Here is a 57033-nt window from a genome sequence, read left to right as displayed (position 1 = left end):
GCGTGATCGCCTTGCGCGCGATCAGCTCGGCCAAATCAGGGCGGATGTGATCGAGATCGATCGCGGCCTCTTCCGCCGCGTGATGGCCGTCGACCTCGGCAGGCTCGAGAAACAGGATCGGCTCGCCATGCATCAGGGTGACGCCGACACCGCCCGCGATTTTCGTCACCCGGCCGCCATGTGGTGCTGTGACGAGATGCTCCATCTTCATCGATTCCAGCACCGCGATCTGCTGGCCGGGACGGACCAGATCGCCCTCCGCGACCTCGATCGCCACGATCGTGCCCTGCAACGGCGCGGGCACCGGGAGCGATCCCTCGGGCGCTGTTTCAGTGGCGACGGCTTTGGTCGCGGCCGCTTCGTTCACCTCGACCAGCGGCGCGGCGAGATCCCTGGCCGCGCCGACCAGCGCTGCGACATGGGTATCGATGAAGCTGGTGCTGATCTTGTTCCTGGCAAAGCTCTGGTGCGCCAGCACTGCGCCGAGGAACGGAATGTTGGTAGCGACGCCGCCGATCCGGAATTCGCGCAAGGTGCGCGCCGCCTTGTGCACCACGTCTGTCCACTTTTGGCTCGGCGAATGTACGATGACTTTTGCCAGCAGCGAGTCGAACGCGGCACTGGTCCTGTAGCCGGAATAGCCGAACGTGTCGACGCGGACGCCGGGGCCCGACGGCAGGTCGAACACACTGAGCGCGCCGCCGGTCGGCTTCGTCATCCCCTTCTCGTCCATCACCTCCATGTTGACGCGGAGCTGCATGGCATAGCCGCGCGGCAGCGGCACAGCGGACTGCGCCAGCCCGAGTGAGGCCAGCGTGGCACCGGCGGCAACGGCGAGCTGCGCGCGCACGAGGTCGATGCCGAGCACTTCCTGGGTGACGGTATGCTCGACCTGGAGCCGCGGATTGGCCTCGATGAAAGCGAAGGCGCCCTCGCCTTCCCCCTTGCTTTCCTCTGCCTCGTCATCGACCAGGAATTCGAAAGTGCCGAGACTGTCGTAGCGCGCGGCGGACGCGAGCTGCTTTGCCGCCTCGATGATGCGGGAGCGCAGACCGTCGCTCAGCGACGGGCTCGGCGCCACCTCGATGAGCTTCTGGTTGCGGCGCTGGATGGTGCATTCGCGCTCCCAGAGATGGCTGGTCGCGCCATGACGATCGCCGATGATCTGCACTTCGATATGACGCGCTTTCCGGATCAGCCGCTCGACATAGACCGCATCGTTGCCGAACGCCGCCCTGGCCTCGGACTGGCAGCGCGCATAGGCTTCATCGAGCTTCGCTGTGTCCTCGACCACCCGCATGCCGCGTCCGCCGCCGCCGGCGATCGCCTTGATCATCACGGCGGCGTTGGCGCCGAGCGAGGTGAAGAAGGCCTTGGCCTCGTCGAGCGAGGTCGCACCCGAGGTGCCGGCGATAACAGGCACGCCGCATGTCTTGGCCAGTGCCTTTGCCTTGGCCTTGTCGCCGAACAGATCGAGCGCCTCCGGCGACGGGCCGACGAAGATGATCTTTTCCTCGGCGCAGTGCCGCGCAAGCTGCGTGTTCTCGCTGAGGAAGCCATAGCCCGGATGCAGCGCGTCACAGCCTGCGGCCTTGGCGGCCTCAATCATGCCCTCGATGTCCAGATACGCGCGCGCGCCACGGCCGGGCACCTCGCGGGCCTCGTCGGCGGCGCGGACATGGAGCGAGGCCGCATCATCGGCGGGATAAATAGCAACAGTCGTGATGCCGCTCTCGGCAGCGGCGCGGGCAATGCGGATCGCGATCTCACCGCGGTTGGCAATCAGCAATTTCTTGAAGGACATGACAATTCCACCTGAGGTCAACGATCCTTCATCGTGGGATCGAGCACGACACGCAAGGACTCCCCAAGCGCATTGAACGCCAGGGAGACGACGAGAATGGCAAGGCCCGGCGCGTACATCTGCTCCGGGGCGATCTCCATATATTGATAGGCGCGCGCCAGCATGGCGCCCCAACTCGGCTCCGGCGGCTGGATGCCGAGGCCGAGGAACGACAGGCTGGCCTCGGCCAAGAGCGCTGCGGCGAGCAGCAAGGTTACCTGCACGATGACCGGCTGCAGCGTGTTCGGCAGCACGTGGCGCCACAGCACATGCCAGGTCGGTGCGCCGAAGCCCCTCGACGCATCGACATAGAGCTCCTGCCGCACGATCAGCGTGCGGGCGCGGACGATCCGCGCCAGCGCCGGGAACATCGTGATGCCGACCGCGATCATGCCGTTGGTGAGCCCGATGCCGAGCGCGCCGGTCACCGCGATCGCCAGCACGATGGCGGGGAACGACAGGAAGGTGTCGATGATGCGGCTGATGATGTCGTCGATCCAGCCGCCGAAATAACCGGCGATCAGGCCGACCGGCAGCCCGATCGCAACCGCGACGCCGACCGCAAGCAGGCTGGCATAGACGGTGGCCGGCGCGCCGTAGATCAGGCGCGAGAAGATATCGCGGCCGAGATCGTCGGTACCGAGCAGATGCAGCGGCCCCGGCGGCGCCAGCATGTTGTTGACGTCCTGCGCGGTCGGCGGATACGGCGCGATCCAGGGCGCGCCGATCGCGACGATGACAAGCACCAGCAGCACCAGGATCGACAGCGCCGCGCGCAAATCGCCGACGAGCCAGCGCGCGAGGCGGCGCAGCCGAGTCGGCTTTGCGGGCGCCTTGAGCGGAGCGAGCGCCATGTCGGTCATTGCTCGATCCTCGGATCGACCGCGGCACAGAGCAGGTCGGTGACCAGGTTCACGACGATGACGACGACCACCATGGTGAACACGACGCCCTGCACGATCGGGAAATCGCGCTGGATCGCACCGCGCACGATCAGGCTGCCGAGGCCGGGAATGGCAAACACCGCCTCGATCACGACGGTCGCCGCCAGCATGCGGTTGACCAACAGGCTGATGATCGTGAGCAGATTGACGCCGACATTCTTCAGGCCGTGCTGCCAGAGGATGCGGGACATCGACAGCCCCTTGGCGTGCAGCGTGCGGACATATTGCGACGACAGCACTTCCAGCAGCGCGCCGCGCAGCTGGCGCGCGACTTCGGCCATGCCATAGGCCGCGATCGCGATGCCCGGCAGCAGCGCGTGTCGGATCGCATCAATCGGCGAGGCGCTAAAGGATTTTGCGCCGGTCGCCGGCAGCCAGTTCAGCTTCAGCGAGAGCTCCGCCACCAGGATCATCGCGAGCCAGAAGCCGGGGACCGCGACGCCGAGCGACGCAAGCACACTGATCAGTTTGTCGACCCAGCCGTTGGGCTTGATCGCGGCCATCACGCCCATCGGAATGCCGGTGACCAGCGCCAGCACCAGCGCGATCACGACGATCAAGAGCGTGTTCGGGAAGGCGCGGCCGATCGAATCCGCGACCTTCTCGCCGGTCAAGAGCGATTGCGAGAGATCGCCCTGCGCGACATGGCCGAGCCAGGCGCCATATTGCACCAGGAACGGCCGGTCGAGGCCGTAGATTTTCCTGATCTCGGTGATCCGCGCGTCGGTCGCGTTGTCGCCGGCGAGCGTCACGGCGATGTCGCCCGGCACCAGCTTGAGCAGCGCAAACACCATGAAGGTCGCGAGCAGGATCACGGGCAGCGCCTGCACGAGACGGCTGCCGATGACCTTGACTGGTGACCGTCGCGCCATGGTTCAGCCTTCCAGCCAGACGTCGTCGTATTTCGGCTTGCCGAGCAGGTTCGGCCGATAGCCCTGCACCTTCTTGTTCATGGCGACGAGCTCGAACTGGAACGCCAGCGGCACCACGAAGGCGTTCTCCATCACCAGCCGCTGCACGGTGGAGAAGGCCTTGCGCCTGACCTCGATGTCCTCCGAAGCGCGCGACGCCTTGATCGCGGCTTCGAGCTCGCCCGGCACCGGCGCGCGGCCGCCGTTGTAATAGGCATCCTTGGTGAACATCAAAGAATAGGTCAGGCTCGGGTCGGGCCGCCCGGTCCATGCTGCAAGCAGGCCGGAGCCCTTCTTCTCCGGACCGAAGAACGCGGCCGAGGCTTCCGCGATCGGTGCGTTGACGAAACGAACGTTCATGCCGGCCTTGCGGAACTGCTCGATCAGAATCTCCTCGCGCTGCACCGAATCCTGATCCGAATAGCCGCCGATCTCGATCGGCGTGCCGTCCTTGAAGCCGGCTTCTGCAAGCAGCTTGCGCGCTCTGTCGGGATCGTAGGGATAGAGTTTTGCGACCTCGGAATCATAGGCCCAGTGCGCCTTCGGCAGGTTCATGTAGGCCGGCTCGGCGAGGCCGGCGAGTGCGGCCTTGACGAAAGACTCGCGGTCGATCGCGAAGTTCAGCGCCTGGCGCACCTTGACGTTGTCGAACGGCGGCTTGGCCCAATTCAGGAAGATCTGGAACACGTAGAGCGTCGGGCCGTGGACCACCTTGACGCTCGAGGCGCGCTCGATGATCATCTTCTGCCGCGGCGGCAGCTGATAGATCAGGTCGTTCTGACCCGCCGTGACCGAGCGGGCGCCGGTGGTGAGCTCCGGAATGATCGAGAACTCGATGCCATCGGGAAGCGGCCGGTCCGGCTTCCAGTATTTCTCGTTGCGCTTGACCACGATCTTCTCGCCATCGGCCCAGCTCACGAACGCGTAGGCGCCGGCGCCGACCGGCTTGCGCGTCACGACGCCGCCCTCGGCCGCCTTCAACGCAGTCGGCGACACCATCATGCCGGCGCGATCGGAGAGAATGCCGGGGAGCGCGGTATCCGGCGTCTTCAGCTTCAGCGTCACCTGTTGCGGACCGGTGACATCGACCGAGGCGACCGACAGCAGATCGGCCTTGATGTTCGACTTCGCATCGCTCCGGTTGCGATCGAGGTTGAACTTGACGGCTTCCGCATCGAGCGCCGTGCCGTCGTGGAAGGTGACGCCGGCGCGGATGTCGAGCACCAGCGTGGTTGGATCGGTGAACTTCCAGCTTTCGGCAAGCCCGGGCTTCGGCTTCAGCGTGTCGAACTCCCACTCGGTCAGCGTGTCATACATCGTGAACAGGAAGGCGTGGTCGGAGCCGGCGCCGCCGGTCGCCGGATCGAGGCTCGACGGGTTGGCCGGCGCGGAGATGCGCAAGGTGCCGCCCTTCTTCGGCGTCGCTTGCGCGAACGCGCGGCCGGCGATGGTCGTGCTGGCCAACGCGCCCGAGATCAGCGCCATGGCCTCGCGTCGTGTCGTCGTTGTCATGGCGTTGTCTCCGGTGTTGTTCGTTTGGTGCATGATCTTGTCGGAAAACCGCTTCACACTTTTCCGGATCATGCTCTAGTTCGGCGAAAAATTCGGGCGGTCGGCGAAATGGCAGGCCACCCAGTGATCGGGCTTCAGCTCGCGCCACTCCGGCACACGGTCGGTGCAGAGCGGCTGCGCGTGCGGGCAGCGGGTGCGGAAGCGGCAACCCGACGGCGGATCGATCGGGCTCGGCACCTCGCCCTGCAGCACGATGCGGCTCTCCTGCCGCATCGACGACGGCAGCGGCCGCGGCTCGGCCGAGAGCAGCGCGATTGTGTAGGGATGCAGCGGCCGCTCGGCGACCTCTTCGGTCGGCCCGAGCTCGACGAACCGGCCGAGATACATCACCGCGACGCGCTCGCTGATATGCGAGACCACGGAGAGGTCATGCGTGATGAAGACGTAGGTCAGCCCGAGGTCGCGCTGCAGATCGGCAAACAGGTTGAGCACGTCGCCGCGGATCGACATGTCGAGCGCGGCCACCACCTCGTCGCAAACGATCAGTTTCGGCCTCAAGGTCAGCGCACGGGCGATCACCACGCGCTGCTTCTGGCCGCCGGAGAGCTGGTGCGGATAGCGCTCGCCGAATTCCTGCGGCAGCCCGACCCGCTCCAGCGCTTCCCGCGCCTGCCGTTCCCGCTCGGCGCGACCGCCGATACCGGCAAGTTCCAGCGGCTCCAGCACCGAGGCCAGGATCGTCATGCGCGGGTTCAGCGCGGCGTTCGGATCCTGGAAGATGATCTGGTAGTCGCGGCGATGGTTCTGAAACTCTTTGCGCGACAGGGCCGTTGGGTCGATGCCGCCATGCAGGATGGCGCCGGCGCTGGGCTTCAGCAGAAACACCAGCGCGCGGCCGATCGTGGTCTTGCCCGAGCCGGATTCGCCGATGATGCCGAAGGTCTCGCCGCGGCGGACGTCGAAGTTGACGCCGTCGACCGCCTTCACGGTGGTGCGGCGGTCCGAGGTCTGGAAGTGGACCTGGAGGTCGCGCACCGAGATGATGGCATCGTGGCTGGGCTCGACAGCGGCTTCGGTCATTGTCGCGCAACCTTGGCGCTCGTGGCAGTATCCGGCGGGTGCAGCGCGCCCGGCAGATTGAGCTCGGCAAAGCGCCAGCAGCGCACTCTTCTACCGCCGCCGGCGTTCTGCAGTGTCTGCTCGGCCTCGCAGCCCTTGGCCGCATGTGCGCAGCGGGCGCGGAAACGGCAGCCATTCGGCATCTCCGCGATCGACGGCACCCGGCCCGGGATCGACGGCAGCCGGCCGTGGCGCGGGCTTAGATGCGGCAGCGAGCGCAGCAGCCCTGACGTATAGGGATGCAGCGGCCGCACCAGCGCTTCGTCGACGGTGGCGTCCTCGATCACCTCGCCGGCATACATCGTGATCATCCGCGTACAGGTCTCGGCGACGACGCCGAGATCGTGGGTGATCAGCATCAGCGCGGTGCGCGATGTCTCGCTGATGTCGCGCAGCAGTTCAAGGATCTGCGCCTGCACGGTGACGTCGAGCGCCGTGGTCGGCTCGTCCGCGATCAGCAGCTGCGGCCCGCAGATCAGGCTCGCTGCGATCATGACGCGCTGGCGCATGCCGCCGGAGAGCTGGTGCGGATAGTCGTCGATCCGCCGTTCGGGCGAGGCGATGCCGACGCGGCGGAGGATCTCCAGCGTCTTCGCGCGCGCTTCCTCATAACTGACATCGGTGTGAACGCGCAGTGTCTCCGCGATCTGGTGGCCGACGGTGAAGACCGGATCGAGTGCGCTCATCGGCTCCTGAAAGATCATCGCGATGCGCTTGCCCCTGATCGCGCGCATCTGCCGCGCGCTGCAGGATGCGAGATCGATGCCGTCGAACAGGATCTTGCCGTCGAGGCCGGCAAAATTGCCCGGCAACAGCCGCAGGATCGATAGCCCAGTGATGGTCTTGCCGCAGCCGCTCTCGCCGACGATGCCGACGCGCTCGCCGGGCGCGATGTCGAAATCGATTCGGCGCGTCGCCTGCCAGATGCCCTGCGCGGTCTTGAAACGAATGCCGAGCCCGCGCACGGACAGCAGCGGCCGCGCGCTATCGCGCGCACCCTCCGCCCTGCGCTGTGCCGGCTGGCCTGCCTCCATTAACCCGCCGCCCGCTTCTTCTCTTTCACCAGCTGCTCCTCCATCAGCATCTCGGTGCCGATGATGCCCTCGCTTGTGAGCTCTTCAAGTTCGGCGTCGGAGAGGCCAAGCATGCCGCCGAGGATTTCGCGGTTGTGCTCGCCGAGCGTCGGCGGAACCGAGCGGATCATGAACGGCGCATCGCCCTCGCGAAACGGCATCGATGGCTGCGGATGTTGTCCGATGAAGGCGCGGTCGACTTGCTGGATGAAATCGCGGGCGTGGAGCTGCGGATCGTCAAGGAGATCGATCGGCAACCGCGCGACGCCGGAGGCGACACTGGCGCCTTGCAGCTCGGTCATTGCAGCGTCCGCATCGCGCGCCGAGGTCCAGGCCGTGATCGCAGCCTCGATTTCGGTTTCGATGGTGCGGCGGCCCGCGGCCGTCTCGAGCGCCTCGTCCTCGGCCCAGTCCTCGCGGCCGAGCAGCCGCGCGAGCTTGGGCCACATGGCGTCATCGGACACCGCGACCACGATCCAGTTGTCCTCGCCAGCGCAGCGAAAGCAGCCATGCGGCACGAAGTCCGGATGGCGGTTGCCGTATTTCGTCGGCTCGCTGCCGTCGATCGAATGCGCGACGATCCAGGGCGCGGCAAACGGCATCATGCATTCGATCTGCGCGAGATCGATGAACTGCCCCTGCCCCGTGAGCTTCGCGTGGATCAGCGCGGTCAGCACCGCGGCAGCGCCGTTGAGGCCGCCGACAGCGTCACCGAACGCCGTGTGGCTCATCACCGGAGGCCCGCCGGTATTGCCGATCACGCTCGGCAGACCGGAGCCCTGCTCCAGGGTCGAGCCATAGGCGCGGCAGTCGCGATGCACGCTGCCGGCGCCGAACGCCGACATCGACATCATCACGAGCTTCGGATTGATTTTGCTCAGCACGTCGTAGCCGAGCCCGAGCTTGGGCAGCACCTCGACCGAATAATTGTCGACTACAAGGTCGGCATCGGCGAGCAGGCGTTTTGCCAGCGCAAGCCCCTTCGGCCGGGTCAGGTCGAGCGTGATGCCGCGCTTGTTGCGGTTCATGATGCAGTAACGCACCGACTTCTCGTACATCTGCTCCAGCACGTAGGCCGGACGGCGGTCGACGCCGCGCCACCAGTCCGGATACTGGGTCGCCTCGATCTTGATGACGTCGGCGCCGAGATCGGCGAGCGTGCGGGTGCAGATCGGTCCGGCCCAGCCCATCGAGAAATCGACGACCCGGATGCCTTCGAGCGGCAAGCGCCTGGTTGCAGCAGGCTTGGGCATCGGCGCACGCGGCGCGGCCTCGCGGCCGGCCTGTTGCTCGCCAATGTCAGGCACAAGGCCGCCGCGCAGCGGCGGCGTTCCCGTCAGCCGCTGCATCGTGCCGGCGGAAAACCCGGCCTCGTCGCCGACCATGATCGGGACGATGGCGCCGCGGGCGCGCTTCTCCTCATCGGCGATGAGATCGGATATCTCGGGCACCGGCACGATCGGGATCTTGCGCTCGAGGCCTTCGGCAAACCATTCCTGCGCGGTGCGCTGCTTCAGCTTCGGCAGGATCCTGCCCTCGATCTCGGCGACATGACGCAGCCGGTCGACACCCATCACCAGCGTCGGATCGTCGCGCAAATCGTTGAGCCCAAGCATCTCGCAGAACGCGCGCCACTGTGCCGGGGTCACCGTGGTGACGCCGAGCCAGCCCCGCTTGGTCTCGTAGATGCCGACCGGAAAGGTCGGCCAGAACCGGTTGATGCCGATCCGCCGCATGATGTCGCCGCGCTGGAGCGCCTCGAACATGATGTATTCGGTGACGGCGATGCTGGCCTCGAACAGGCTGAGATGGCTGGTGCACCCGCGCCCATCCTGCATCCGCCCGAGCACCGACGACGCGGCCGCGATGAAGCCCCATAGTCCGCCCAAGATTCCGGTCTGGAAATCCGGGGCGTGCATCGGCGGCCCCTGCTCGGGTCCCACCAGCTTCACGAGCCCGGTGAGCGCGCGGATCGTGGCGTCCGTCGCCGCATAGTCGGCATATGGACCGCGATCGCCGAACCAGGCGAGGTCGAGATGGATCAGGCCCGGATTGTCCCGCTTGATCGCATCGAGATCGATGTCGGGACAATCCGCCGCAGCGATGCCGCGCCCGTCAAGCAGGACGTCAGAGGTTGCGATGAGCTCGCGCAGGCGCGATGCGGCACCTGCCTCATTTCCGTCGAGGACGATGCTCGATTTGTTGAAATTGAGAAACGCAAACCAGGCGCTGTGGCCGTGCGGCGTCAGCGGCGCGACACGACGCAGCGGATCGCCCGCCGGCGGCTCGACCTTCTGCACATCGGCGCCGAAATCGGCAAACAGCCGCGCGCAATAGCTGGTCGCCGCAGCACTTCCGATCTCGACAATCCGCAGATGCGACAACGCGCCCATCAGGCTTCCTCGCGACAACATGACCAGCCGGTGACAGCGACTGATTCAGTTTCTTGTTGCCTGAACTTGAAGCCGCGCCGACTGTGTGATGCAAGTGGAATTTTCTTCCGCTTGACGGAATAAGTCAGCGTTTGACTGGACTTGTTGCTCGGCGCGAAACGAAGATTGTGCAGCTAATTGCAGGTGAGCTGCGCGTCGAACCAGTGTTGCAGTGAGTTCGATAGTCGCGGCCATGCGCGCAAGACATGCGCGTATGTGGCAGCGTTCGCGCGGTAGATGCCGCGCAGTTCCTGCTCAATGCCGGGAAGATCAACACCGAGGCACCGGCCGGCCTTGGCGACGCTGCGACCATCGACCACAAGCTCATTGACCAGCGACGCATTGCCGCGCGCGAACAGCAAGTCGAGCGGATCGGCATCAAGAACCTGATCGCGCTCGAGGCGGCCAAGATCGATGCTGACGAAATCAGCCGGCGCGCCGACAGCAAGCTCGCCCGTGCCCGGCGCACCGGTGGCGCGGCGGCCATTGCGGACGGCGAGCGTGAAGAATTCCTGAGCAGTCCAGGTGCGCTTGAAGCCGAGACCACCGTGCATCATCTGCACCAGCCGCATCTCGCGCAGCACATCGTCATCCTCATCGAGCGCCAGGCCATCGACGCCGACGGCAATCGCGCAGCCGCAAGCGTGCGCCGCCGCGATCGGCGCCAGCCCGGAGCGCAGATGCAGGTTCGAGGAGAAATTGGTGACGATGCGCGCGCCTGACGCCGCGATCATCTCGATCTCGTCGGGCCGGGCGTGGACGCAATGCGCGAGCGTCAGCCGTTCCGAGAGGAAGCCGATGTCGCGGAGATAGCGGACGATCCCATCGGGGAAATGCTGGTCGGCCCAGGCGCGCTGATAGATCGTCTCGAGCAGATGCATGTGGATACGGCGGCCGGTGTGCGCGGAGTTTTCCGCGACTGCCTCGAGCAGCGGCTTCGAGCACCACTGTACCCCCGCGGGTCCGAGCTGCACGTCGACCTTCGGCCCGCCGATCGCCGTAGCGATCGCATCGGTCAGCTCGATATAGGCCCTCGGCGACATCGGAGCACGAACGAACAGCTGTTCGATCGTCTGGCGGTCCTCGCGCGGCAGAGCGGACAGCACCGGTTCGCTGTCGCCATAGACGATCGGATTCTGGTCACGTACCGCGATCGCAAAGGCGATGCGGATGCCGATATCGCCGGCGGCACGGCCGATCGCCTTGACCTCCTCGAGCAGCGGCATGGTGCCGCTCGGGCGGGTGTAGTGCACCATCATCGCCGCGCAGCCCGCCTGCGCCGCGCGTGCCAGTGCGGAGGCTGCGGTCAAATAGGGATCGACCGGCGTACCCACCACTGTGCGCAGGATCCAGCTTTCCAGCGGCATGCCGACCGCGCCGAACGCAGATGCCCGCGGGCGGGCGTGGTCGTGGGCATTGACGAAGGCAGGAAGGATGAGGGCATGCGGGGCGGTGTCCGGGGCTGCCGCTTCCGAGATGTTGGTGATGATGCCGCAGTCGTGATGGAGCACGACGTCATTGCGGACGCCGCGGTTGGGGCTGGAGAACAAACGGGTTGCCGTGACGTCCATCGCTTCCCTCCGCGGTCATTGTGAGCGAAGCGAAGCAATCCATGCCGCAGCACGGGGAGGGATGGATTGCTTCGTCGCTTTGCTCCTCGCAATGACGAGCTACCTCAGTTCGCCGTATACACCAGCTCCCGCTCCGCGCGCGGCGGCAGGAATTCGCGGGAGAACACCTCGGCCGGGGTCGGCGCGCGGGCGAGCTGGTAGCCTTCGACGATGATGCCAATGGCGCGGGCCATGCGGTCGTCCTTGACGTCGCCGACGCCGATGTCCCTCATCTCCGGCGACACGATCAGCTTCTCGAAGGAATATTGCAGCCGGCGCTTCTCGACATCGACATTGATCAGGTTGTCATAATTCAGCGCCGCCTTCATGCCGGCGTTCTGATCCTTGGCGACCGCGATGGCGCCCTTGTTGATGGCGCGGACGAGGCCGGCCACCGCCTTCGGGTTCGAGGCGATCAGCTTGCGCGAGACCATCACGCCGTTGGAATAGAGATCGAGCCCGTAATCGCCGAACGAGAACCATTTGAAGTCCTTGTCCGGATCCTGGCGGTTCAGCACCAGATTGAAATAGCTCGTGATGTTGAACACCAGCGCGGCGTCGATGTCGCCCTTTATCAGCATCGGCTCCTGCAGGTTCGGCGCCATGTTGGAGATCTTGATCTTCTCGCCGTCGAGCCCATTCTTGTGCACGAACACAGGCAACAGCCGGGTGGTCGGCGTGCCCTGCGCGCCGCCGAGCGTGTGGCCCTCGAAATCCTTGATCGACTTGATGCCGCTCGAGTTCTTGGCGACGATCGCGAACGGCGGCTGGTTCCACATCATGTAGACCATCACGGGCGCATCCTGCGGCTTGGTCGCGGCGTTCTGGATGATCGCGTTGACGTCGCCGAAGCCGGCGTCATAGGCGCCCGACATGATGCGCGTCACGGTCGCGCCGGAGCCCTCGCCCTGGTCGATCACGACGTTGAGGCCTTCCGCTTTGAAGTAGCCGTTGTCCTTGGCGTAGAAGAACGCGGCGTCCGAGCCTTGCGTCTTCCAGCCCAGCGTGAACTTGATGGTGGTTTCCTCGGCGCGCGCGGATCCCGCGACCACGGCCAATCCCAACAGTACGGCGCTTATTGTCTTCAGCATGGCGACCTCCTCAACTCCAATGAACGGCAATTGACCGAAAACTTCAGGTGGCGATGGCATTGTCCTTGCGCGTCGCCCAGCCTGTCACCCGGCCCTCGATCAGCGAGAACAGGACGTAGAGCGCGACGCCGAGGCCGGCGAGCACGAACAGCCCGGCGAACACCAGCGGCACGTTGAAATTGGAGGACGCGGTCATCATGACGTTGCCGATGCCGCGGTTCGAGGCGACGGTTTCCGACAGCACCGCGCCGACGAAGGCGTAGGAGACCGCGACCTTCAGCGAGGCAAAGAAGAACGGCATCGTCCGCGGCAGCCCGACATTCCAGAGAATATCGAACTTGCTGGCACCGAGCGCCTTCAGCACATCCTCGAGTTCGGGTTCGGTGGTGGCGAGACCGGTGGCGATGTTGACGACGATCGGGAAGAAGCAGATCGACAGCGCGGTCAGCACCGCCGGCACGGTGCCGGAGCCGAACCACAGCACGAAGATCGGCACCACCGCGACCTTCGGGATCGACGAGAACCCGACCAGCAGCGGATAGCAGGTATCGTAGGCGGTTTTCGAGACGCCGATCACCGCACCGAGCGCAACGCCAAGGGCCACGCCGAGCACGAAGCCGATCATGGTGGTCACCAATGTCTGGATGATATGCGGCCAGAGGATCGGGAATTTCTCGAACAGCGTGACAAAGATCTGCGACGGCCGCGGCAGCACGAGGTCCGACATCCCCGTCATCAGGCAGAACAGCTCCCAGGCGACAAAGAACAGCACGATCAGGGCCACCGACCAGGCCTTCTGCCTGATATCAGACACGGACATGGTCAGGCTCCCTCTCGCGCCGCGGTGCGCGCATCGACGATGAAGGCGCGGAGCTTCTGGTTGAGCGCGACGAAATCCGGCTCAAAGGTCATCGCCACGGTGCGCGGGCGGGCGAAGTCGACCCTGGAGTCGTCGAGGATGCGGCCGGGCCGCGCGCTCATCACGCAGATGCGGCTGGCCAGGAAGCCGGCCTCGCGCAGATCGTGGGTGACCAGCAGCACGGTCGGCTTGTGGGTGATCCAGAGCTCTTGAAGGATTCCCCACAGCTCCTCGCGGGTGAACTGGTCGAGCGCGCCGAACGGTTCGTCGAGCAGCAGCATGCGCGGTTCGTGGATCAGCGCGCGGCAGAGATTGGCGCGCTGGAGCATGCCGCCGGAGAGTTGCCAGGGATAGCGGCTGCCAAACCCCTTCAACCCGACCTGATCGAGCAGCGCATTGGCCTTGTCGCGGAAATCGGTCTTGCGCAGCCGGCGGAATTGCGAGCGGAACGGCTCGACGATCTTCAGCGGCAGCATGATGTTCTTTTCGATCGTCATCCACGGCAGCATGGTGGGGTTCTGGAACGCCATGCCGACCCGCAGCGCGCGCGCCGCGACCTCGCGGCCGCCGACGATGACGACGCCGGTGGTCGGCCGCGCCAGGCCACTGACCAGCCGCAAGATGGTAGACTTGCCGCAACCGGACGGGCCGACCAGCGCGACGAACTCGCCGTCGGCGATCCGAAGCGTGGTTGTCGACAGCGCCGGCACGGCGCGGGCGCCCCGGCCGAAGGTCACGGAAGCTTCCGACAGCTCGATCGCGGTCGGCACGGATCCGGCGGCAACAGGCTCGCCGGCGAAATCGGAACTTGGTTGCATGCGCATCACGGGCAAAGTGCATGCAAGCTGGATGCCAGCGGCCCGCCCGTTGAAAATCAAGGGAATCGCGCAATCGGTGACCGAAGGGGCGGATTCCGTTTAGGCAATCGGGCGCCCAAACTGCATGCAATTCGAGCGCCCGATTGTTTCGCCGGTATGATAAAGAGGCGTTCGAAGCACCTTTCGAGAGGGATTCGCGGCAATGGCGGCGCGCGCCGGCAGCAGCAAGACGGCTGAATCGTCAGACAAGGTCAGCGTGATCTGCCGCGCGCTGCGGCGGGCGATCATCGAGCAGGCGCTGGAGCCCGGCGCAAAGCTGCCCGAGGATTCGCTCGGCGAGCGTTTTGGCGTCAGCCGCACCATTGCGCGGCATGCGCTCGGGCAATTGGCGGCGGAAGGCCTTGTCGAGCTGCGCCGCAACCGTATCGCCGTGGTGGCGACGCCGAGCTGGCAGGAGGCGCGCGATGCCTTCGACATCCGCATCGAGCTCGAACGGCTGGTGGTGCGGCAGCTCGCGGGCAAGCTGACCAAGGCGCAGATCGCCGAACTCACCGCTCATGTCGATGCCGAGGGTCGTGCACGCGACGGCACCGACGCGGTCTCGATCCGGCTCGCCACCGAATTCCACATCCTGCTCGCCCACATGACGAACAGCCCGATCCTGGTGCGCTATGTCAGCGAGGTCGCCTACCGCTGCTGCCTGACGCTGTCGCTCTACAGCCGGCCGCATTCGTCGGAATGCGCGATCAACGAGCACCGTGCGATCATCGCGGCGCTGGCGAAGGGCGACGTCGATAAAGTGATTGACCTGATGCACAGCCATCTGGATTCCGTGGCGACCCGTGCGCTGGTCGCGCCGAGCCCGCAGCGCGGACGGGATCTGCTGGATATTCTGGCGCCCTATGCGGACGAGGCGGGCGGCGATCGGGTGGTGAAGCTGCCGAAGGTGGTGCGGCGGTGATGCTCTTACCTCGCCCCGCTTGCGGGGAGAGGTCGAAATTCAAGCACAGCTTGAATTTCGGGTGAGGGGGATTCTCCGCGAGTCGAATGCGTGGATAGAGCCCCTCACCCCGCCCTCTCCCCGCAAGCGGGGGCGAGGGAGAACTGGCACCGCGCGCCCTTTACCCCTCGATCCCCCGCCGCACCAAAATCCGCTCGGCGCTGTCGTTCCAGACGTCCATCTTGACGATCTTCCCGCCCTTCACGACGAAGCGGTCGACATAGCGGTTGCCTTCGAACGGCGTGCCGTCGATCCATTCGCCGTAAAGCGTGCCGACGCTGTAGACGACGGTCTCGCCTGCGCCGGGGCAGACGTCGAAGCGGTCCATCCGCTTTTTTACCCAGCGGTAGCGCATGGCGTTGAAGCCGGCCGGCCCGCGCGGATGGTCGAATTCGCGCCCGCCGGTGAAGGTGATCACGGTGCCGGGCTTCATATGCGCGGCCGCCGCATCGGGATCGGGGATCATCGACGCGGTCAGATAGGCCTCCACGATCTCGGCGTCGGACAGCAGGCGGGCATCGGCTTTGACGGTGACGGACATGGCGGGCCTCCAGGGATCATCAAAACTCTACAGTTCGGCAACCGAAGTGCATGCACATTTTTTAGACAATCAGGCGGCAAAACTGCACACAATCTGGTGCTGCCCCTTCCCTGTCCTTCCGCTAGGCTGAAGCTAACCTGATGTCTCCTCTCCGATGATTGCGAAACCCGCCTTCGACCTGGTCTTCCGTCATGCCGCGACGCGCAGCTCTGCCGCCACGGTCGATATCGGCATCGCCGACGGCAGGATCGCCGCGATCGCGCCGCACCTTGCCTGCGAGGCAGTCGAGATCGATCTGGGCGGGCGGCTGGCGCTGCCTGGTTTCGTCGACACCCATATCCATCTCGACAAGGCCTGCCTGCTCGGCCGCTGCGGCCACGACCATGCCAGCGTCGCTGACGCTATCCGCGCGGTGGCGGCGATGAAGCGCGACTTCACGATCGAGGACGTTTATGCCCGTGGCGCCAAGGTGATCGAGCGCGCGATCACGGCAGGCACGACGCGGATGCGGACCCATGTCGAGATCGACCCGCGGATCGGGCTGCGCGGCTTCGAGGCGGTGAAGGCGCTGAAGCGCGACTATGCCTGGGCGATCGATCTCTCTCTTTGTGTCTTCCCGCAGGAGGGCCTGACCAATGATCCCGGCGCAGATGAGTTGCTGGTGGCGGCGCTCCGCGACGGCGCCGAGGCGATCGGCGGCTGCCCCTATGTCGATACCGATCCGAACGCGCATATCGCGCGCATCTTCGACCTCGCGCAGGGGTTCAACATCGATGTCGACCTCCATCTCGATTTCGACCTCGATCCCTCCTGGTGGCACATGGAGGAGGTCTGCCGGCAAACCGAGCAGCGCAACTATCACGGCCGCGTCGCGATCGGGCACGCCACAAAACTGTCCGCACTGCCCCCCGATAGCCTGAAGGCGGCGAGCGCGCGCCTCGCCGAAGCCGGCGTCGCGGTCACCGTGCTGCCCGCGACCGACCTCTATCTGATGGGCCGCGACGCGACGCACAACGCCCCGCGCGGGCTCACGGCCGCGCATCGGCTCGTCGCCAGTGGCGTGCTGTGCTCGGTTGCCACCAACAATGTGCAGAACCCGTTCACGCCGTTCGGCGACGCATCGCTGCTGCGGATGGCCAATCTCTATGCCAACGCGGCGCATGCCGGGATCGGCGAGTTCGATGTCTGCCTCGATCTCGTCACCGACCTGCCGGCGCAGCTGATGAATTTGAAGGACTACGGCATCGCAGTCGGCAACCCCGCCGACATCGTCGTGCTCGATACCGACAGCGGAATCAACGCGATCGCCGAACTGCCCGACATGCTCATGGGCTTCAGGCGCGGCCGCAAGACATTCGAACGTCAGCGGCCGACGCTGTTCCGGCCTTGATCGCGAGGCCCCAGCCATCCGCATTGTCGCCTTGCCCTGGCGCGAATTGACGCGTCCGTCGATCCGTTGTTGAACTTGCTCAACATCAACAAAAGCCGGGCGGGAAACCATGAGTAAATCAACCACGATCAAAAGCGTCGAGACGCTCGCCTGCGATGCCGGCTGGCGGAATTATCACTTCGTCAAGGTAACGACCACTGACGGGCTGGTCGGCTGGAGCGAATATGACGAGGGCTTTGGCGCGCCCGGCGTGACGGCCGCGATCGAGCGGCTGTCGGCGCGGGTGATCGGCAAGAACGCGTTCGAGCATGAGCGCATCCATGTCGAGCTGTTCGCCGCAACGCGCCCCGCCGCCGGCGGCGTGGTGGCGCTGGCGCTCGGGGCGATCGAGAACGCGCTGCTCGACGTCAAGGCCAAGGCGCTCGGCGTGCCCTGCTACGACCTGCTCGGCGGCAAGATCCGCGACCGCGTGCGGGTCTACTGGTCGCATTGCGCGACCTGGCGCATCAATCATCCCGACTGGTACAAGCCGGCCATCACCGATCTCGACGGCGTCAAGGCGATCGGGGCCGAGGTGCGCGAGAAGAAATTCTCGGCGATGAAGACCAATATCTTCGTCTACACCGACGGCAAGCCGGTGGGCTGGCGCCCCGGCTTCGGCTCGCCGTTCCAGCCCGAGATCAATGTCGACCGCACCGTGCTGCGCAATCTCTGCACGCATCTGGAGGCGATCCGCGACGGCGCGGGGCCGGATGTCGATCTGCTGCTCGACCTCAACTTCAACGCCAAGACCGAAGGCTATCTCAAGATCCTGCGCGCGATCGAGAAGATGGACATGTTCTGGGTCGAGATCGACACCTTCAACCCGCAGGCGCTCGGCTACATCCGCCGCCAGAGCCCGCACCCGATCTCGTCCTGCGAGACGCTGCTGGGCTTGCGCGAATTCCTGCCCTACTTCACCGAGCAGGCGATGGACGTCGCGATCATCGACACGCCGTGGAACGGGGTGTGGCAGTCGATGAAGATCGCCGCTGCCGCGGAGCATTTCGAGGTCAACGTCGCGCCGCATAATTTCTACGGCCATCTCTGCACCATGATGAATGCGCACTTCTGCGCGGCGGTGCCGAACCTGAGGATCATGGAGACCGACATCGATCGCCTGGCCTGGGACCACGAGCTGTTCACCCACGTGCCTGAGTTTATCGACGGCCATCTCGTGATCCCGGATCGTCCGGGCTGGGGCACCGAGCCGAACGAGGAAGGCCTGCGCGCGCATCCGCCGAAGAACAAGGGCGGGCTGCTGAATTACGGGCTGAAGAAGTAGCGGTTATTGCGACGACTGTCGTCCCGGCCTTCGCCGGGACGACGCATAACCCCTACCGTCGCACCCTCAATTATCGTCCCGCACCGACGTGAACGCGCTCTCGATCACGTCACCGATCGGCTGCCAGGCGTTGCCGTCGAACTGCACCAGCCGCATCTGCTTGATCGGGCGGAAATCCTTCGGCCCGGTGTTGATGACAATCCCCGGCAGCGCGATCGGGCTCTGGTAGTCCTTCAGCGAGGCAGCCTGCCGCATGATGTTCTCGCGCGACAGGTCGTCGCCGCACTGGCGCAGCACCTGCATCAGCGTATCCGCGGCGGCATAGCCGAACACGGCGTAGATGTCGTCCTTGTCGCCGTCGGGGTAATACTTGTCCATGAAAGCGAGCCACGCCTTGATCTGCGGGTCGTTCTTCCAGGCGGCATCGCCGGCGTCCTTCAGGAACGAGGTCGAGATCACGCCGAGCGAGTTCTGCAGGCCAGCCGGCCGCAACGCGCTGGCGATCGAGGCCGACGCATTGTCGAGGATGAACACCGGATGCCAGTCGAGGTCGGCGGCAACGCGGATCGCGCGCGCTGCGATCGCCGGCGCGCCGTCAAACACCAGGATGTCGGCGCCGGAGCCTTTCAGGATTCCGATCTGGTTCTGGATCGCGGTCTCCGACGCATCGAAAGCGAGATCGGCGACGATCATGCCGGCGGTATCGCCAAGCCCTTCCTGCAACCCCTTGAACAGGTCGCGGCCGAACTGATCGTTCTGCCAGAGCACCGCGATCTTGCGGGAGGGATAGGCAGCCTGGATGTAGTTGGCGTAGATCCGCCCCTCGGCGCGGAAGGTCGGCTGCCAGCCCATGGTCCAGGGAAAGGTTGTGGGATGCGCCCACGCCTCGTCGCCGGAAGCAACGAACAGCTGCGGGACCATCTTCTCGTTGAGGTATTTTCGCACGGCGAGGTTGCTCGGCGTGCCGAACGATCCGAACATCAGGAGCACGTCCTGCTTCTCGACGAGATCGCGGGTCTGCTCCATCGCGGTCTTCGGATTGGAGCTGTCGTCGACCGAAACGAACCTGACCTTGCGGCCGTTGATGCCGCCATGCTCATTGATCATATCGAAGTAGGCTGCCTCCGCTCGCCCGATGGTCGCGAACGCGGCGAGCGGTCCGGTGTACGGCATGACATTGCCGACGCGGATCTCGCCGTCGGTTGCTTCCGGCGCCTGCTGCGCGCGCAACGGCACCACCGCGAGCATCGCTGCAAGGACGAGGACGATCGAAAGCGCAGTTTGTCTTTTTGTTTGCATCAACATCGCCACAAACGCCGGCACGCAACCAGCGCTCCTCCCGAGCGACCCGACCTTACCGCCCAAGCCAACGCCGGAAAAATGAAATGTTGATGGCGGAGGCGGATCTCAGCGCAATGTTATGTCGAGCCAGCCCAGCGGGTTGACCGCGACGCGGTCGCCGCTATCGACCAGGACCGTCGTGGTCTCAGCCTCGATCACAGCGGGGCCGGCCAGTGAGTGCCCGGGCTTGAGATCGTCGAGCGCATAGACCGGCACCTCGCGCCAGGCGCCGAGCCAAGCCTGCCGCCTGCTGCGCGGCGCGCAGGGCGCGGCCGACGCGGCCTTGCCGGCATCACTGCCGCCAGGCGCGACCTTGCCGACCGCGGCGACGCGGGCGTTGACGAACACCACCTCCTGCCCGCGCGAGGCATAGGTGTAGAGTTCCTCGTGACGGCGATGGAAGCGCTCCTCGATCTGCGCGACCAGATCGGCGGCGCCGAGATCGAGGTCGCCGAGCGGCACATCGATCTCGAACACCTGTTCGCCATAGCGCATCTCGGCCGAGCGCTCGATCGCGATGTCGCCCTTGAACCAGTCGCGCAGCCGGCCGGCGGCCTGCTCTTCCAGGGCGGCGAACAGCGCCCGCACCTCGGCTGCGGAAATCCGGCCCGTGCCGTAATGGGTGCGGCTCACCTCGTAGCGCAAATCGCTGGTCAGCATGCCCCAGGCCGACAGCACGGAGGCAACCGTCGGCACGATGATGCGCCTGATCTCGAGTTCCCGCGCGACTTCGGCGGCATGCATGCCGGCCGCGCCACCAAAGCTGAGCAGTGCGAATTTGCGGGGATCGACGCCGCGGCGCAGCGTCATCAGGCGGATGCCGTCGGCCATCTTCAGATTGATCATCTTGTAGATGCCCGCCGCAGCCTCGATCCGCGACAGCTCGAGCGCTTCGGCGATCCGGTCGACGGCGGCTTCCGATGCCGCGCGATCGAGCGGCCGCGCACCGCCCATGAAGGCCGCGGCATCGAGATAGCCGAGCACGACATTGGCGTCGGTGACGGTGGCAGTAGAGCCGCCATTGCCGTAGCACGCCGGGCCCGGCACCGAGCCCGCGCTCTCCGGCCCGACCCGCAGCGTGCGGCTGCCGTCGACGCTTGCAATCGAGCCGCCGCCGGCCGCGATACTGGCGATGTCGAGGCTGCGCAACGCGATGCGCTGCCCGGCGAGCATGCCGTCGGCCGACAGCGAGGCCTGGCCATCGGAGATCAGCGAGATGTCGGTCGAGGTGCCGCCCATGTCGAATGGCACGAGATCGGGAATCCCCAGCATCTCGGCACAGCGGCGGCTGCCGGAGATGCCGCCGGCCGGGCCCGACAGCACCGTGCCCGCGGCGAGCCGCGAGGCTTCCTCCACCGGCGCCATGCCGCCATGCGACAGCACGACGAACAGCGAGCCCGCAAAGCCGTCCTCATGCAGGCTCCGCTCCAGATTGGTGAGATAGCGCCGCACAGTGGGCTCGACATAGGCGTTCACGATCGTGGTCGAGACGCGCTCGTATTCCTTGATCTGCGGCAACACGTCGCTCGAGCGCGACACGCTGACATCGGGCAGCTCTTTCGCGAGCCGCTCGACCGCGGCCAGTTCATGCGCCGGGTTGAGATAGGCGTGCAGGAAACACACCGCGACCGAGTTCGCGCCTGATCGTTTCACCTCGGCGACGATATCGCCGAGCGCGACGGCATCGAGCGCAACCGCGGCGCTGCCGTCGGCCTTCAGCCGCTCGCGCACGCCGAAGCGGCGCTCGCGCGGCACCAGCGGCTCGGGGGGCGGCGTGCGCAGATCGTAGCGATCCGGCTTCAGCCCTTCGCGCATCTCGACGACGTCGCGATGGCCCTCGGTGGTCAGCAGCGCAACCCTGGCGCCCTTGCGCTCCAGCAGCGCATTGGTCGCAACCGTCGTGCCATGCACCAGGCGATCGGTCGCGGCGAGCATCGCAGTGCGCGTCACCCCGAGGCGGCGTGCCAGCTCTTCCAGTCCCGCCATGACGCCGATCGACTGATCGGCCGGCGTGGACGGCGATTTCGCGAAAACGGTGCGCCCGGTTTGATCAGTCGCAACCAGGTCGGTGTAGGTGCCGCCGACGTCGACCCCAATCGTATACATCGCTTCCCTACACTGCTTTTGAAACCAAGCCCTGCGCGACGTCGCGCGCCCGCGCCTCCGCCGATCGCTTCTCGGGCGGCCCCCAGCCGCCGCCACCGGAGGAGCGGATCTCGAGGCAATCGCCAGGGCGAAGCTCGATGCCGACCTCCTTGGTCTTCAGGACGCGCGGCTCGCGGCCATCCGACAACAGCCGGTAATGATGCGGCTCGCCGTCCTTGCCGCCGAGCATGCCGCACGGGCCATGCCGCGCGCCGTCGCCAGCGGTGTTGCCCTTGGCGGGCTTTCGCGTCTCCAGCACCATGTCGAGCGCGACGCCGAGGCCGCCGCGATGCTGGCCGTCGCCGCCGGAATCCGGCCGGAACTCGTGCTGGCGGAAATCCAGCGGAAAGCGCACTTCGGCGACCTCGATGCTGCCGAATTTGAGCCCGCCGACCGTGTGCCATTCGCCGATCGAAGAATAGCCGTCGCCGCCGATCGAGGCGCCGCCGCCGGGCCGCGCCTGGAACATGTGCCAGATGAAGTTGCGCCCGTTGCGCGGATCCTCGCCCTGGATCGCGATCCGGAACCTGCGGCCCCATCCACCCATCACGCGGTCCGGGCAAGAGGCCGACATTGCCTTGATGATGGCTTCGACGATCTCGTTCGAGGGATGGCTGGTGCACAGCGTCACCGGACGGCCCGGGTCAGCCCACACGATGGTGCCCTGCTTCGCCACCACCTTCAGCGGTCGCAGCGCGCCGGAGTTCTTGGGGATATCGGCGTCGATCAGATAGGCAAAGGCCATCGCGACCGCGGCTTGCATATTGGCGTGCGAGGAATTGACGAAACTCGTCGACTGCGGATCGGAGCCGGTGAGATCGACCTCGATGTCACTGCCCTTTTTCGTCACCTTGGCGGCGATCTTGATGTCGGTGCGGCCGTGGCCGTCATCGTCGAGCAGGGCTTCGCCATGGAACACGCCGTCCTTCCAGGTCGACACCACCGCACGGGTCTGCTGCTCGGTGGCATCGAGGATCGCCTCGATCGCGGCTTCGACGGTCTCCGCACCGAACTCGCTGAACAGTTTTGCGACGCGCCGCTCGCCGAGATGCGCGGCGCCGAGCATCGCGGCGAGGTCGCCGCGGAATTCGCGGGGGTTGCGAATGTTCAAAGCCAGCAGGTCGAGCAGGTCCTCTCGCGGCTTGCCGGCCTCGTAAAGCTTGATCGGCGGAATGCGAATGCCTTCCTGAAAGATCTCCGTCGCGGCAGGATTGTAGGCGCCGTGGGTGGCGCCGCCGATGTCGCTCTGATGTGCGCGCACGATGGTCCAGAGCAGCCGCTTGCCGCCGTCGAATACCGGCACAAAGGCGGTAAGATCGGGCAGATGACTGCCGCCCTGATAGGGATCGTTGAGCAGGATGACGTCGCCCGGCGCGACATCCTTGAACCGTTCCTCGACCGCGAGCGTCGCCCACGGCAGGGCGCCGACATGAACCGGGATGTGATCGGCCTGTGCGATCAGCCGCCCGCTGGTGTCGCAGATCGCGAGCGAGAAATCGCGGCTGGAATTGAGGATCTGCGAATAGGAGGTGCGAAGCATGGCTTCGCCCATCTCCTTCACGATCGACGACAGACGGTGCTGGACGACGGAGCGGGTGATCGGATCGATCTTGGCGGACATCGTGGCCTTCTTGGCGCCCGGATGGCGCAGAGAGGATTGAGGAACCGGTCGACCGGAACCGGAATTCCTTCTTATAGCCAGAGGCTTGCCGATCGCAAAATCGGCGGGTTCGGCCAAACGGAGTATTCCGTCGATCAGCAAGTCGTGATCGACAGGAATCTTCGCCCCTGCGACGGAATAGAACTCACGCCGCTGCGTCCCACCCATGCAAGCCGGCCCCAAGGCCGGACCGTTCGGGCTTCCCCGACAACTCCCAGGGTGAACGCAAATGCGACCTCGATTCCCCAGACCCGGCCTCGCGCAAATCGGCGCGGCCTTCCTGCTCGCCTTTGCCGCCGCGGCGGCGGCGTACGCGCATGACGACCATCATCAGGCGCAGACCGTGCAGACGGCCGAAGAGAGCGCCTTCCTCGCGGAAAACGATGCCGCGATGACCAAGATGATGAACGACATGGCAGCCAAGCCGAGCGGCGATATCGATCGCGACTTCGTCGCGATGATGGCGCCGCATCATCAGGGCGCGATCGACATGGCCGTGATCGAACTCCGTTACGGCAAGAACGAGCAGCTGCGCCGGATCGCGCAGGAGATCATCGTCGAGCAGCGCCAGGAGATCGACGCCATGAAGCTCGCGATCGGAGAGCCGGTGACCGCATCCGCGCCCGCCCCGACGCAGCCGGGCCCGGCGCCCGCCGCGCACGATCATATGAACATGTCCCGCGGAATGAAGAACTAGGAGTCTCGAGCGATGCACCGTCATATCCTGAAGAGCCTGCTGGCCACGACCGTGCTGGCGCTGTCGAGTTCCGCCTTCGCCGGACAGGCGCCGGGCGCGGCATCCTCGCCCGACATTCCGATCAGCCATCACGACCGCGTCTACGCCGCCGAGCAGTTCTCGAACACGGTGTCGGTCACCGACCCGGTCGACAACAAGCTCCTCGGCGTGATCCGGCTCGGCGACCCGCAGCCCGGTAATTTCAGCCCGCTCTACAAGGGGCAGGTGCTGGTCCACGGCATGGGCTATTCGCCCGACCACCACACCTTGGCCATCGTCTCGATCGGCTCGAATTCGGTCAGCTTCATTGACACCGCGACCAACACCGTCAAGCACGTCACCTACGTCGGGCGCTCACCGCACGAAGCCTTCTTCACGCCCGACGGCAAGGAAGTATGAGTCACCGTGCGCGGCGAGAACTACATCTCGGTGATCGACGCACAGAGCTTCAAGGAAACCGCGCGCATCGAAGTGCCGCCGGGTCCCGGCATGCAGATCTTCTCGCCCGACGGCAAGTACGGCTACATCTGCTCGTCCTTCAATCCAGAGACCGACGTGGTCTCGGTGGCCGACCATCAGATCGTCGCCAAGGTGAAGCAGGAAAGCCCGTTCTGCCCGAACATCGCGGCCACGCCCGACGGCGAGCAGGTGTGGTTCACGCTGAAGGATGTCGGCAAGACCCAGGTCTTCAACGCAAAACCGCCGTTCAACCCGATCAAGACCATCGACACCGGCCCGATTACCAACCACGTTAATTTCGCCAGGACACCCAAGGGGATCTTCGCCTATGTGACGGTCGGCGGCACCAACGAGGTCAAGGTGTTTCGAACCGATGACTTCTCGCTGGTCGCGACCATTCCCGTCGGCAACCTCCCGCACGGCATCTGGCCGTCCGGCGACGGCACGCGGATCTATGTCGGCCTTGAAAACGCTGACGCGCTGACCGCGATCGACACCGCGACCAACAAGGTGATCGCCAACATCCCGATCGGCCAGGCGCCGCAGGCGATCGCGTATGTGCCGAACGCCGCGCCAAATGCTGATGACCATCAGAACCTGCAGGCTCTCGGCGTCGCCGGCCAGGCCGCCCACCTCGCGCTCGCGCCGAAGAACGATGCCAGGAGCGAGAAGCCGCCGACGACCAGCGTCTCGCTGTTCGACCAGGGGCTGATCCAGGTGATGCAGGCATCGGTGACCGGGCTCGAACCCAAGCAGCGCTACGTGCTAGGATTGGCCGAACATGCCGATGGGACGGGATCTGTGCAGCCTCTCGCGGCCTTCATGACCAATCCCGCCGGCTCCGCTATCGTCAACGCCGCCGGTCCGATCCGGCAGATCGTGCAGAGCGCGGCCAAGGCCGAACGACGCTATCTCGTCATCGCTCTTGGCGAACCGGCCAAGCTCGGCGCGGTCATGCAGGTGCAAACGCCATGAACGACATGCTGCGCCTGGTCGAGCCGCTGATACCGGCCTTGCGGCGATATGCGCGGGCCCTGGTCCGCGACCACGCGGCGGCCGACGACCTGGTGCAGGACTGCCTGGAACGTGCCGTGATTCACTGGGAGCAGCGACGGTCGGACAATCCGCGCCCGTGGCTGTTCGCGATCCTTCATAACCTCGCCATCAACCAGTTTCGCCGCGCAACGGTGCGCGGCGTCCATGTCGCGATCGACGAAACCAACGAGGATGCGTTCGGTCAGGAAGCGGCACAGGAGCAGAAGGTGATGTATCGCGACGTCATGGCGAAGCTCGCAAAGCTTCCGCATGACCAGCGTGCAGTGCTCCTGCTCATCGGCGTCGAGGATTTGTCCTATGCCGATGCCGCGAAGGTGCTCGGTGTGCCTGTTGGCACGGTGATGTCGCGCCTCGCGCGCGCCCGCGAGAGGCTCCATCACGAGTTGGAGAGGATTCCCGGCGATCTGGATGATAATATCGTGCAATTGCGGAACAGGACATGAGCAACCGACCCATTACCGAAGACGATCTGCATGCCTTTGTGGATCGCGCGCTCGAAGCGGAACGCGAGGCGGAAGTCAGCGCCTATTTGGAGAGGCATCCAGACGTGGCCAAGCGCATAGCCGCCTACGCCGATGAGCGTAGCCTTTTGCGATCGGCACTGCTGCCGATTACCGAGGAGCCACTGCCGTCGCAGCTCAACCTGGCCAGGATGATCGAGAGGCCACGCCGCCGGCCCTCGTCGTTGCGTTGGGCCATCGCGGCCATGCTGATGCTCTCGATCGGCGGCCTCGGCGGATGGATGATCCGCGGCGCAACATTGGCGCCGGCCGGCGGGCTTGCGGCCCTCGCCGAAGAAGCAAGCGATTCCTACAAGGTGTACGCCTCCGATCGCACACGGCCGGTCGAGTTGCGCGACAGCGCCGAGCTTGTGCAGTGGGTTTCCAACCGGTTGCAACAGCCGGTCAGGCTGCCCGACCTGACCAAGTCGGGCTATCGTTTGATGGGCGGACGCGTGGTGCCGACCGCGCACGGCCCTGCGGCCATGTTCATGTACGACGATGATCACGGCGACCGGCTCGTGGTCCTCACCCGTCCGATGACGTCAGACAAGAACGCACCGATGGCCCCGCATTCGGGCAGTGATGTGGCCGGCCTCTCCTGGGCTGACGGCGGCACCGGCTATAGCCTCGTGGGCCCACGCGGGCTTGATGCCCTGAAACCGCTTGCCGACGAAATCCGCAAGCAGGCGCGGACGATTTAAGGTCTGGTATAGATCAGGAACAGCACGATCCCGATCACCAGGGCGCCGGCGATGAACAGCAGCACCGCGGGCAAGCCGAACAGCGCCGCGACGCCGGCGGTGCTGGATTGCAGCAGAGCTGCGCCCAGGAAGAACGCAAGATTGACCGACGACAGCGCCTTGCCGGTGTTCTGGGCGTCAACCAGCTGCCGCGTCATGCCGTAGATCAGCGGCTGCGCCGACGTCGCGAGTCCGATCAGGATCAGCAGCACCAGGTCGTATTGCGACGGCATCACGGCAACGCCGAGCAAGTTCGAGACCGGGAAATGCGGCGCGCCGGCCGCCATCAGCACAAGCAGCAATGCGGCGATGGCGTGGGTCGCCGCCACCATGGTGCGGCGATGCCCGAACCTGCGATCGAAAGCGCCGATGCAGGCCGGGCCGACGATCATCGCCACCGTGAACAAGCCGAGCACATTGCCGGCCTCGATGCGGCTGAGGCCCTTCACATCCATCAGCCACGGCCCGCCCCACAAGCCGCGCAGCACCAGCGACGCGCCGAGCGACACCAGCGACAACGCGATCAATCCGCGCAGGCCGCGCGACAGGCCGAGCCGCAGCACCTCGACCATCTGCCGCAACGGCGAGGAATCATCGGCGTGCGCGGCAGGCTGCCGCGGCACCAGCGCGAACACCGCGATCAGCACAATGATGCCGAAGCCGGCCGAGACCCAGAAGCCGGCACGCCAGCCGAATTGGTCGACCACGAAGGCCAGCGGGCTCGCCGACAGCAGCATGCCGATATTGCCGATCGAGAGGATCAGGCCGGACCACAGGCCGAACTTCGCCGCCGACATCTGCTTGGCGGCCAGCGTCATCGGACACATCAGCATGCCCGAGGTCGCGATGCCGAGCATGAGTTGTCCGAGCAGAAAGCTCGCGGGACCCGCGGCGAGCGCCGAGACCAGCGTTCCGACCACCGTACCGGCGAGCAGGCTCAGCGATACCGGCCGCACGCCGAAGCGGTCCATCGCGGCGCCGACCGGGATTTGCGAGGCAGCAAAGGAAAAATGATAGATCGAGGTGAGGCTCGCCAGCGCCTGCGGCGAGGTGCCGAAATCGGACGCCATCAGATCGAGGCTGATCGCCGGAATGGTCCGCAGCAGCGTCGACAGCATGTGGCCAGAGGCCAATGCCAGAAGCGCAAGAACCAGGGCGCGGAAACCGATCCCCGCCTCTTCCTTCGTCACCACGCCGTCCACGAATCGCCTCTTCCCCGAGCGGTTTGAGGAGAGGGCGTAACATTAATGGGCTGGTGGTGCCAACTTGTGAGGCAGAGCGACCTTCTGCGCTCCATGCACCGTCATGGCCGGGCTTGTCCCGGCCATCCACGTCTTTCTTCACGCGGAGCCGAAGACGTGGATGCCCGGGACGAGCCCGGGCATGACGAATTTGTGGGGAGCGCGTCGCGGCTAATGCCTATGGAACACCAGCGTGCGCAGCTCGATGCTCTCGCGCGGCGTGGCGTCCGCCGGCGTGGTCGGATCGACGAACGCCGTGTGAGGGCCAAATCGCGTGCGGCCGTCGGTCGCCGAGTCGTAGCATTTGAGCAGGATCGCCTCGTCCGGCGTCATCTCGGGGATGTAGAACCAGCGATGGTTCGGATTGTACTTCACCGAATAGGTCTCGCCGCTGCGGTTCGGATAGATCAGGTCGGAGGCGATCAGATCCTCCGGCGCGACCGTGCTGCCGTCAGCCATCGCAAGCGGTGAATCGCGCAAGGGGCCGCGGATCGGGCGCCACAGATTGATCACCTGGACGCGGCCCTTGACGAGTTGCTCGGCTTCTTCAGGAAGGTGCTCGAACACGCGGTTATGGCCGGAGACGGCGGTCTGGTCGACATGGACGCGGGTCGCGGGCTGGCGCGGGCCGCCGCCGCGGATATCAGCCGCACCCTCGACGCGCTTGCGCACCGTATGGTCGAAGATGAAAACACGATCCGCCTTCAGCGTCGCCTTCAGGAAGGCTTCGACGGCCGGATAGTAGACGTTGCGGACTTCGTTGTCGTCGTAATAGTCCTTCACGCTGGTCGGATGCTTGACCAGCGCAAAGCCTTCGCGGTCGAGCGAGAAACTGTCGGCGATCAGGCGCCCGTCGAAGATCGGCACATTGTGGGCTTCGGGCAGCGCGGTGGATTTGGGTTCGCCGGGCGGCGGATCGAAAGCGTAAGTCCGGGGCTTGCCCGGCGTCGGCGCGAGATAGTTCAATTCAGCGGTCACAAACGGCAGCGACTCGATGCGAGTTTGTTGCAGGCCCATGGTGGTCTCCCGGACTCTTGTTCGTGCTTTCGATGTTGGCGGCGCCGGAGGGCGCGGCAAGGCTGCGGCGAAAATAGCAACGTTGCGGTTTTGGAATGCGCCAAACGGGGAAAATCCTTGCCGGTGGGCGCCCCGACGACGAACGGATGTTTCGGCGATCACGGATGCGTTAGCGGCGGGCCGCGTGCCTTCTCGTCGCCGCTTCACACGACTCGACATGCCCGGGCTTGTCCCGGGCATCCATGTCTTGGGCTTCAACGGTAAGAAAGACGTGGATGGCCGGGACAAGCCCGGCCATGACAGTGAGCGAGGTCCGTGTAGCCGAGTTCGCGAGTTACAGCCCGGCGCCCTTCTGCACGGCTCCGGCGAACGAGCGATCGACAATGTCGGCAGCGCTGATCTTCTGCCGGATCAGGCCCCAGCGGTCGTAGAGATCGATGGTCTTTTGCTCGTCGGCCACCACGCTGTCGTCGATCGGCGCGATGCGGATCTTGGCCCGCGTCAGCCAGTTCAGCGGCACCGCCGGCGGGATGTTCATCAATTTGCCCCAGGTCGCAGCGTAGCCCTCGACATTGTTCTGCGACCATGCGCGCGCGGCCGCGAGGCGACGCACGAAATCCTCGAGCTCGGCGCGCTTGTCCTTGATCGCGTCGGGCGTTGCGACCTGGAAGCCAAGGCCGGCCGTGATACCATCGGCCGTGATGATCCGGCGCGATTTGAACAGCACCTCCTCCTGGCTCACATAGGGCTCCCAGGTCGACCAGGCATCGACCGAGCCCTGCGTGTAGGCAACCTTCGCATCCGACGGTGCGAGGAACACGATCTGCACGTCGCTCGGCTGCCAGCCCTTCGATTCCAGCGCCGCCAGGATCAGCTGATGGCCGATCGAGCCGCGGCCGGTGGCGATCTTCTTGCCGCGCAGATCGTCGAAGCTCTTGATGGCGGAATGCTCCGGCACCACGATCGCAAGCCCCTCGCGCGACTGCCGCACGGCCGCGATCGCCTTGACCGGAATTTTGGCGGCGGCCGCGAACGTAAACGGCGCGTCGCCGACCAGACCGGTGTCGATCGCGCCTGCCCCAAGCGCCTCCAGCAGCGGCGCCGCCGCGGCGAATTCCTTCCATTCGATCTTGTACGGGACGTCCTTGAGCACGGCGGCCGCTTCCATCACGGCCTGCGAATTGCCCTTCTGGTCGCCGACGCGCAGCGTGGTCTGCGCGAAGGCTGCGTCGATGGCGGCGAGCGCAAGCGCCGCCGCAACGATGAGACGGATCATTCGGCGGCGATCCCGCGCTGCTGGTCGCGCGCTTCGATCAGCTTGCGCGTCAGCGGGATCAGCTCGCGGCCATAGTCGATGGCGTCGACCAGCGGATCGAAGCCGCGGATCAGGAAGTGGCTGACGCCGAGATCGTAGTAGTCAGCGAAAACCTCGGCAACCTGCTCGGGCGTACCGACCAGCGCCGTGGTGTTGCTGTTGGCGCCGGTGAGCTTTGCGATCTCGGTCCACAGCCGCTTGTCGATGCGCGTGCCCTGATCGGCGAGCGCCAGCAGCCGCTTGGCGCCATCGGTTGCGTGATTGGGCCGGCGATAGCCGGTCTGGTCCTGCAACGCGGTGGCGCGCTCGAGGATATCTTCCGCCTTTTTCCAGGCCTTCTCCTCGGTGTCGGCCAGGATCGGCCGCACCGACAGGCTGAAGCGCGGCGTCGGGCGCCCGTGCCTGGCCGCAGCGGCGCGCACCCGCGCGGTGACGTCGCGCACCTGCGCATAGGATTCACCCCACAGCGCAAAAGTATCCGCGTGCTTGCCCGCGACCTCGACCGCGGCGTCCGAGCCGCCGCCGACGAAGGTGTAGATGCCGCCCTTCTGCGGCTTCACCTGCGAGAAACCGTTCTCGACATTGTAATACTTGCCGCTGTAGTTGAACGGCTTCTCGCTGGTCCATTCCAGCCGCACCACGTCGAGGAATTCGCTGGTGCGCGCGTAACGCTCGTCCTTGTCGTCGAGCGTGTTGCCGTCCTGGCGCAGCTCGATCGCGTTGCCGCCGGTGATGACGTGCAGCGAGACGCGGCCGCCATAGAACTGATCCAGCGTCGCAAGCTGGCGCGCCAGCAGCGTCGGTGCGGTAAAGCCTGGCCGCTGCGCGATCATCACCTTGAGCTGCTTGGTGATGGTGAGGACGTGCTGCGCAACCTGCAATGCATCGGGCGTGGTCGAGTGGAACGCCAGCAGCGCCCGGTCGAAGCCGGCGAGCTCATGGGCCTTGGCGACGGTCTCGATATAGGGCGGATCGAGCACCGGGCCGGCGCGGACGATGATCTCGGAGGCATTATTGTTGGTGATGAAGCCGATGAACTCGACCGGCATGACTGATAACTCCGTTGTTGTTGGCTGTTGTTTTCAGACGCCCAGCACGGAACGTCCGGCGGAGACACGGGTGGCATCATCTTGCGGGGTATGGACGCGGCCGCACAGCACGTCGCGATAATGCCGCTCCAGCGGATTGGTTCGCGACAGGCCGTGATTGCTGGTCAGCGACAAGGCATCCTCCACCACTGCTGCGGCGTTATTGGTCACCGTCAGCTTGATGATGTTAGACTCGATCGCGGACAGCGGGAAGCCGTTATCGAAATCGGCGGCGAAGCTATCGATCAGGCGGGCGTTGACGGCAAGACGGGCCTCGATGCCGCCGACAACCTCCTGGATGCGCGGCAGCGTCGCCAGCGGCGCGCCGAGATTGGCGGGCACCCGCTCCTTCAGGAATTTGACCAGCCAGTCGCGGGCAGCGCGGGCAATGCCATCATAGATCGCGGCGACGAAGATCGCATGCACGGTCGCCTGGGTGACGTCAGGCACTTTCCAGTCGTCGGGCTTGCGGACGTCGATCTCGTAGTCCAGCGGAACCACGACGTCGTCGAAGATCACGTGTGGCTGCCGCTGGCGCGCAGGCCGAGATGATCCCAGGTCTCCTCGATCCGCGTTCCCGGCAGACCGGCGGGAACCAGAAACAATCCGACACGGCTCTCCGGCTCGTCGGTTTTCGCCCAGACCGAATACCATTTCAGGATCGGCGCGCCGGTCGAATAGATCTTGCGGCCGGTCAACCGCCAGCCGGTTTCGGTGCGACGTGCGGTTGTCGCCGGCAGGCCGCCGCGCGCGGGCGAGCCGAGCTCGGGCTCGACGCGCAACGCGTTGATCAGCGCCACGCCCTCGACCGTTTCCTTTGCGAGCTTGCGCGACAGCCGGGTGGGCCACCGCGTGCTGCGCGCCATCACCAGATGCTGGATGTAATGCATCGACAGCACCAGCGCGGTCGACGGGTCGGCCTTGCCGATGATGCCGAGCACGCGCGTGGCATCGCGCGCTCCCGCCCCGCCGCCGCCGAGCGCGGCGGGCACGGTCAGCGCCAGCAGGCCCTCGCGCGAAAGATCGGCGAAGTTCTCGAACGGAAAGCTGGCGTCGCGATCATGCGCGGGTGCACGCGCGGCAAATACCTCGGCGAGCCGTAACGCGCGCGCGATGTGCTCAGGCTCGTCCGCCCGCGGCAGCTCCCTCGCCGCGGTCGTCACCATGTCGCCTCCAGTCCAAGCAGGCCGAGGATCTGCTTGCGCAGCTCGGCGAGATAGGGATCGCCGCGATGCCGGGGATATGGCCGGGCGACGGCGATATCGGCCTTGATCCGCGCCGGACGATCGGACAGCACGATGACGCGGTTGGCGAGCACCAGCGCCTCCTCGACGTCATGGGTGACGAGCAGCGTGGTGAAGCCCTTGCGCTGCCACAGCGCCACGAGCTCGGACTGCATCGCAATCCGCGTCAGCGAGTCGAGCTTGCCGAGTGGCTCGTCGAGCACGAGAATCTTGGGATCGTTGACCAGCGCGCGCGCCAGCGCCACACGCTGCGCCATGCCGCCGGAGAGCTGGTGCGGATAGGCATTACGGAACGACGACAGGCCGACCAGCTCGATCACCGCATCGACCCGATGCCGCTGCGTCTTCAGGATGCCCTGCGCCTCCAGCCCGAGCGCGACATTGTCCCAGACCGAGCGCCAGGGAAACAGCGTCGGATCCTGGAACACGACGACGCGCGACGGATGCGGGCCACTGATGCGGACCTCATCCTCGCGCAGCGCGCCGGTGCGCGGCTTCTCCAGCCCCGCGACCAGCCGCAGCAGGGTCGACTTGCCGCAGCCGGACGGGCCGAGCAATGCGACGAACTCGCCCGGCGCGATCGCAAGGTTCACATTGTCGAGCACCGGCAGCACAGCGCCGTCGATATCAAAGGCGTGGCTGACGCCTTCGATGTCGAGCTCGGCGCCGGCGGCGGGATAGGTGATCGCCTCGGCGGCGGATTGCACTACCATTTGACGACACCCTTCTGCCAGACCAGCACGCGGTCGCGGGTGCGGAACAGCAGCGTGATCGCGCCGGAGCAGAGCAGCGACATCACGATCAGCGCCGCATACATGTTGGCATAGGCCGCCCAGCCCTGCGCCCATTGCAGGTACCAGCCGAGCCCGGCCTTGACCCCGATCATCTCGGCAACCACGAGCACGGCAAAGGACGAACCGAGCCCCATGAACAGGCCGACGAACACGTGCGGCAGCGCGGCGGGGATCGCGACCTTCAGCACCAGGAACGACGGCTTGGCGCCAAGCGTACGCGCGACGTCGTAATAGGCGGTGCTGACGCTCGCCACCCCCGACCAGGTCAAGACGGTCACCGGGAAGCCGGTGGCGAGCGCGATCAGGAAGGTCGAGGCGCTCCAGCTCGAGGGGAAGGTGAAGAAGGCGATCGGCAGCCAGGCGGTGGCCGGCAGCGGGCCGATGAAGCGCAGCACCGGATGCACCCAGTAGCCGATCTTCTGCGACCAGCCGATCGAGACGCCCGTGATGAAGCCGACAGTCGCGCCGATGATGTAGCCGCCAAGCTGCAGCTTGATCGAGGCGAACACACTGTCAAGCAGCTTTGGCAGATCGTCGGTATAGACCTCGAGGATCGACTGCGGCGGCGGAAAGAACGGCAGCGGCAGCCAGGCGAATTTCGCGGTGGCGACCTCCCACAGCGTCACGAACGCGCCGAACGCCACCAGCCACGGCGCGCGCTTGCGCAACGCCTGGCCTGCGCTTCCAAGATAATCGGCGCTGAACGTGCCGAACAGGATAAAGGCCGCGATGACGATCGCGCCGATGCCCAGCGATTCCGTCCGCGACCAATCGCCGACATCGGGCCAATAAAGGCACGACACTCCGAACGCGAGCCAGGCGAGGCTCGCCGCAAGCCCCACACCGTAGCTGCCGGAGAGGTTCGAGAACGTGACCGCGGCGCGCGGCGCGGCCGCGGCCGTCGTATCAGACACTGAATACGTCGACATAGATCCGCTCCGCGAATTTGGCCGTGTCGGTGCTCTGCTTGAACACCTGCACCGATTTCAGGTCGTCGGCGTAGCCCTTGAGCTCGCGCTTGAGCACCTCGCCGGTGGGGTGGTGATGATGGGTATGGTAGCGCGCCATCGCCTCGAGATCGGCGAGGCTCGCCGCCTTCGGCGCATAGGGCTGGAACGACTTTGCCGCCTTGTCGGGATTCTGCGAGGTGAACATCGCGGCGTCGAGCAGTGCTTGCGTGATGGCGCGCGCGACATGCGGCTCTTCCCGCACCAGGCTGCCGCGCAGGCCGACGATGCAGCAACTCTTGTCGCGATATTCGCCGTCGAGGTTGGAGGCGACCTCCTTGTACTGCGCATCCTTCAGCCAGAGATAGGCCAGCGGATCCGACGACAGGAAGGCCTGGACCTCGCCCTTCTCGACCGCGACATTGAGCAGGTTGCCGGGATAGGCGCGCCAGTCGACGTCCTTGACCGGGTCGATGCCGAGCTTGGAGAGCTGGATCGAGAAGAAGTTCTTGTCCGGCCCGCCGAGATCGCCGACCGCGACGATCTTGCCCTTGAGGTCGGCGAGCTTGTCGACGCCGGAATTGGTGCGTGTCAAGACGCGCATGCAGCCGCCATGGGTGCCGGCGGCGATCTTGACGTCAAAGCCCTGCTCGAGCGGCTTCAGCCAGCGCAGCGCCATGCCGAGCCCGGCGTCGCTCTTGCCGGTGGCGATCGCCTCCAACAGCTGGTCGGTCGAACCGGAATAGTTGACGAGCTCGACGTCGAGGTTCTGCTTCTGGAAGAAGCCGTGGTCGATCGCGACCGGCAACGGCGCAAGGCAGACCGCGCCGGCGTTCCAGGACAATTTCAGCTTGCGCGGCGCCCCCGTGAGCGGCGGCGCATCGGAGGCGGCCTTGCAGATCGGAAAGTCGGAGAAGTCGATCGCCGGCGTGATCGGGCGCGGCGCGAAGGCTTGCGCGCTATAGGCGCCGATCGGTGCGGCAAAGGCCGCGGCTGCGCCCGCACGCAGCAAAGTGCGGCGATCCATCACCGTCTTCTTGTAGTCCGTCGACATCATCACTCCTGCATTTCGGCGAGGCTCCGCCCCGCGCGCAAAACGTGTCCGTCTGCGCGCCTCGTCGTTCGAAGCTCATGGTTCAGAAAAAAGCGGATTTCTCCGGCGCTATTGCACTCAAAGCAACGCGCAAATGATGCGGCGCGACAAGTTCATCGTCAATGAAATGGAATTTCGAATGTGGTCGGCGCCGCAGCTGATCTCTCCACGATCGCAGCGCGCGACGATGAAAGGATTTTCGCTGTCGTCGCGGCGCAGACGTGCGACGCAGGGGCATTGATTGCACCAAATTTGAGCGAATGAGGGCAGCTTGCGCGATGTCTTCTACGCATGACGGCTCGGCGAGATCATCCTTGCTGCGCGCGGGCTGATTTCAGTTTTCCGTTTCGTTGACGGCGAACGGCTTACTCATAGACTTGATCGAACGCTGTCGCGCTTCCCGACGCGCAGCGCATGAATCAGAAAGAAAATTCATATGCGAAAACTGGCCCGCTCGGGTTCTCCCTATACTCTCACACGCCGCACGGCGGCCGCGCTGATCACGGCGGTGATCGCGCTGTCGACATCGGCCGCGGCTTTCGCGACGGATGCGATCGTGCTGCGGGTCGGCGACCAGAAGGGCGGCAACCGCTCGCTGCTCGAGATTTCCGGTCTCGCCAAGGATCTGCCGTACAAGATCGAATGGTCGGAATTTCCGGCCGCAGCGCCGATCCTGGAAGCGATCAATGCCGGCGCGCTCGACGTCGGCTACACCGGCGACCTGTCTTTCCTCACGGTCTATGGAGCGGGCGCGCCGATCAAGGCGATCGGCGGCACGCGCTCCGACGCACGGACCCAGACGATTCTAGTGCGCGGGGATTCGCCGATCAAGACGGCGGCCGATCTGAAGGGCAAGCGCCTTGCCGGCACGCGGGGCGGCTGGGGCCAGTTTCTGATCAATGCGACGCTGGAGAAGGCCGGCAGCAGGATCGAGGACGCGACCTTCGCCCCGCTCGGTCCGGTCGACGCCAAGATCGCGCTGCTCGCCGGCTCGATCGACGCCTGGGCGGTGTGGGAGCCTTACGTCTCCTATGCCAAGCTGAAGGACAACGCGCGCGTCGTCGCCGACGGCGAGGGCCTGACGCCGACCATCACCTTCATCGTTGCCTCCGACAACGCGATCGCGACCAAGCGCGCGGCGGTGCAAGACCTCGTGCAGCGGCTGAACAAGGCGCGGCTGTGGTCGCTCGACCATCTCGCCGAATACGCGAAGAACACGGCCGAACTGACAAAACTGCCGGAGGACGTGCTGCTCGCCGCGTACACCGCGCAGAAGACGACCCCGATCGCGATCGACGAGGCCGTGGTGAAGGAAGTGCAGGCCGCATCCGACCGCGCCACGCGCTACGGCATCCTCGGCAAGACGCTGGATGTCGGCAAGGCCGTCGACCGCAGTTTTACCGCTAGTGCGAGCTTGAACTAGGCCGCGCCTGATCTCGCGCTGTTACCTCACCTCCCCTTGAAAAGGGGAGGTGAAGTTGCAGAGCAAACCGGGTGGGATCCTGCCTCCGCGAACGCCCGCGTCCGCGGAGAGCAACCCCCACCCCGCCCTCCCCCTTTCAGGGGTAGGGAGCCAAGCGGCGGTGCTCACCTCACGGAGTGCCTGCCGCGCATCACAATGGAGATATCCGATGTCCGGCCCGCTCCATCTCGCGATAATTGTCACGGCACACCTGCTCTGCATGACCTTGTTGGTCGCGCTGTCGGTTTGATAGCGTTCTCTCCGGGCCAGCCCCAGGGAGAACAACAATGAACCTATCAATGAAGGACCGCGTCGCGGTGGTCACCGGCGGCAGCAAGGGCATCGGGATCGCGGTGGCGCGGCGGTTTGCCGAATCCGGCGCCAGGGTCGCGATCCTCGCCCGCGGCGCCGCCGACCTCGCAGCGGCGCGCGAGGCGCTCGCCAAGGATGGCCTCGTGGTGCGCGATTATGTCTGCGACGTCGCGAAGGCCGCCGATATCAGCAAGGCCCACGACCAGATCATCGCCGATGTCGGCAAGATCGACGTGCTGGTCAACAACGCGGGCACGGCGCGCACGCTGGCCTTCGAGAGCATCAGCGACGAGGCCTGGCAGGAGGACCTCGACCTGAAGCTGTTCGCCGCGATCCGCTTCAGCCGGCTGGTATGGCCGGGCATGAAGCAGCGCAAATGGGGCCGCATCATCAACGTGCTCAACACCTTTGCCAAGGCGCCGGCCGGCAATTCGGCGCCGACCTCGGTGTCGCGCGCCGCCGGCATGGCGCTGACCAAGGTCATGGCCAATGAAGGCGGCGAGCACAACATCCTGGTGAATGCGCTGCTGGTCGGCCTGATCATGAGCGATCAATGGGTCAAGCGGCACGCTTCTCAGGCGCCGAACACCGATTTCGCGGAATTCGCCAAGGGCCTTGCCAAGGGCACTCCGCTCGGCCGCATCGGTACGGCGGAGGAGTTCGCCAACCTCGCCTGCTTCCTGGCATCGGAGCAAGGCTCCTACGTCACCGGTACCGCCATCAATGTCGATGGTGGCCGATCGCCGGTGGTCTAGAACTCCGGTCCTGGTTCAATCAGAACCGGAGCTCTGGACTGTTGCTTTGGCGCGTTTCCGCATGCGAGCCGGTGTCCATTTCGCTCGAACACTCTCGCGGGCAGGCAACCTACTGCGGCAGGCTAACGGCTCAAAAGCAAAAGGCCTCCGTTACCGGAGGCCTCTCATCTCAAACCGCGTCCTTGGCGGCCTTGACCGGCCGTGCGCGGACGATCTTCCGGGCCGGCTTGGCCTTGAACATCATCTCTTCGCCGGTGAAGGGGTTGGTGCCCTTGCGCGCCTTGGTCGCAGGCTTCTTGACCACAACGAACTTCGCGAAGCCGGGGACGAGGAACACCCCGGCCTTCTTCAGCTCCTTGTGGCCGACATCGACGAGCGAGTCCAAAACGTTCTTGACGTCGCGCTTGGAGAGTTCGGTGGTGGTCGCGATCTTCTCGATCACTTGCGACTTCGACAGTTGGGTAGCCATGGTTGCTCCATTGATTCTGGAGTGGGCACGATATGGCGGAAAACGCCGAGAAAAACAGTGTTTTCTGTACTCCCCACAGCAATATCGCTGTGGACAGCCTCCGAATCAGGGATTTTTCCAGTGTTTTTTCAAGTCAAGTCGCTTCCGACCCCTAAAATTACAGGGTTTGTGCGGCTTCGGGGCTCCCGAAACGCCCCCTCGAGAGAATCACCTGACGCATCTCGCACCGCCGGCGTGCGACAAGACTGCTCACAATTCGGGTTGCGAAGCGCTGCGGCGCGCCACTTCAGGTTTCGGAAACGATCCTCCAAAAGGCCGAGGCATTAGAAAATGACTTGGGTTCCCATTCCAAGGTAACATCGGTACAGCACCGCCACGGCCGATCGGCCGGCCGCCCGATGCAAGCCTTTATGTAAGTTCTGGAGACCCCGCGTATGGATTTGAGCCGCCTCGAGATCAACCGCCGCACGGCCCTTCTGACCTCGGCCGCCATTGCGGCCAACGTCATCAATCCGATGCGGGCATTCGCGCAGGAAACCCCGCGCAAGGGCGGCGTATTCAACGTCCATTACGGCGCCGAGCAGCGCCAGCTCAACCCCAGCATCCAGGCCTCGACCGGCGTCTATATCATCGGCGGCAAGATCCAGGAGAATCTGGTCGACCTCGACGCCAGCGGCCAGCCGATCGGCGTGCTCGCCGAGAGCTGGGAGGCGACGCCGGACGGCAAGACCGTCACCTTCAAGCTGCGCAAGGGCGTCACCTGGCATGACGGCAAGCCGTTCACGTCGGAGGACGTCGCCTTCACCGCGATGAATATGTGGAAGAATATCCTCAACTACGGATCGACGCTGCAGCTCTTCCTCACAGCGGTCGATACGCCCGATCCGCAGACCGCGATCTTCCGCTACGAGCGGCCGATGCCGCTGAACCTCCTGCTCCGCGCCCTGCCCGACCTCGGCTACGTCTCCGCCAAGCATCTCTATGAGAGCGGCGACATCAGGCAGAACCCGACCAATCTGGCGCCGGTCGGCACCGGCCCGTTCAAGTTCGTCAAATATGAGCGCGGGCAATACATCATCGCCGACCGCAACCCGGACTACTGGCGGCCGAACGCGCCCTATCTCGACCGCATCGTCTGGAAGGTGATCACCGACCGCGCCGCCGCGGCCGCGCAGATGGAAGCCGGCGAGCTGCACTACAGCCCGTTCTCTGGGCTGACGATCTCGGACATGGCGCGGCTCGGCAAGGACAAGCGCTTCATCGTCTCGACCAAGGGCAATGAGGGCAACGCCCGCACCAACACCATCGAGTTCAACTTCCGCCGCAAGGAATTGTCCGACATCCGCGTTCGCCGCGCCATCGCGCATGCGATCAACGTGCCGTTCTTCATCGATAATTTCCTCGGCGATTTCGCCAAGCTCGGCACCGGCCCGATCCCCTCGACCTCGACCGACTTCTATCCCGGGCCGAACACGCCGCAATACGCCTACGACAAGGCCAAGGCGATCGCGCTGCTCGACGAGGCCGGCTTCAAGGCCGCCGGCGGCAACCGCTTCTCGCTAAAGCTGCTGCCGGCGCCGTGGGGCGAGGACATCTCGCTGTGGTCGACCTTCATCCAGCAGTCGCTGGGAGAAGTCGGCATCCAGGTCGACATCGTGCGCAACGACGGCGGCGGCTTCCTCAAGCAGGTCTATGACGAGCACGCTTTCGATCTCGCGACCGGCTGGCACCAGTATCGCAACGACCCCGCGGTCTCGACCACGGTGTGGTACCGCTCCGGCCAGCCCAAGGGCGCGCCGTGGACCAACCAGTGGGGCTGGGAGGACAAGACCGTCGACAAGACCATCGACGATGCCGCGACCGAAGTCGATCCGGCCAAGCGCAAGGCGCTCTATGCCGACTTCGTCAAGGAGGTGAACACGGAGCTGCCGGTCTGGATGCCGATCGAGCAGATCTTCGTCACTGTGATCACGGCAAAAGCGCGCAACCACTCCAACACCCCGCGCTGGGGCTCGGCGAGCTGGCACGATCTTTGGCTTTCGGCCTGACCCTTTATCCGTCAAGATAAAGGCATGCGTATCCTGAGCCTTGCGGGGCAGCGGCTCGCCGCCTCGATCCCGACCCTGTTCCTGATCCTGATCGGCGTGTTCCTGCTGTTGCAGCTCGCACCGGGCGACACCGTCGATGCGCTGATGGCGCAGATGGGCGGCGGCGATGCCGCGACTGCGCAAGAGCTGCGCAAGTTCTACGGGCTCGACCTGTCGGTTCCGGCCCAGCTCGCCAACTATCTGTGGCACCTGGTGCGGCTCGATCTCGGATTCTCCTCGATCTACGGCAAGCCGGTGGCGACCGTGATCCTGGAACGGCTGCCGCCGACCATCCTCCTGATGACCGCGTCGCTGTCGTTCGCGTTCTTCTTCGGCCTGGTGTTCGGCGTGATCGCCGCGCGCGGCGTCAACCGCTGGCCGGATACGATGATCTCGACCCTCGGCCTGATCTTCTACGCCACTCCCTCGTTCTGGTTCGGGCTGATGGCGATCGTGGTGTTCTCGGTCTATCTGCAATGGCTGCCGCCGGGCGGCTTCGAGGACATCGGCACGGTGCAGACCGGGATCTGGCGCGTGCTCGATATCGCAGCCCATCTGGTGCTGCCGACACTGACGCTCGGGCTGATCTTCCTTGCGATCTATTTGCGCATCATGCGCGCCTCGATGCTGGAGGTCTTGAACCTCGATTTCGTTCGCACCGCCCGCGCCAAGGGGCTGGACGAGACCCATGTCGTCACCCGCCACGTGCTGCGCAACGCGCTGCTGCCGATGGTGACGTTGATCGGATTGCAGGCCGGCTCCATGCTCGGCGGCTCGGTCGTGGTCGAGAGCGTGTTCTCGCTGCCCGGCCTCGGCCGCCTCGCCTACGAATCCGTGGTGCAGCGCGACCTCAACACCCTGCTCGGTATCGTGTTCGTGTCCGCGCTCCTTGTGATTCTCGTGAACTTCGTGGTCGACCTGCTCTACGCGCGGCTCGACCCGCGCATCGCGGCGGAGGGCTGACGATGGACGCGGTGAAACGCTACTTCCGCAGCCCGGCCGCCGTGATCGGCCTGATCCTGCTGCTGCTCGTGATCGCGATGGCTGTTAGCGCCGGCTTCCTGTATCCGCGCGATCCGCTCGCGCTGGCGGGCCGTCCGCTGATCTGGCCGTTCTCCAATCCGCGCTTTTTGCTCGGCACCGACAATTCCGGACGCGACATCGCCGCCCAGATTTTCTACGGCGCGCGGATTTCGCTCTTGATCGGCGGGGTCGCCACCGTGATCGCGATCCTGATCGGCATTCTGGTCGGCGCCTTTGCAGGCTTCTACGGCGGCTGGATCGACAATGTCTTGATGCGGGTCACCGAAGCGTTCCAGACGCTGCCGAACTTCGTGCTGCTGCTGGTGCTCGTTGCGGTGTTCGGCTCGACCCTGACCACGGTGACCATCGCGGTCGGCGTGGTATCGTGGCCGGCGCCTGCGCGGCTGACCCGCGCCGAGTTCCTGTCGCTGCGCAGCCGTGAATTCGTGCAGGCCGGCAGGACGCTCGGCATGAAGGACGTCCAGCTGATCCTCGGCGAGATCCTGCCTAACGCGCTGCCGCCGGTCATCGTCTATGCCAGCGTGGTGATGGCGGTCGCGATCCTGCTGGAAAGCGCGCTCGCCTTCCTGAGGCTGTCCGATCCCAACGTCGCCTCCTGGGGCAACCTGATCGGGCTCGGCCGCGACGTGCTCCGGGTGCAGTGGTACGTCTCGGCGATCCCCGGCATTGCGATCCTGGTCACCGTGCTTGCGGTGTCGCTGGTCGGCCAGGGCCTCAACGATGCGCTCAATCCAAGGCTGAAGCGCCGATGAGCGAGACCGTGCTTTCGCTCGACGGGCTGACGGTGCGCCTGCCCAAAGGCGCCGACCGGCCGCATGCGCTGTCCGACGTTTCCCTGTCGATCGCCTCCAACGAGATCCTCTGCGTGGTCGGCGAGTCCGGCTCCGGCAAATCGATGATGGCGAACGCCATCATGCGGCTGCTGCCGAACGAGGTTGCCATCGAACATGGCCGGATAATGTTCGACGGCCGCGACCTCTGCGCCGCCGATGCTGCCGCGATGCGCGAGGTGCGCGGCGCTGGGATCGCGATGATCTTCCAGGAGCCGATGACGGCGCTCAATCCGCTGCGCAGCATCGGCGACCAGATCGGCGAGATGTTCTCGATCCACACCGGTCTGTCGAAGGCCGCGATCAATGCGCGCGTTCTGGCGTTGCTCGAGGACGTGCGCATCCCCGATCCAAAGGCTGCTGCAAAGGCCTATCCGCACGAGCTCTCGGGGGGCCAGCGCCAGCGCGCCATGATCGCGATGGCGCTGGCGCTCGACCCGAAGCTCCTGATCGCCGACGAGCCGACCACCGCGCTCGACGTCACGACGCAGGCGCAGATCCTGAAGCTGATCCGCGATCTGCAGCAGCGCAAGAAGACCGCGGTGCTGTTCATCACCCATGATTTCGGCGTGGTCGCCGAGATCGCCGACCGCGTCGTGGTGATGCAACACGGCGTGATCGTCGAGCAGGGCTCGACCGATGAGGTTCTGCACGACCCGCAGCATGCCTATACGAAGCAGCTGATATCGGCCGTTCCGCCGCTGAACGCGCCGCCGCCGCGCATTCTCTCCAGCAAGGACATTCTCACCATCGACGGCGTCTCAAAAACCTACCGCACCGGCGGCTTCCTCGGCCGTGGCACGCGAGTGACGGAGGCAGTCAAGAACGTGTCGCTGCGCCTGCCGCGCGGCGCGACGCTCGGCATCGTCGGCGAGTCCGGTTCGGGCAAGTCGACGCTTGCGCGCTGCATCGTGCGGCTGATCGATCCCGACACCGGGTCGATCGTGCTCAATGGCAAGGACTGGGCCAGGCTCGACCGCGGCGAGATCAGACGCGAGACCCGCCACATCCAGATGGTATTCCAGGATCCGTTCGCCTCGCTCAACCCGCGCCGCAAGGCGGCCGAGCTGGTGGCGCAGGGACCGATCGTGCACGGCGCCGATCGCACCACCGCGATCGCCGAAGCGCGAAAGCTGTTCGAACTGGTCGGCCTCGACCCCTCCGCCGGCGATCGCTTCCCGCACGAATTCTCCGGCGGCCAACGGCAGCGCATTGGCCTCGCGCGTGCGCTGGCGCTGAAGCCGGATGTGCTTGTGGCCGATGAACCGGTCTCCGCGCTCGACGTCTCGGTGCAGGCGCAGGTGCTGAAGCTGCTCGCCGGGCTGCGGCAGCAGCTCGGCCTCTCCATCATCTTCATCACCCACGATCTGCGCGTCGCCGCCCAGATCTGCGATCTCGTCGCGGTGATGAAGGACGGCGCCGTGGTCGAGCAAGGGCTGACCACGGATGTGTTCGGCAAGCCGCAGCATCCCTATACGCAGGCGCTGCTGTCAGCGATCCCCGGCGGAGATTTCGCGCGAAAGCGCGATGCCTTGATTGCCTGATCAAGCCGTCGCGCGCGGGCGCGACATTGGGCAACATCTACCCTGATCGGCGCGAGGCGAGGAAGTACTCCGCCCAGCGCAGCAACTCGAAGCGATCGCCCTTGACCAGCTCCTGCGCATCGCGGCGCCTGTAGAGCACCAGCATCCAGGGCGCGAGCTTGCGCAACAATCCGTGCGCCATGTACTGCACCGGCTCGGTGAACGGCAGCGCCAGCTCGCTCTCCGGCACGCCCTGGACGGCTCGCGCCAATTCGCGGCCGAGCGGGATCGTCAGCGCGACGGCGCGGCCGTTGCAGCCGGTCCAGCCATAGGCGTTCGGTCCGAGGCGGTGCATGCGCGGCAGGAAATCCGCGGTCATCCCGACATAGCCGTTCCAGACATAGTCGAAGGAGACGTCGCCGATCTGCGGCCATATCAGCTGCAACCGCTCGGTCACCCGCGCCTTCAGCCGCCCGGTCTTGTCACCCGGGCCGAGCACGGCGCCGCCGGTGACGAGGCGGTTGCGCGCGTCATAGCGCGCGAAATACAGCTCGCCATGGGTATCCGACATCGCCTGCCGGCTGGGGATGATGGTCTTGCGGACATTGTCCGACAGCGGCTGGGTCGCCATCTGCCAGGACAGCACCGGCATCACCTCGGTTGCGATTTCAGGCACCAGCGATTTCGCGAACTCGCCGCTATAGGCATTGGTCGCGACCACCAGCGCGCGGCCGGAGATTTCTCCCTTCTCGCTCTTCACCACCCAGCGGTCGCCGCGGCGCTCGAAGCTCGTCGCGGGCGAACGGGCGTAGATGCGCGCGCCGAGGCCGAGCACGGTGCGCGCCAGGCCCCGCGCAAGCGCCAGCGGATTGACGTGACCGCCGCTCCTGTTCCAGAAGCCGCCGTACCACGCATCCGAGCCGAGCATGTCCCTGGTCTGATCGCGCGACAGCAATTCGACCGGTGCGCCGAATTTCGACCATTGCTGCACCCGCCGCTCCGCGATCTTGATGCGGCCCGGCGAATGCACCGGCTGCACCCAGCCCGCCTGCTCCTGCTCGGCCTCGATATTGTAGCGCCTGACGACATCGAACAGGTCAGCCGCGCTGTCGCGCAGCATCGCGACAAAGCGCTCGCCGGCCGCGCCGTGCCTTGCAATGATGTCATCGGGATCGGGACGCGACAGCGTCGGGATCACCTGGCCGTTGTTGCGGCCGGAGGCGCCCCAGCCCGGCTCGGCGGCCTCGACGATCGCGAGGTCGATATTGGCCTCGCGCAGATGCAGTGCGGTCGACAGGCCGGTGAAGCCGCCGCCGATGATCACGACATCGGCCTGCTGCGCGCCGGTCAGCTCGGGGCAATCAGGGCCTGATGGCGTCACCGCGGCCCAGAGCGAATTGGGCCACCGCACGGCATTGCTGTTCATCATGATCCTTCCTTGCGGGCGCCCGATCGTTCTGGTTAGCTTTACTCTACTCTCTCATTCCAGCCGGGAAGACAACAAGTGGCACTCAAGAACGTCATCGGAATCGATCACGCCGTGGTCATGGTGAAGGACCTCGACAAGGCCGCCGAGAATTACAGGCGGCTCGGCTTCACCGTGTCGCCGCGCGGCACCCACAGCGCGCATATGGGATCGGGCAACTACACCATCATGTTCGACCCCGATTACATGGAATTGCTCGGCGTGCTGACGCCGACGGAGCACAATGCTCCCGCGCGCGCCTTCTTGGAGAAGCGCGGCGAAGGCATCGAGCGCATCGCGTTCACCGCGGTGGATTCGGCAGCCGGCGCCGAGGAGATTCGCGCGCGCGGCTATACGCCGATCGGGCCGACCGATTTCGAACGCCCGGTGACGCTGCCGGATGGCACGGTCTCGGCCGCGAAATTCCGCACCTTCCAGTGGCCGACCACTGAGGCGCCCGGCGGCGTCCGCATCTTCGCCTGCCAGCACAAGACCCGCGAGACGGTGTGGATTCCCGAACTGATGACGCACGCCAACGGGGCAAAACGCCTCAAGCAGGTGCTGATCGTCTCGCCCGATCCCGCAACCGATGCCGCGCATCTCGCCAAGATGATCGATATCGCCGCGAGGCACGACGCTGACGGTGCCGTTGCGGTGCCGTCCGGCGGCGACCGCGCCGACTTCGTGTTCCTGACCAGGGATCAGCTCGGCAAGCGCTATGGCGGCGTGTCGCTGGATGGCCTGTCCGATCGCGGCGGCGCCGGCCTCGTGATCACGGCCGACCTTGCCGCCGCCGAGAAAGCGCTGGGCGCGACCGGCGTGACGAGCGGCGGCGGCATCACCGTGCCGCCGGCGGCTGCGAACGGCACCCTGCTCGCCTTCGTCAAGGCATAACTGTCATACCATGCGCGGCGCTACGCTATGCAGCGGCGCCGCGCATGTGGGGGCTAGGCACAGGAAGTTGAGACGCTAGTATCTCTCCAAATAAGAACCGTCCCTGGGAGAGAAACATGTCGCATCACCTGATCTCGCGCCGGCAGATGCTGGCCGGCACCGCTGCCGCCGGCGCGGTTGGATTGACCGGATTTCCGGCCCGCGCCGAGGTCAACTGGAAGAAATATTCCGGCACCACGCTCGAGGTGATCCTCGCCAAGGGACCGCGCGGCGACAATCTGCAAAAATACATCAAGGAATTCACCGAGCTGACCGGCATCAAGGTCGAGTCGGAGCAGATTCCCGAGCAGCAGCAGCGCCAGAAATGCGTGATCGAGCTGTCCTCGGGCAAGCCGAGCTTCGACGTCGTTCACCTCAGCTATCACGTGCAGAAGCGGCAATTCGAGAAAGCCGGCTGGCTCGCCGACATGTCAGGCTATCTCAAGGATCCGAGCATGACGCTGCCGGACCTCGTCGAGAGCGATTTCTCGGCGGCCGGCCTGCAATATGCGCGCAACGACAAGGGCCAGATGCTGTCGCTGCCGTGGTCGGTCGACTATTTCATCCTCTACTACAACAAGGAGTTGTTCCAGAAGAAGGGCGTCGAGGTCCCGAAGACGCTGGAGGAGATGGCGGTCGCCGCCGAAAAACTCACCGATCCCAAGGAAGGCATCTACGGCTTCGTCGGCCGCGGCCTGCGCAACGCCAACATGGCGATGTGGACCAACTTCTATCTGAACTATGGCGGCGAATTCCTCGATGCCAAGGGCAACATCCTGACCGACGGCCCGGAGGCGATCGAAGCCACCAAGCTCTATCAGCGGCTGCTGACGAAATGCGCGCCTCCCGGCGTCGCCGGCTTCAACTGGATGGAGTCGATGGCCTCCTTCACGCAAGGCAGGTCGGCGATGTGGATCGACGCCGACGGCTGGGCGCCGCCGCTGGAAGACCCCGCCGCCTCGCGCGTCGTCGGCAAGGTCGGCTACACGCTGGTACCCGCCGGCCCCAAGGGCAAGTTCTCGTCGACCTATGGCGACGGCGTCGGCATTCCCGCGGCGAGCAAGAACAAGGAAGCCGCGTACCTGCTCTGCCAATGGGTGGTCTCGAAGGGACAGGGCGCACGCCTGCTGCAGGCCGGCGGTGGCGTGCCGTTCCGCAACTCCATCGTCGACGATGCCGAGGTCGCCAAGGGCGTGAAGACCAAGGAATGGCTGCAATCGGTGGTCGATTCCGCGAAGATCTCGAAGCTCGGCCTGCCCGTCATCATCCCGGTGGCCGAATTCCGCGACATCGTCGGTGCGGCGCTGACCGCGACGCTGTCAGGCGCCGATCCCGCCACCGAGTTGAAGAAGGCGCACGAGCAATTCCGCCCGATCCTGGAGCGTAGCGAAAAAGCGTGAGCGCGGTGACACGGACTGAGCCGGCCGTGGCCGACAACGCCGCGCCGGCGCGCGAATGGCGTCCGCCGTCCTACTGGCCGTTCGTGATCCCGGCGCTCGTCGTGGTGCTGGCGGTGATCATCTTTCCGTGGGTGTTCACGATCTGGATGAGCATGCAGGAATGGAAGGTCGGCTCGCCCACCGTCTTCGTCGGGCTCGCCAACTACCTGCGGCTGCCGACCGATCCGCGCTTCGTCGAGGCGGTCGGGCACACGCTGTCCTACACCGCGTTGTCGGTGCTGCTGCCGCTGGTCCTCGGCACGCTGGCCGCAGTGGTGTTTCACCAGAAATTCGCCGCGCGCGGTTTCCTCCGTGGCATCTTCATCATGCCGATGATGGCCACTCCCGTGGCGATCGCGCTGGTGTGGACCATGATGTTTCACCCGCAGCTTGGCGTGCTGAACTATCTGCTCTCGCTGGTCGGCCTGCCGCCGCAGCTCTGGGTGTTCAACCCCGCGACGGTGATTCCGTCGCTGGTCTTGGTCGAGACCTGGCAATGGACGCCGCTGGTGATGCTGATCGTGCTCGGCGGCCTCGCCGCGATCCCGACCGAACCCTATGAGAGCGCGCAGATCGACGGCGCCAATTTCTGGCAGGTGTTCCGCTTCATCACGCTGCCCCTGATCATGCCGTTTCTGTTCATCGCCGGCATGATCCGCATGATCGACGCGGTGAAGAGCTTCGACATCATCTTCGCGATCACCCAAGGCGGACCCGGCTCGGCGTCGGAAACCATCAACGTCTATCTCTACAGCGTCGCCTTTGTCTATTACGACCTCGGCTACGGCTCGGCGATCGCGGTGGTGTTCTTCCTGCTGATCGTGGCGCTGGCAGCGCTGCTGCTCTATCTGCGCAAGCGCATGCTGTGGACGTCAGAGCTTGGGAGCGACGCATGAACCTGCGTCAAATAGCTTTGCGTCAGATTCTGGGCCGGATCGGGCTGTGGCTGTCGGTGTTCGTCATCGTCTCGCCGGCGATCCTGTTCTTCCTCTGGATGGCCTCGCTGTCGCTGAAGTTCGAGATCGACAACGCCTCCTATCCGCCGGTGTTCATCCCGGAGAATATCGCCTGGAAGAACTACGCCGACGTGTTCGCCTCGAACCGCTTCCTGACCTATTTCAGCAACAGCCTGATCGTCACCGGCTGCGCCACGGGGCTGGCGATGCTGGTCGGCGTGCCCGCCGGCTACGGCATTGCGCGGATGGCCGCGCATAAATCGGCGATCGTGATCCTGATCGCACGCATCACGCCGGGCTTGTCGTATCTGATCCCGCTGTTCCTGCTGTTCCAATGGCTCGGCCTGCTCGGCACGCTGGTGCCGCAGATCATCATCCATCTCGTGGTCACGGTGCCGATCGTGATCTGGATCATGATCGGGTATTTCGAGACCACGCCGCTCGAGCTGGAGGAAGCCGCGCTGATCGACGGCGCCACGCGCTGGCAGGTGTTCCGCCATGTCGCGCTGCCGATCGCCAAACCCGGGCTCGCGGTCGCCTTCATCCTCGCGGTGATCTTCTCCTGGAACAATTTTGTGTTCGGCATCGTGCTGGCCGGGCGCGAGACGCGCACGCTGCCGGTCGCGGTCTACAACATGATCTCGTTCGACCAGTTGAGCTGGGGCCCGCTCGCCGCCGCCGCGCTGATCGTGACGGCACCGGTGCTGCTGCTCACTGTGCTGGCGCAGCGGCAGATCGTCGCCGGGCTCACGGCAGGGGCGGTGAAAGGCGGTTAGAGCAATATGAAGTTATGGGGCCGTCGCAGGGGGCGCTGCCAAAATATCGAAAACAACCCCATGCAAAGTAGCCGGCGGCGTCCGGCGTTCGACCAGCAACTTGACACGTCGGGCAATTCAGGGATATTCTTCTAATATTCCGAAATTTTGCAGGTGCCCCCCCTCGCCCAAGGGCTATCGCATATTGCATTTGCGGGCTTCTGCGCGGCCGCAGCCTGATCTCATCTTGCTCTAAAGCGGGATGATGTCCGGTTGAATCGGTCTCGCGGCGGACTGGCTCACCTCTCCCGCTTGCGGGGTGGGGGCTCTCTCCGCGATGTGACTCGCGGAGGGAGCGAACCACCTTCGCGGGCGACCTAATCTCATCTTGCTCTAGGCGGCGAGCGCCTCCAGCACCGCAGCTGAATCGGTGACCCAGCCAAAAATGCCGCCCTGGGCTTTGATCATCTTGAGGCCCATCTCGTGGAATTCCGGGAAGTAGGACGCACAGCCGTCGCCGATCACGACGCAGCGGTAGCCGCGGTCGTTGGCCTCGCGCACCGTGGTGTTGACGCAGACTTCGGTGGTAACGCCGCAGACCAGCAGATTTTCGATACCGTAGTTCTGCAGGATGTCGCCGAACTCGGTAGCGTAGAACGCACCCTTGCCGGGCTTGTCGATCACGATCTCGCTGTCGAGCGGATAGAGCTCGGGGATGATGTCGTGGCCCGCCTCGCCGCGGATCAGGATTCGTCCCATCGGCCCGGGATCGCCGATCCGCAAGCGAGGCGCGCCGCGCTCGAGCTTCGCCGGCGGCGCGTCCGAGAGGTCGGGCAGATGGCCCTCGCGGGTATGCACCACGAGCAGCCCGGCGTCGCGCGCCGCCCCGAGCACCGCGGCGATCGGCTTCACGGCGCGGGCAAGCCGGCTGACGTCATTGCCGAGGGTCTCGCCGAAGCCGCCGGGCTCCATGAAATCGCGCTGCATGTCGATGATGACGAGCGCGGTCTTGCTCCAGTCGAGCGTGATCGGCTCCGGCTCCGCCGCGATTGTCCCGCTTGAATTCGCCATGACGCACGCCCTGAATGCGAGAAGATCCGCACCTGATTAAGCAAACCGCGTGCCATTACGCAATGATGCGGCTCGCGCCCTCGCCGGCCCGAAACGTCCGGCATCTCAATCTCTTGGGACAGGCGCGCCGCCGTTCTCCGCGCCATCTTCCCTCACCGGCACCTGATTTGCGGACCGTTCGATCTTGCTGGCATGATCGTTGCTAGCTGGGAGCCCGACCGAACGACGATGATCGTTCGCGAAATGACGGCGCATTTCAAACAAGCGGGAGGACAGGCATGAATGGACTTGGCGGTCTCAACAAATCACCCAACGGCGTGGTGATCGGACTGGTGCAACTGCAACTGCCCGTGGTGGCGACCAAGGCCGATCTGGCGCGACAGACCGAGCGCATCGTCTGGATGGTCGGCAAGGCGCGGCGCAATCTCGCGACCATGGATCTGGTCGTGTTCCCCGAATACGCGCTGCATGGGCTCTCGATGGACACCAATCCGGAGATCATGTGCCGGCTCGACGGGCCAGAAGTCGCGGCTTTCAAGCGAGCCTGCATCGACAACAAGATCTGGGGCTGCTTCTCCATCATGGAGTTCAACCCGCACGGCAATCCCTACAATTCCGGCCTGATCATCGACGATCACGGCGAGCTCAAGCTTTACTATCGGAAATTCCATCCCTGGATTCCGGTCGAGCCGTGGGAGCCGGGCGACATCGGCATTCCCGTGATCGACGGACCGAAAGGCGCCAGGATCGCGCTGATCATCTGTCACGACGGCATGTTCCCGGAAATGGCGCGCGAATGCGCCTACAAGGGCGCCGAGATCATGATCCGCACCGCAGGCTACACCGCGCCGATCCGCGACAGCTGGCACTTCACCAACCAGGCCAACGCGTTCCAGAACCTGATGGTGACGGCCAATGTCTGCATGTGCGGCTCGGATGGGTCGTTCGATTCGATGGGCGAAGGCATGATCGTCAATTTCGACGGCAGCATCATCGCGCACGGGACCACGGGACGGGCCGACGAGATCATCACCGCCGAGGTGCGGCCCGACCTCGTGCGCGAGGCGCGGATCAACTGGGGCGTCGAGAACAACATCTATCAGCTTTGGCACCGCGGCTATGTCGCGGTGAAGGGCGGCGCGATGGATTGCCCCTACACGTTCATGCAGGACATGGTGTCCGGCCGCTTCCGCCTGCCGTGGGAGGACCAGGTCAAGATCACGGACGGCACGTCCTGCGGCTTCCCCGCGCCGACACGCATGTTCGGCAAAACCGAGAAGGCAGCCGAATAGCCGGCCCCGAGGGCTAGAGCGGGATGACTATTCTTCGAATCGTCATCCCATTCTAAGGCCGTGAACTCATAAAGCCGGGCGGACAGTCCGCTATATCCCGATAGCGGCCCTCGACGGGGAGTGTTCGTAGTGGTTGCGATTACCTCAGACGCCTTGGCTCAGGATACCGTGCCCTTCACACACCACGCCGTTGCTGCATAGGAACGAGCGCCGTTAGCTTCACCGTCCAGATAGGCCGCTCGCACGGCTTCGCGCACTTTCTGCTTCAGGTCCGGCTCCAGGGTCCGTAGATAGTCCGCGAAAGGGCCGTCGCTTCCTTCGTGCGGCGTCCAGAAATCATCGAACGACGAGAAGTCCATTCGTATCGTTAGGGCATCAACCTCGACCTCTGCAAGCCCGGCATCCATCCAGGCGCGCAAAAGGCCTTCACGCTTTACCAGAGGGCGAGCACACGCCTTAGCACGGCGCTCGGCTGCATTGGGATCAAGCATTGATGCTGTATCGAAGAACATGCGCCAAGGTACGAAGCCGCCCCGCACGTCCCAGGTGGCCGCCGCAACTGTGCCGCCCCGGCGCGTGACGCGGCGCATCTCACGCACAGCCCGTCCGCCATCCGGGATGAATTGGATAACCAACGAGGAGATCGAATGATCGAACGAGCCGTCCGGGAACGGCATCGCACAGGCATCCCCAACCTCTAGCGCGACACGAGGATGATCTCGGTTCTGGGTCTTTGCATGCTCGACGTAGGGGGCTGAGAAATCAATTCCAGTGACGCTCGCAATAGCTGGATTTTGGGCGAGCGCGAAGGTCAAGCTGCCGATGCCACAGCCGACATCAACAACACTGCCTTCTCGGATACCCGAGAAATCGATCAGCAACGGCGCGAGGCGGCGGCTCCAGCGCCCCATCTGGGCTTCATAGCCGCTGCCGCTTGATGACAAGAATGTAGAAGAGAGCGCCATAAATGTCCTCCTCCGCGAAGGGCGCAACTATGACCGCGCCGCGCGGTCTCAAACCAACCAATAGTGGGAGTTCAGGCAGCTCCGGCGCTGCACCAAATTCAAACTGACCGGACCGTAGGGCAGGCTATTCGCGGCTGGTGCATGACCACGAAGGGGCACGCACACGCGTCTCAAAGTGCCAAAGGAGGCTTATGCAATGCAACCGGGCGCTCCCCCGGCTCGCGCAGGCGGGTCTTTCAAACTCTATTTCGTTTTTTCGAACACGAGGAGGCTCCTCTGCATCCCCTTATCCGCCCAGTTGGGCATTATTCGCCACGTCGAGGTGACCTGAAGGCGATCACCGTCTAATTTGAAGAAGCGTGTTTGTTCGGTACCCACCCATTCAGGGTTCCATGCAACATCGACCTTCGTAATCCATTTGTCACCTTCGAGACGATAGATGCCAGTGTAGGCGGCCATGCTGTTTAGCAGATCGGCGCGATCTTCGACCGTTTGTGGCGGTTTGCGCCCCTCTCCAGTCAGGACAAACATTACCCGGCCCTCGGCCGTGAAAATCGCGTATCCCGAAGGTGAACGTCCGAAGACGGGTTCTTTTTGCCCGGTGGCTTGAATTTCAATCTCTTGAGAAACCAATTTCCAGATGCCGATCACCTTTTCACGGTCTTCGGCGAAGCTCGGAGACGCTGCAATAAGCCACCCAACGAAGGCAACAAGGCATTTCAACTTAGACATAACAAGTTCCCTCCAATGCTCTACCGTTCTTGATAATCAGTGGCCTGAGACTAGCGCAGAGCTTGAGAAGCTGGAATGTCCGCTTCGGGTCAATCGCTACAGGGGGCGACCCAGCGGCAAGTCCGGCCATGTCGGCTATGCCGCCGAAAGCGGAAGTAAATTAGAGCATTAGCCGCTTGGCCACACGCTAGTGCCGGGTTGATGGCGCTACCCGAGACGTGATTCAAGCTCCGAAACCGGAGCCTCGAATCATGCGCTACAAACTCAGCGACTATGAATGGACCGCTATCAAACCAATGCTGCCGAACAAGTCGCGCGGCGTTCGGCGGGTACAAGCAGTGTCGGCGTGTCGCGACCCGATATGACAAACTCGCGGCCAACTATCTGGCGTTCGTCAAACTCGCATCAATCCGAATTTGGTTGCGCGCTAACGAGTTCACGGCCTAACTAGCCATTTGATTTGAGCATGATCCCCGCGCAAAACGCTGCGCGTTTGTCGCGCGGAAAACCGCTACACTTTTCCGGATCATGCTCTACTTGAAGAAATGCACGAGGCCGATGCTGAGCCCGAGCAGCAACAGCAGCGACAGGGTGACCGCCGCCGTCACCCGGCCGCCGACGGTCGAGAGCACGCGCACGTCGACGCCGAGCCCGAGCGCCGCCATCGAGACGACGGTGAGGATCGCCGCCGTCTTGGTCACCGGCGCAATCGCGATATCTGGCACGAGCTGGAACGAGCGCAGCGCGGCCAGCACCAGGAAGCCGATGATGAACCAGGGCACCAGCTTGAACGGGCTGATTGAAGCCGCCTTCGCCGTTCCAGTCTTGCGGCGCCGCGCCACGAACAGCGAGAGGCCGACCACGATCGGACCCAGCATCAGGACGCGCACCAGCTTCACCAGCGTGCCGATCTGGGTGGAGACGATGCCGGCCGGCACGGTCGCCGCCAGCACCTGCGGCACGGCGTAGACCGTGAGGCCGGCGAGGATGCCGTATTGCGTCGCGGTCAGCTTCAGCAGCGGAATCAGCAGCGGCAGGCCCAGCACCATCAGCACGCCGAGAATGGCGGTGAACGAGATCGACGAGGCGATGTCGTCACCGTCGGCCTCGATCACGGGCGCGACCGCCGCGATCGCCGAGTTGCCACAGATCGAATTGCCGCAGGCGATCAGGATCGCGAGCTTTGTCTTGAGGCCGAGCAGGCGGCTCAGCCCATAGCTCACCGCCAGCATGATCACGACCGTCAGGGCGATGGCGCCGATCAGGATATAGCCTGACGCCAGGATCGCGGCGAAGCTGATGGACGCGCCGAGCAGCATCACCGCGACCTCGAGCAGCTGCTTGGCGCTGAAGGCAATGCCCGAGCGCCAGCGCTCTGCTGGTTCCCAGGCGGTGCGTACCGCCATCCCGAGCAGGATCGCGACGACGAGGGCCTCGATGTAGGGGTGGTCGAAAACGCGCTCCTCGACGGCCTGGATGCCGAGCGAGATGGCCGTGACCACCCCGCAGAGGAGGATGCCCGGAATGAGCAGGATTATACGCTTCAGCGCCCCCTGCCTCGGCCCCCGGTCTTGTTCTCGTTCCGGCACGAAATCCCCTTTTCGGAGAAGATTTTATGCGCCAGAGCACACCACTTGGCTAATATATTTTCGGACTGCCCCGATAGAGAGAAGTTATGTCCCTCAACCTGCATCTGCTCCGCCTGTTCGCGGCCGTGGCGAGGACCGGAAGTTTCTCCCGCGCCGCCGACCTCCTGCACATCAGCCAGCCGGCGATCTCCAAAGGCGTGCGGGATTTCGAGCTGCAGGTCGGCTGCCGCCTGCTCGACCGCACGCCGAAGGGGGTGCGGCCGACCCGGGAGGGCGCGGCGCTGGCGCGGCATGCCGAGACGCTGTTCGCGGCCGAGCGTGCCGCGGAGGACGAGTTGTTGGCGCTGCGCAATCTCGACAGCGGCTCGCTGCGAATCGGCGCCAGCACGACGATCGCGACCTACATGATCCCGGAATATCTCGGCGTGTTCCACCGCGCCTTTCCCGGCATCGATCTGCATGTGGTGAGTGCCAACACCAGCGATATCGCCGCGCTGATGCTGGGCCATGAAATCGAAATCGCCCTGGTCGAGGGGCCGGTCGAGGACGAGAACCTGACCAGCGACGCCTGGCGCACCGACGTCATGGCGCTGATCGCGGGGCCGGATCACCGCTTCGCGGCGGTTCAAGCGCCGATCGACATCCGGTCGCTGAACGATGAGATTCTGATCGTGCGCGAGCCCGGCTCAGGCACGCGCGAGGTGGTCGCGCAGGCGCTGGCGGCCCACCGCGTCGAGCCGCAGCGGACGCTCGAGATCGGCAGCACCGAGGCGATCAAGCAGGCGGTAGCCGCCGGCGTCGGCGTTGCCATCGTATCGATCGCCACGATTGACGATCAGGTGAAGCTTGGAAAACTCAAGGTGATCCCGATCAAGGGCGTCCATATCGCGCGTACGCTGTGGCAGCTGAAATCGCCCGGCCGGCTCGATGTGCCGGCGGCGGTCGCGTTCGAGGGGATCATTCGGGAAGCGCAAGCCGCGAGGACGCCGCCGCGGATGCCGGCGGCTAGAGCGCGGCGAACAGACCCTGGGCCCAGGCAACGGCATGCTCGAAGCTGAATACCCCGGGCTCGAAATAGATGGCGCGTGCCAGCACGATGCCGACCACCAGCACCCAGAACACGCTGGTGCCCGCGGTCTTCAGCCATTTCGACACGCCCTCGCTCGCGGCCGAAGAATCGACCGCGGGGACCGGCTCGCCGAAGGGATCGAATGCGGATTGGCTCATCGTCGTACCATCAGGGAATACCATAACAATGTCGCGACGACGGGGGCATAAGCAAGGGTCGTGGAATGCCTTTTGCGGCTCCAGGCTGGAAGGACCTTTCGTTCGAGCAGGGGCGAGGAGAGTTTTCTTCTCCAGCAGCTAAAAGTAACCTCGCGGCTATCTTGCCGAGATCGCATGCCACAAACTCGGTGTCGTCCCTGCGAAAGCAGGGACCCATATGTGGACGGCCCCCGTGGCACAAGAGCTTTTTGAGTAGATCGGATCGCTTGCATCCATATGTC

The 57033-nt window shown here is 64.9% G+C and carries 47 protein-coding genes and 3 pseudogenes (1 of these 50 only partly in view); 20 read left to right on the top strand and 30 right to left on the bottom strand.

Translation table 11 applies throughout. The annotated features are described in order from the left end of the window. From ABIB78_RS26010 to ABIB78_RS25960, 11 genes are all read right to left on the bottom strand, one after another. Nucleotides 1–1804, bottom strand: the 5' portion of a protein-coding gene (locus tag ABIB78_RS26010; RefSeq protein ID WP_429029445.1) for a carboxyl transferase domain-containing protein. It extends 1511 nt beyond the left edge of the window; the window shows 1804 of its 3315 coding nt (coding positions 1–1804); the start codon lies at nucleotides 1802–1804; its stop codon lies beyond the left edge, outside the window. A 17-nt stretch (nucleotides 1805–1821) separates the two neighbouring features. Further along, nucleotides 1822–2706 carry an ABC transporter permease gene (locus tag ABIB78_RS26005; RefSeq protein ID WP_429029444.1) on the bottom strand — a complete coding sequence of 295 codons (885 nt, stop codon included), beginning with the start codon at nucleotides 2704–2706 and terminating at the stop codon, nucleotides 1822–1824. Then, nucleotides 2703–3659 (bottom strand): ABC transporter permease, encoded by a 957-nt coding sequence (locus ABIB78_RS26000; protein ID WP_429029443.1) that lies wholly within the window; start codon nucleotides 3657–3659, stop codon nucleotides 2703–2705. Before ABIB78_RS26000 ends, ABIB78_RS26005 begins: the two co-directional genes overlap by 4 nt. Before the next feature lie 3 nt (nucleotides 3660–3662). Beyond that, entirely contained in the window at nucleotides 3663–5210 is a 1548-nt protein-coding gene (locus ABIB78_RS25995; RefSeq protein ID WP_429029442.1) for an ABC transporter substrate-binding protein, read from the bottom strand. Nucleotides 5211–5285: 75 nt separating this feature from the next. Then, nucleotides 5286–6290 carry an ABC transporter ATP-binding protein gene (locus ABIB78_RS25990; RefSeq protein WP_429029441.1) on the bottom strand — a complete coding sequence of 335 codons (1005 nt, stop codon included), beginning with the start codon at nucleotides 6288–6290 and terminating at the stop codon, nucleotides 5286–5288. Continuing rightward, on the bottom strand, nucleotides 6287–7363 hold the full coding sequence (locus ABIB78_RS25985; RefSeq protein WP_429029440.1) for an ABC transporter ATP-binding protein: 1077 nt from the start codon (nucleotides 7361–7363) through the stop codon (nucleotides 6287–6289). Before ABIB78_RS25985 ends, ABIB78_RS25990 begins: the two co-directional genes overlap by 4 nt. Continuing rightward, nucleotides 7363–9795, bottom strand: a complete 2433-nt coding sequence (locus ABIB78_RS25980; protein ID WP_429029439.1) for a CaiB/BaiF CoA transferase family protein — start codon at nucleotides 9793–9795, stop codon at nucleotides 7363–7365. Before ABIB78_RS25980 ends, ABIB78_RS25985 begins: the two co-directional genes overlap by 1 nt. Nucleotides 9796–9968: 173 nt before the next feature. After that, nucleotides 9969–11405, bottom strand: a complete 1437-nt coding sequence (locus tag ABIB78_RS25975) for an amidohydrolase family protein (protein WP_429029438.1) — start codon at nucleotides 11403–11405, stop codon at nucleotides 9969–9971. Nucleotides 11406–11509: 104 nt separating this feature from the next. Continuing rightward, nucleotides 11510–12535, bottom strand: a complete 1026-nt coding sequence (locus ABIB78_RS25970) for an ABC transporter substrate-binding protein (RefSeq protein ID WP_429029437.1) — start codon at nucleotides 12533–12535, stop codon at nucleotides 11510–11512. 43 nt (nucleotides 12536–12578) lie between these two features. After that, nucleotides 12579–13355, bottom strand: coding sequence for an ABC transporter permease (locus ABIB78_RS25965; RefSeq protein ID WP_429029436.1), 777 nt, complete (start codon nucleotides 13353–13355; stop codon nucleotides 12579–12581). A 2-nt stretch (nucleotides 13356–13357) separates the two neighbouring features. Then, nucleotides 13358–14218 carry an ABC transporter ATP-binding protein gene (locus ABIB78_RS25960; RefSeq protein ID WP_429029435.1) on the bottom strand — a complete coding sequence of 287 codons (861 nt, stop codon included), beginning with the start codon at nucleotides 14216–14218 and terminating at the stop codon, nucleotides 13358–13360. A gap of 196 nt (nucleotides 14219–14414) precedes the next feature. On the opposite strand from ABIB78_RS25960, the gene ABIB78_RS25955 reads away from it, so the two are divergent. Beyond that, nucleotides 14415–15173, top strand: a complete 759-nt coding sequence (locus ABIB78_RS25955) for a GntR family transcriptional regulator (protein ID WP_429029434.1) — start codon at nucleotides 14415–14417, stop codon at nucleotides 15171–15173. A 160-nt stretch (nucleotides 15174–15333) separates the two neighbouring features. On the opposite strand, the gene ABIB78_RS25950 is transcribed toward ABIB78_RS25955, so the two are convergent. Continuing rightward, nucleotides 15334–15753 carry a nuclear transport factor 2 family protein gene (locus ABIB78_RS25950; protein ID WP_429029433.1) on the bottom strand — a complete coding sequence of 140 codons (420 nt, stop codon included), beginning with the start codon at nucleotides 15751–15753 and terminating at the stop codon, nucleotides 15334–15336. A 154-nt stretch (nucleotides 15754–15907) separates the two neighbouring features. Between ABIB78_RS25950 and ABIB78_RS25945 the strand changes: the two genes are divergently transcribed. Both ABIB78_RS25945 and ABIB78_RS25940 read left to right on the top strand, forming a co-directional pair. Further along, entirely contained in the window at nucleotides 15908–17143 is a 1236-nt protein-coding gene (locus ABIB78_RS25945) for an amidohydrolase family protein (protein ID WP_429029432.1), read from the top strand. A gap of 109 nt (nucleotides 17144–17252) precedes the next feature. Continuing rightward, on the top strand, nucleotides 17253–18467 hold the full coding sequence (locus ABIB78_RS25940; protein ID WP_429029431.1) for a mandelate racemase/muconate lactonizing enzyme family protein: 1215 nt from the start codon (nucleotides 17253–17255) through the stop codon (nucleotides 18465–18467). A gap of 66 nt (nucleotides 18468–18533) precedes the next feature. On the opposite strand, the gene ABIB78_RS25935 is transcribed toward ABIB78_RS25940, so the two are convergent. The 3 genes from ABIB78_RS25935 to ABIB78_RS25925 all read right to left on the bottom strand — a co-directional run bounded on the left by ABIB78_RS25935 (nucleotide 18534) and on the right by ABIB78_RS25925 (nucleotide 23781). Further along, nucleotides 18534–19766 carry an ABC transporter substrate-binding protein gene (locus tag ABIB78_RS25935; protein ID WP_429029430.1) on the bottom strand — a complete coding sequence of 411 codons (1233 nt, stop codon included), beginning with the start codon at nucleotides 19764–19766 and terminating at the stop codon, nucleotides 18534–18536. A gap of 108 nt (nucleotides 19767–19874) precedes the next feature. After that, entirely contained in the window at nucleotides 19875–21914 is a 2040-nt protein-coding gene (locus tag ABIB78_RS25930) for a hydantoinase/oxoprolinase family protein (protein WP_429029429.1), read from the bottom strand. Between the two features lie 7 nt (nucleotides 21915–21921). After that, a complete protein-coding gene (locus ABIB78_RS25925; protein ID WP_429029428.1) occupies nucleotides 21922–23781 on the bottom strand; it encodes a hydantoinase B/oxoprolinase family protein in 1860 nt (619 codons plus the stop codon). A gap of 61 nt (nucleotides 23782–23842) precedes the next feature. On the opposite strand from ABIB78_RS25925, the gene ABIB78_RS25920 reads away from it, so the two are divergent. From ABIB78_RS25920 to ABIB78_RS25905, 4 genes and pseudogenes are all read left to right on the top strand, one after another. After that, nucleotides 23843–24310: a DUF305 domain-containing protein gene (locus tag ABIB78_RS25920; RefSeq protein ID WP_429029427.1), complete on the top strand. Its 468-nt coding sequence runs from the start codon at nucleotides 23843–23845 to the stop codon at nucleotides 24308–24310. Between the two features lie 12 nt (nucleotides 24311–24322). Then, a pseudogene (locus tag ABIB78_RS25915) lies at nucleotides 24323–25783 on the top strand (YncE family protein). Next, nucleotides 25780–26307 carry an RNA polymerase sigma factor gene (locus tag ABIB78_RS25910; RefSeq protein ID WP_429029426.1) on the top strand — a complete coding sequence of 176 codons (528 nt, stop codon included), beginning with the start codon at nucleotides 25780–25782 and terminating at the stop codon, nucleotides 26305–26307. Before ABIB78_RS25915 ends, ABIB78_RS25910 begins: the two are co-directional and overlap by 4 nt. Continuing rightward, entirely contained in the window at nucleotides 26304–27068 is a 765-nt protein-coding gene (locus tag ABIB78_RS25905) for an anti-sigma factor family protein (RefSeq protein WP_429029425.1), read from the top strand. The genes ABIB78_RS25910 and ABIB78_RS25905 overlap by 4 nt, the downstream gene beginning before the upstream one ends. Here ABIB78_RS25905 and ABIB78_RS25900 read toward each other — a convergent pair. The 8 genes and pseudogenes from ABIB78_RS25900 to ABIB78_RS25865 all read right to left on the bottom strand — a co-directional run bounded on the left by ABIB78_RS25900 (nucleotide 27065) and on the right by ABIB78_RS25865 (nucleotide 35810). Next, nucleotides 27065–28300, bottom strand: coding sequence for an MFS transporter (locus ABIB78_RS25900; protein ID WP_429029517.1), 1236 nt, complete (start codon nucleotides 28298–28300; stop codon nucleotides 27065–27067). The two genes, ABIB78_RS25905 and ABIB78_RS25900, sit on opposite strands and share 4 nt — an antisense overlap. Nucleotides 28301–28519: 219 nt before the next feature. Further along, on the bottom strand, nucleotides 28520–29365 hold the full coding sequence (locus ABIB78_RS25895) for a CmcJ/NvfI family oxidoreductase (RefSeq protein ID WP_429029424.1): 846 nt from the start codon (nucleotides 29363–29365) through the stop codon (nucleotides 28520–28522). Nucleotides 29366–29699: 334 nt separating this feature from the next. Further along, nucleotides 29700–30641 carry an ABC transporter substrate-binding protein gene (locus ABIB78_RS25890; RefSeq protein WP_429029423.1) on the bottom strand — a complete coding sequence of 314 codons (942 nt, stop codon included), beginning with the start codon at nucleotides 30639–30641 and terminating at the stop codon, nucleotides 29700–29702. Beyond that, on the bottom strand, nucleotides 30638–31729 hold the full coding sequence (locus ABIB78_RS25885) for an LLM class flavin-dependent oxidoreductase (protein WP_429029422.1): 1092 nt from the start codon (nucleotides 31727–31729) through the stop codon (nucleotides 30638–30640). Before ABIB78_RS25885 ends, ABIB78_RS25890 begins: the two co-directional genes overlap by 4 nt. Before the next feature lie 33 nt (nucleotides 31730–31762). Continuing rightward, nucleotides 31763–32934 (bottom strand): annotated as a pseudogene (locus ABIB78_RS25880) (acyl-CoA dehydrogenase family protein). Then, a complete protein-coding gene (locus ABIB78_RS25875; protein WP_429029421.1) occupies nucleotides 32928–33725 on the bottom strand; it encodes an ABC transporter ATP-binding protein in 798 nt (265 codons plus the stop codon). Before ABIB78_RS25875 ends, ABIB78_RS25880 begins: the two are co-directional and overlap by 7 nt. Further along, entirely contained in the window at nucleotides 33719–34735 is a 1017-nt protein-coding gene (locus ABIB78_RS25870; protein ID WP_429029420.1) for an ABC transporter permease, read from the bottom strand. Before ABIB78_RS25870 ends, ABIB78_RS25875 begins: the two co-directional genes overlap by 7 nt. Then, the gene (locus ABIB78_RS25865; RefSeq protein ID WP_429029419.1) at nucleotides 34713–35810 is read right to left on the bottom strand and encodes an ABC transporter substrate-binding protein; all 1098 of its coding nucleotides are present in this window, start codon (nucleotides 35808–35810) and stop codon (nucleotides 34713–34715) included. Before ABIB78_RS25865 ends, ABIB78_RS25870 begins: the two co-directional genes overlap by 23 nt. Nucleotides 35811–36282: 472 nt before the next feature. Here ABIB78_RS25865 and ABIB78_RS25860 point away from each other — a divergent pair, with 472 nt between their 5' ends. Beyond that, nucleotides 36283–37269 (top strand): ABC transporter substrate-binding protein, encoded by a 987-nt coding sequence (locus ABIB78_RS25860; protein WP_429029418.1) that lies wholly within the window; start codon nucleotides 36283–36285, stop codon nucleotides 37267–37269. A 326-nt stretch (nucleotides 37270–37595) separates the two neighbouring features. Then, nucleotides 37596–38375, top strand: a complete 780-nt coding sequence (locus ABIB78_RS25855) for an SDR family oxidoreductase (protein ID WP_429029417.1) — start codon at nucleotides 37596–37598, stop codon at nucleotides 38373–38375. Between the two features lie 169 nt (nucleotides 38376–38544). On the opposite strand, the gene ABIB78_RS25850 is transcribed toward ABIB78_RS25855, so the two are convergent. Next, a complete protein-coding gene (locus tag ABIB78_RS25850; protein WP_021077434.1) occupies nucleotides 38545–38844 on the bottom strand; it encodes an HU family DNA-binding protein in 300 nt (99 codons plus the stop codon). Nucleotides 38845–39278: 434 nt separating this feature from the next. Between ABIB78_RS25850 and ABIB78_RS25845 the strand changes: the two genes are divergently transcribed. From ABIB78_RS25845 to ABIB78_RS25830, 4 genes are read left to right on the top strand one after another with little or no spacing between them, the layout of a single operon-like run. Beyond that, on the top strand, nucleotides 39279–40892 hold the full coding sequence (locus tag ABIB78_RS25845) for an ABC transporter substrate-binding protein (RefSeq protein WP_429029416.1): 1614 nt from the start codon (nucleotides 39279–39281) through the stop codon (nucleotides 40890–40892). Between the two features lie 24 nt (nucleotides 40893–40916). Beyond that, complete coding sequence (locus ABIB78_RS25840; protein ID WP_429029415.1) at nucleotides 40917–41894, top strand: ABC transporter permease; 978 nt, start codon at nucleotides 40917–40919, stop codon at nucleotides 41892–41894. Between the two features lie 2 nt (nucleotides 41895–41896). Then, nucleotides 41897–42727: an ABC transporter permease gene (locus ABIB78_RS25835; RefSeq protein ID WP_429029414.1), complete on the top strand. Its 831-nt coding sequence runs from the start codon at nucleotides 41897–41899 to the stop codon at nucleotides 42725–42727. Next, nucleotides 42724–44349 carry an ABC transporter ATP-binding protein gene (locus ABIB78_RS25830; RefSeq protein WP_429029413.1) on the top strand — a complete coding sequence of 542 codons (1626 nt, stop codon included), beginning with the start codon at nucleotides 42724–42726 and terminating at the stop codon, nucleotides 44347–44349. Before ABIB78_RS25835 ends, ABIB78_RS25830 begins: the two co-directional genes overlap by 4 nt. 37 nt (nucleotides 44350–44386) lie before the next feature. Here the strand turns inward: ABIB78_RS25830 and ABIB78_RS25825 are convergent, their stop codons facing one another. Then, nucleotides 44387–45754 (bottom strand): NAD(P)/FAD-dependent oxidoreductase, encoded by a 1368-nt coding sequence (locus ABIB78_RS25825; protein ID WP_429029412.1) that lies wholly within the window; start codon nucleotides 45752–45754, stop codon nucleotides 44387–44389. 78 nt (nucleotides 45755–45832) lie between these two features. Between ABIB78_RS25825 and ABIB78_RS25820 the strand changes: the two genes are divergently transcribed. The 4 genes from ABIB78_RS25820 (at nucleotide 45833) to ABIB78_RS25805 (ending at nucleotide 49897) form a co-directional block, all read left to right on the top strand. Beyond that, nucleotides 45833–46687 carry a VOC family protein gene (locus ABIB78_RS25820; RefSeq protein WP_429029411.1) on the top strand — a complete coding sequence of 285 codons (855 nt, stop codon included), beginning with the start codon at nucleotides 45833–45835 and terminating at the stop codon, nucleotides 46685–46687. A gap of 116 nt (nucleotides 46688–46803) precedes the next feature. After that, complete coding sequence (locus ABIB78_RS25815; RefSeq protein WP_429029410.1) at nucleotides 46804–48126, top strand: ABC transporter substrate-binding protein; 1323 nt, start codon at nucleotides 46804–46806, stop codon at nucleotides 48124–48126. Beyond that, nucleotides 48123–49061, top strand: a complete 939-nt coding sequence (locus ABIB78_RS25810) for a carbohydrate ABC transporter permease (protein ID WP_429029409.1) — start codon at nucleotides 48123–48125, stop codon at nucleotides 49059–49061. The genes ABIB78_RS25815 and ABIB78_RS25810 overlap by 4 nt, the downstream gene beginning before the upstream one ends. After that, nucleotides 49058–49897 carry a carbohydrate ABC transporter permease gene (locus tag ABIB78_RS25805; RefSeq protein ID WP_429029408.1) on the top strand — a complete coding sequence of 280 codons (840 nt, stop codon included), beginning with the start codon at nucleotides 49058–49060 and terminating at the stop codon, nucleotides 49895–49897. The genes ABIB78_RS25810 and ABIB78_RS25805 overlap by 4 nt, the downstream gene beginning before the upstream one ends. Before the next feature lie 372 nt (nucleotides 49898–50269). Here the strand turns inward: ABIB78_RS25805 and ABIB78_RS25800 are convergent, their stop codons facing one another. Beyond that, on the bottom strand, nucleotides 50270–50947 hold the full coding sequence (locus tag ABIB78_RS25800) for a cysteine hydrolase family protein (RefSeq protein ID WP_429029407.1): 678 nt from the start codon (nucleotides 50945–50947) through the stop codon (nucleotides 50270–50272). Nucleotides 50948–51225: 278 nt separating this feature from the next. On the opposite strand from ABIB78_RS25800, the gene ABIB78_RS25795 reads away from it, so the two are divergent. Next, the gene (locus tag ABIB78_RS25795; protein ID WP_429029406.1) at nucleotides 51226–52239 is read left to right on the top strand and encodes a formamidase; all 1014 of its coding nucleotides are present in this window, start codon (nucleotides 51226–51228) and stop codon (nucleotides 52237–52239) included. Between the two features lie 158 nt (nucleotides 52240–52397). On the opposite strand, the gene ABIB78_RS25790 is transcribed toward ABIB78_RS25795, so the two are convergent. Then, on the bottom strand, nucleotides 52398–53204 hold the full coding sequence (locus tag ABIB78_RS25790; protein WP_429029405.1) for a class I SAM-dependent methyltransferase: 807 nt from the start codon (nucleotides 53202–53204) through the stop codon (nucleotides 52398–52400). 243 nt (nucleotides 53205–53447) lie between these two features. Further along, nucleotides 53448–53936 carry a lipocalin-like domain-containing protein gene (locus tag ABIB78_RS25785; RefSeq protein ID WP_429029404.1) on the bottom strand — a complete coding sequence of 163 codons (489 nt, stop codon included), beginning with the start codon at nucleotides 53934–53936 and terminating at the stop codon, nucleotides 53448–53450. 333 nt (nucleotides 53937–54269) lie between these two features. Between ABIB78_RS25785 and ABIB78_RS25780 the strand changes: the two are divergent. After that, nucleotides 54270–54383, top strand: a pseudogene (locus ABIB78_RS25780) (IS5/IS1182 family transposase); the annotation flags it as partial. Between the two features lie 86 nt (nucleotides 54384–54469). Here the strand turns inward: ABIB78_RS25780 and ABIB78_RS25775 are convergent. Beyond that, nucleotides 54470–55525, bottom strand: coding sequence for a YeiH family protein (locus ABIB78_RS25775; protein ID WP_429029403.1), 1056 nt, complete (start codon nucleotides 55523–55525; stop codon nucleotides 54470–54472). Between the two features lie 86 nt (nucleotides 55526–55611). Between ABIB78_RS25775 and ABIB78_RS25770 the strand changes: the two genes are divergently transcribed. Continuing rightward, a complete protein-coding gene (locus ABIB78_RS25770; protein WP_429029402.1) occupies nucleotides 55612–56583 on the top strand; it encodes a LysR substrate-binding domain-containing protein in 972 nt (323 codons plus the stop codon). On the opposite strand, the gene ABIB78_RS25765 is transcribed toward ABIB78_RS25770, so the two are convergent. Then, nucleotides 56531–56752 (bottom strand): hypothetical protein, encoded by a 222-nt coding sequence (locus ABIB78_RS25765; protein WP_429029401.1) that lies wholly within the window; start codon nucleotides 56750–56752, stop codon nucleotides 56531–56533. The genes ABIB78_RS25770 and ABIB78_RS25765 overlap by 53 nt on opposite strands. Nucleotides 56753–57033 lie beyond the last annotated feature (281 nt).

Origin of the sequence: Bradyrhizobium sp. I1.14.4 (assembly GCF_050435825.1) — a bacterium.
Classification (GTDB): Bacteria; Pseudomonadota; Alphaproteobacteria; order Rhizobiales; family Xanthobacteraceae; genus Bradyrhizobium.
Note: the sequence above shows the minus strand (reverse complement) of the source record. Positions and strands in the feature narration are given on the sequence as shown.

What these genes read in the sequence shown, in the direction of transcription:
- ABIB78_RS26005 (WP_429029444.1), bottom strand. Translation starts at nt 2,706, where the DNA reads ATGACCGACATGGCGCTCGCTCCGCTCAAGGCGCCCGCAAAGCCGACT.
- ABIB78_RS26000 (WP_429029443.1), bottom strand. Translation starts at nt 3,659, where the DNA reads ATGGCGCGACGGTCACCAGTCAAGGTCATCGGCAGCCGTCTCGTGCAG.
- ABIB78_RS25995 (WP_429029442.1), bottom strand. Translation starts at nt 5,210, where the DNA reads ATGACAACGACGACACGACGCGAGGCCATGGCGCTGATCTCGGGCGCG.
- ABIB78_RS25990 (WP_429029441.1), bottom strand. Translation starts at nt 6,290, where the DNA reads ATGACCGAAGCCGCTGTCGAGCCCAGCCACGATGCCATCATCTCGGTG.
- ABIB78_RS25985 (WP_429029440.1), bottom strand. Translation starts at nt 7,363, where the DNA reads ATGGAGGCAGGCCAGCCGGCACAGCGCAGGGCGGAGGGTGCGCGCGAT.
- ABIB78_RS25980 (WP_429029439.1), bottom strand. Translation starts at nt 9,795, where the DNA reads ATGGGCGCGTTGTCGCATCTGCGGATTGTCGAGATCGGAAGTGCTGCG.
- ABIB78_RS25975 (WP_429029438.1), bottom strand. Translation starts at nt 11,405, where the DNA reads ATGGACGTCACGGCAACCCGTTTGTTCTCCAGCCCCAACCGCGGCGTC.
- ABIB78_RS25970 (WP_429029437.1), bottom strand. Translation starts at nt 12,535, where the DNA reads ATGCTGAAGACAATAAGCGCCGTACTGTTGGGATTGGCCGTGGTCGCG.
- ABIB78_RS25965 (WP_429029436.1), bottom strand. Translation starts at nt 13,355, where the DNA reads ATGTCCGTGTCTGATATCAGGCAGAAGGCCTGGTCGGTGGCCCTGATC.
- ABIB78_RS25960 (WP_429029435.1), bottom strand. Translation starts at nt 14,218, where the DNA reads ATGCGCATGCAACCAAGTTCCGATTTCGCCGGCGAGCCTGTTGCCGCC.
- ABIB78_RS25955 (WP_429029434.1), top strand. Translation starts at nt 14,415, where the DNA reads ATGGCGGCGCGCGCCGGCAGCAGCAAGACGGCTGAATCGTCAGACAAG.
- ABIB78_RS25950 (WP_429029433.1), bottom strand. Translation starts at nt 15,753, where the DNA reads ATGTCCGTCACCGTCAAAGCCGATGCCCGCCTGCTGTCCGACGCCGAG.
- ABIB78_RS25945 (WP_429029432.1), top strand. Translation starts at nt 15,908, where the DNA reads ATGATTGCGAAACCCGCCTTCGACCTGGTCTTCCGTCATGCCGCGACG.
- ABIB78_RS25940 (WP_429029431.1), top strand. Translation starts at nt 17,253, where the DNA reads ATGAGTAAATCAACCACGATCAAAAGCGTCGAGACGCTCGCCTGCGAT.
- ABIB78_RS25935 (WP_429029430.1), bottom strand. Translation starts at nt 19,766, where the DNA reads ATGCAAACAAAAAGACAAACTGCGCTTTCGATCGTCCTCGTCCTTGCA.
- ABIB78_RS25930 (WP_429029429.1), bottom strand. Translation starts at nt 21,914, where the DNA reads ATGTATACGATTGGGGTCGACGTCGGCGGCACCTACACCGACCTGGTT.
- ABIB78_RS25925 (WP_429029428.1), bottom strand. Translation starts at nt 23,781, where the DNA reads ATGGGTGGGACGCAGCGGCGTGAGTTCTATTCCGTCGCAGGGGCGAAG.
- ABIB78_RS25920 (WP_429029427.1), top strand. Translation starts at nt 23,843, where the DNA reads ATGCGACCTCGATTCCCCAGACCCGGCCTCGCGCAAATCGGCGCGGCC.
- ABIB78_RS25910 (WP_429029426.1), top strand. Translation starts at nt 25,780, where the DNA reads ATGAACGACATGCTGCGCCTGGTCGAGCCGCTGATACCGGCCTTGCGG.
- ABIB78_RS25905 (WP_429029425.1), top strand. Translation starts at nt 26,304, where the DNA reads ATGAGCAACCGACCCATTACCGAAGACGATCTGCATGCCTTTGTGGAT.
- ABIB78_RS25895 (WP_429029424.1), bottom strand. Translation starts at nt 29,365, where the DNA reads ATGGGCCTGCAACAAACTCGCATCGAGTCGCTGCCGTTTGTGACCGCT.
- ABIB78_RS25890 (WP_429029423.1), bottom strand. Translation starts at nt 30,641, where the DNA reads ATGATCCGTCTCATCGTTGCGGCGGCGCTTGCGCTCGCCGCCATCGAC.
- ABIB78_RS25885 (WP_429029422.1), bottom strand. Translation starts at nt 31,729, where the DNA reads ATGCCGGTCGAGTTCATCGGCTTCATCACCAACAATAATGCCTCCGAG.
- ABIB78_RS25875 (WP_429029421.1), bottom strand. Translation starts at nt 33,725, where the DNA reads ATGGTAGTGCAATCCGCCGCCGAGGCGATCACCTATCCCGCCGCCGGC.
- ABIB78_RS25870 (WP_429029420.1), bottom strand. Translation starts at nt 34,735, where the DNA reads ATGTCGACGTATTCAGTGTCTGATACGACGGCCGCGGCCGCGCCGCGC.
- ABIB78_RS25865 (WP_429029419.1), bottom strand. Translation starts at nt 35,810, where the DNA reads ATGATGTCGACGGACTACAAGAAGACGGTGATGGATCGCCGCACTTTG.
- ABIB78_RS25860 (WP_429029418.1), top strand. Translation starts at nt 36,283, where the DNA reads ATGCGAAAACTGGCCCGCTCGGGTTCTCCCTATACTCTCACACGCCGC.
- ABIB78_RS25855 (WP_429029417.1), top strand. Translation starts at nt 37,596, where the DNA reads ATGAACCTATCAATGAAGGACCGCGTCGCGGTGGTCACCGGCGGCAGC.
- ABIB78_RS25850 (WP_021077434.1), bottom strand. Translation starts at nt 38,844, where the DNA reads ATGGCTACCCAACTGTCGAAGTCGCAAGTGATCGAGAAGATCGCGACC.
- ABIB78_RS25845 (WP_429029416.1), top strand. Translation starts at nt 39,279, where the DNA reads ATGGATTTGAGCCGCCTCGAGATCAACCGCCGCACGGCCCTTCTGACC.
- ABIB78_RS25840 (WP_429029415.1), top strand. Translation starts at nt 40,917, where the DNA reads ATGCGTATCCTGAGCCTTGCGGGGCAGCGGCTCGCCGCCTCGATCCCG.
- ABIB78_RS25835 (WP_429029414.1), top strand. Translation starts at nt 41,897, where the DNA reads ATGGACGCGGTGAAACGCTACTTCCGCAGCCCGGCCGCCGTGATCGGC.
- ABIB78_RS25830 (WP_429029413.1), top strand. Translation starts at nt 42,724, where the DNA reads ATGAGCGAGACCGTGCTTTCGCTCGACGGGCTGACGGTGCGCCTGCCC.
- ABIB78_RS25825 (WP_429029412.1), bottom strand. Translation starts at nt 45,754, where the DNA reads ATGAACAGCAATGCCGTGCGGTGGCCCAATTCGCTCTGGGCCGCGGTG.
- ABIB78_RS25815 (WP_429029410.1), top strand. Translation starts at nt 46,804, where the DNA reads ATGTCGCATCACCTGATCTCGCGCCGGCAGATGCTGGCCGGCACCGCT.
- ABIB78_RS25805 (WP_429029408.1), top strand. Translation starts at nt 49,058, where the DNA reads ATGAACCTGCGTCAAATAGCTTTGCGTCAGATTCTGGGCCGGATCGGG.
- ABIB78_RS25800 (WP_429029407.1), bottom strand. Translation starts at nt 50,947, where the DNA reads ATGGCGAATTCAAGCGGGACAATCGCGGCGGAGCCGGAGCCGATCACG.
- ABIB78_RS25795 (WP_429029406.1), top strand. Translation starts at nt 51,226, where the DNA reads ATGAATGGACTTGGCGGTCTCAACAAATCACCCAACGGCGTGGTGATC.
- ABIB78_RS25790 (WP_429029405.1), bottom strand. Translation starts at nt 53,204, where the DNA reads ATGGCGCTCTCTTCTACATTCTTGTCATCAAGCGGCAGCGGCTATGAA.
- ABIB78_RS25785 (WP_429029404.1), bottom strand. Translation starts at nt 53,936, where the DNA reads ATGTCTAAGTTGAAATGCCTTGTTGCCTTCGTTGGGTGGCTTATTGCA.
- ABIB78_RS25770 (WP_429029402.1), top strand. Translation starts at nt 55,612, where the DNA reads ATGTCCCTCAACCTGCATCTGCTCCGCCTGTTCGCGGCCGTGGCGAGG.
- ABIB78_RS25765 (WP_429029401.1), bottom strand. Translation starts at nt 56,752, where the DNA reads ATGAGCCAATCCGCATTCGATCCCTTCGGCGAGCCGGTCCCCGCGGTC.